Consider the following 57,671-nt stretch of genomic DNA (forward strand, 5'->3'; position numbering starts at 1 on the left):
GTCGGCGGAATCGGCGGCCGGCAAGTACCCGGTCGAAGCGGTCGAGGCGCTGGTGCGCACCTGCATCGAGGCAGAACGCTCGGGCGAATGCCGTGTCGACAGCGAAGTGCGCGGCTCGGTCCAGTTCGACCGCGTCGACCAGACCGTGGCCATGGCCGCGCTGTATGCCAGCCGCCACCTGTCGCTCAAGGCCATCGTCGCGCTGACGCACTCGGGCACGTCGGCCTTGTGGCTGTCGCGCTACATCAGCCATGCCCCGGTTTACGCCTGCACACTGGAGCTGGAGACCTACCGCAAGCTGGCGCTGTTCCGCCACGTCCAGCCGATGCTGCTGCCGGCCGCGGTCGGTCAGGACCGCGAAGCGCAACTGGAATATGCGCAGCTGGCCTTGCTCAAGGACGGCCTGGTCAGCGCCGGCGACCGGGTTGCACTGACCTTCGGCTCGCAACGTGGCGGCATCAACGGTGCCGACAGCCTGCGCATCATCGAAGTGAGCGGCAAATAGCACATTACGGGCGTGGACGGCGTTTGCTGTCCACGCTTGTATTTATTGGCCGGCACCGCCTAGGTTTATTGTGAGAACTGGGTACAGACACCCACCACCGGACGTCATAAACTGGTGGAATACTTACAATTAACCCGCGATCACGGTGCCCATGCCGCGCATTCCGCTCATCCGCCCCGCCTGTATTGCCCGCTGGCTGCTCACGCTGCTGTTGGGCGTCTGGCTGTCCACTGCCGCCGCAGCGCAGCCGAGCGTCGCGTTCTTCTACGGTGAGACGCCGCCGGTCGACGCACTGTCGACCTTCGACTGGGCCGTTGTCGAACCCGGCAATCTGCCAGCCGCACCGCAGACCGGTGCAACCCGCTGGTTCGCCTACCTGAGCCTCGGCGAGATTACCTCCGACCTGCCCTATGCCAAGGCCGTGCCGCCATCGTGGGTGCTCGGCAAGAACAAGGCCTGGGGTGGCCTGGTGATCGACCAGAGCCAGCCCGACTGGCCGGCCTTCGTCGTCGAGCGGATGGTCACGCCGCTCTGGAACAAGGGTTATCGCGGCCTCTTCCTCGATACGCTCGATTCGTGGCAACTGTTTGCCAAGTCGCCCGCCAGCCAGCAGGCGCAAACCGACGGCCTGACCCGCACGATCAAGGCGATCAAGGCGCGCTATCCGGACCTGCAGCTGATCGCCAACCGCGGCTTCGAAGTCATGCCGGCGGTCCATGAGGCGCTCGCTGCGGTGGCCTTCGAATCGCTCTACCAGGGCTGGGACGAAGGCCACAAACGCTACACCGACGTCAGTGAGGCCGACCGGAAATGGCTGCGGCAACAGCTCAGGCCCATCGTCGACGATTACAAGCTGCCGGTGATCGCGATCGACTACGTCGCACCCGGCAAGCGCACGCAGGCAAGGCGCGTCGCCGACCGCATCCGCCGTGACGGATTCATTCCGTGGGTGGCCGACCCGTATTTGAAGACACTGGGCGTCGGCCTGCGCGAAGTGCTGCCGCGCAAGGTCGTGCTGCTTTACGACGCGCAGCGCGCACCGACGCCGATGCAGTCCTATCTGCTGATGCTGATGACGCCGCTGAACTACCTTGGCCTGACGCCGGAATTTGTCGATGTCCGCGGTCCGCTGCCCGCCGGCTCGCTGGCCGGGCGTTATGCCGGCATCGTCAGCTGGCTCGACGGGGTCAGCCTGCCGCCGCAGACGCAAGCCTGGCTTGCCGGCGCCATCGACGACGGCGTGCCGTGGGCGAGTTTTGCCGGGCTCGGAGTCAACGTCGGCGGTGACTGGGCACGCCGACTGAATCTGAGCGACGACGGCAAGGCCGAAGGCGGCGCGCAGCAGATCAGCGTGCAATCGCCGCTCTACGGTTTCGAAACGGCCATCCGCCCGCAGCGAGACGGCTTCCGCGGCCTGAGTACACAGGCGGGCGAGCCGCTGCTGAGCCTGACCGACGCCAGCGGACGCCGCTTCGATGCAGCGGCAATCATGCCTTGGGGGGGATACGCACTCGATCCCTACCTGCGCACCGAAATGCCCGACCAGAGCAACCGCTGGCAGATCGATCCGGTTGCCTTTCTGCAGCGCGCACTGCAGCTGCCGGTCGCGCCGGTGCCCGATGTGACCACCGAAAACGGCCGGCGCATCTTCCTGATGCATCTCGACGGCGACGGCTTTGTATCGCGCGCCGAGCTGCCGGGGCGGCCGATGTCCGGCACGGTGATGCTCAACGAAGTGCTGAAAAAATACGGCCTGCCGGCGACGGTCTCGGTCATCGAAGGCGAAGTGGCGCCGACCGGGCTGTACCCGAAGGACGCACCGGCCGCCGAAGCAATCGCCCGCGAGATCTTCGCGCTGCCGAACGTCGAGATCGCCAGTCACTCGTACTCGCATCCGTTCCAGTGGGGCAAGGTCAACACCGACAACGCCGACGACTATCACCTCGAAATCCCCGGCTATACCATCGACCTGAAGCGCGAAGTCTTCGGTTCGATCGACTACATCAATCGTCGCCTCGCACCACCGGGCAAGCAGACCAGGGTTTTCCTGTGGACCGGCGATTGCGAACCGGCGCCCGACGCCGTGGCACTGACGCGCAAGGCCGGCGTACTGAACATGAACGGCGGCGATACGGTGATCACCCGCCGCCTGCCGTCGTTGACCGCGGTCGCCCCGATCGGCCTGCCCTATGGCGGCGAGCTGCAGATCTTTGCGCCGAACCAGAACGAGAACGTCTACACCAACAACTGGACCGGCCCGTTCTACGGTTACCGGCAGGCGATCGAAACTTTCGAACTGACCGACGGTGCGCGCCGCTACAAGCCGATCAACGTCTATCTGCACTTCTACGCGGCATCCAAACGCGCATCGCTCGACGCCGTGCATCAGGTCATCGGCTGGACCCTGAAACAGCCGACGACGACGCTGTTCGCCTCGCAGTACATCGAGCGTGCCCGGTCCTTCTTCAGCACGGCCATCGCCCGTGACGGCGACGGCTTCGCGATCCATGCCGGTGCGCTACGCACGGTGCGCATTCCGGCCACGCTCGGCTATCCGGACCTTGCCGCCAGCCGCAACGTCGCCGGTTTCAGCGAACACGGCACCGAGCGGTACGTCCACCTCGCCGACGGCGACGCCTACCTGGCCCTGCAAACCGCGACGCCCACCACGCCGTATCTCGCCGATGCCAGCGGCGTACTGTCGAAATGGCAGACTGCGCCGGGCCGGCTCAGCTTCGCGCTCGACTCGACCCGGCCGCTGACATTCGCCCTCGCCAACGCCACCCGCTGCAGCGTCCGTGCCGACAATGCGGTGCTGACGCCCCGCAAGGAAGCCGCTCTGCAACGCTATGCCTTGAACCGCCATGCCGCCCAGATCGACATCCGCTGCAGTTGAGCCACCGGCGCGCGCGCGCCTGGTCGCGCCCTGGGCCGTCGTCGTCCTGATCGGCGCCACGGCCGGCGGGCTGTACCTGCTGCATACCAACGACTCCACCCTGGGCCGGCTGGCCGAGCAGCACGGCAGCGATGCCGTGTCGGTCGACTATCTGCGCGCACTGCTGCAGACCCACCCGGAAGACGACCGCGTCCGCCGGGCGCTGCTGGGCGGCTATCTGCAGCAACAGCGCTACAGCGACGCCGAAGCGTTGCTGGCCACTTGGGACAATGGCGGCAACGCCGAACTGCAGCGCGAAAGCCGGCGCAAGCGCATCGAGATCGCCGAAGCCCGTGCCGCCGCACTGCCCCCCGGCCCGGCCCGCGATGCCAACCTTGCCGCGCTGCGCGAACGGCTCGAACGCTTTGCCGCCACGGCACAGGCGAGCGACATCGACTGGCTGCTCGCGCAGCTCCGGCAGTACGCGCCGGAGCGCCTGCCTGCGCTCTACCTGCAGCTTGCGATACAGCAGCCGGGTCAGGCGCCGCGCTGGTTGTCCGCCGCCGCCGATGCCGCGCTGGCCCGCAGCCAGTACCGCACGGCAGCAACGCACTACTTCGCCGCCCAGGCCGCCAGCCGTTCGCCGGACAACCGCAAACGCTTCTTCCTCGCCGGCGTCGCGACGCTGCAATCGGGCAATCTGCTCGACGAAGCCTTGGCCGCCGCCGATGCCCACGGTACCGCGCTGCTCGACGATCGCGAGGTGCTGCTGACGCTGACCCGGCTCGCCCGGGCCGCCGGCAACGGCCACGCCGCCGAACGCTATGCGCGCCGGCTGGTGCGCATGGCCTGGCTCGACGGTCAGGCCGGCATTGCCCTGACCGGCTTCGACGCGCGTCCCGCGTGGCGCGATGCCGCACCGCTGCGGGCCGCCGCGACACCGAACGCCCGCTTCGACGACGAATCGTTCCGGCTCGCGTATGACGTCTTCGTCGGCAACCGCAAGCTCGACGACGCCCTTGCTGTGGCGGCCGCCGCGCTCAAGGCCGTGCCCGACGACGACGACTGGCTCCGGCGCTACGCGCAGGCCGCCGAATGGTCGGGCCACCCGCAAGAGGCACTGACTGCCTGGCGCAAGCTGGCGCAGCACAGTGACGCGACCGAGGCCTGGCAGGCCATCCTGAGACTGGCGCCGGGCCTGCTCGACGACGAGGCGCTGCTGCTGGCAAAGGAACGCGAGGCGCGTCGCCGCACGCCGAGCGCCACCGAGCTCGACCAACTGACGTCGCTGTACGAACGGCTGGGCCGCCCCGAAGCCGGCATCCGATTCCTCGAAGCCCAGTTCCACGCCCGTCCCGACCCGGGTCTGCTCGAACGCGCGGCGCTGCTGCGCCAGCGCAGCGGTGACGACGCCGGCGCGATCGGCAACTACCAGACCCTGCTGGCCCGTTTCGGCCAGCGCGTCGACTGGGCCCGTGCGCTGGCCGCACTGCGCTACAGCCGTGGCGACCTTGACGGCGCCTACCGCGCTCTGGCCGACGCCCGCAGCGTTGCCCCCGACAGCGACGGCGCGTTCTGGCGCCTGCTCGGCGATCTGGCGTGGCAACTGCGGCACGACGATGTTGCGCGTGACGCTTACCAGCGCCTGCCGGACACGACGCAGTGGCAGGCCGTCGATGCCGGCCGGCTGATTGCGTTGCTGCCCGAAGCCGACACCACCGCGCGCCGGGCGGTGGCCGAGGCCGCATGGCGCCGCTTCAACGATCCGCGCTACCTGAACCAGGTGCTGGCAATCGACCTCGACCGCAACGACGGCAACGCGATCCGGCTGCGGCTCGATGCACTGACGCCGGCGCAGCGCACGATGCTGGCGCAGAACAGCGAATTCCTGATGCTGCGCGCCCGCTACCGGCAGCTCGACCACCAGCTTGCCGGCGCACGCGCCGACTACGCTGCAGCGCTGGCGCTGGACCCCGAACTTGCCGCGGCGCGCGTCGGCCTCGTCTGGTTGCTGATCCAGCAGGCCGACGCCCAGACGCTGTCCGGCCTGCTGCCGCAACTGGAAAAACCGGCCGACGACGATCCGGTGCTGGCCGAAGCGGTCGCGGCCGGCTGGCAATCGCTCGGCCAGATCCGGAAGGCGCTGGTCTGGCAGCGCCGGCTGCTGCCGCAGCGCAGTACCGACTATGTCTGGTTGCTGAACTATGCCGACCTGACCGAACAGGCCGGCAACGCCGATCAGGCATGGCGGATCCGCCGGCACGCGTGGCAGAACCGGCCGAAGCAGACCGACGGCAACATCGAAGCACTGCAGGCACAGCTGCGGCTGTCGCTGATGTTCGAACGGCTCGACGTCGCCGAACGCAAGCTGTTTGCCGCGCTGTCGGCACAAGCACCCGGCAGCAGCAGCAACAGCGCCGTCGATGAACTCGTCTACACCTGGCTCAGCGGGCGCGACGACGACACCGGTGCCCGCTACTGGTACTGGCGTCGCTACGCCAACAAGCTCGACGATCCGCACTACCTGAGCCGGATCAGCGCCGTGGTTCGCGGTGACGAGGCCGCGATCGCGCAGGCGCTGGAACGCGACGGCGTTGCGACCCAGCCGGCCGACGCCACACTGCTGGCCAAGGCGGCCGGACAGAAGCCGCTGGCGACCTCGCTCGCCCACGCCGCTGCCGACGGCGCCCCCGACAACGATGGCCTGCAGCTGGCGCTCGAAACCGAGCTGATCATGGACCGGCCGAACCGGGTCACCATCCAGGTCGACCGGCTGCTGCAGGACACGCTCAAAGGCACCCGCACCGTGGTCGGCGCCCGCATCGCGCTGACGCCGACGCTGCGGCTGACGATGCAGCTGGCCGATACGCCGTACACCTACTCGCCGACCGGCTACCGCCAGCACAACGGCCTGCTGGTGCTGACCCTGTCCGGGGTCGGCGCCGAGGACAATGCCGACGACGCGCGCTGGTCGGTTTCGCTGCTGCAGCGCCGCGCCTGGGACGACAACACCGGCGCGATGCTGCACTGGGCCGACCGGGTCGGCGGCATCGACTGGCTGATCGAGGCCGCGCTGCACGAGCCGACCGACGACACCGTCGGTCTGACACTGTTCGGCCGGCAGGACCGGCTGTCGTTCGGCGCCAGCTACCGGCTGCGCAGCAACCTGTCGGCACAGCTGCGCGCCAACCTCGCCCGTTACGCGCTGCAGGACGGAACCGTGCTGGGCGACAAGCAGGAGCTGCTGGCCAGCCTGAGCTGGCGCTTTGCCGGACTGCTTTCGGCCGAACTGATGTCGCAGACCATGTGGACCAGCGCCCGCGACGTGACCCTGCCGACACCGGACGGCTTCGCCCCCGGCCAGACGGTCAATGCCGCCGCGCTCCTCCCCGAACACTTCCAGCGCACCACCTTCGGGCTCGGTTACGACATCGACACCGCGACCCTGCCGCGCCGCAGCTGGAATCCCTACGGACTGGTGACCGTCGGCTACCAGACCCTGAGCGGCGTCGAGTACGGCGGGCTGTTCGGGGTTGGCGGCAGCCTGTTCGGCGGCGACCGGATGACGCTGTACGTACAGCGCAGCAACACCGACCGCGGCGACGCCAGTCTCGACCTGGGCATGTATTACCAATGGCTGTTCTGAACCCCGACGCAGCACGACGAAACAAACAATGACGAGGATCATCATGCAAAAACCCATCACCCCGCTGTTCGGCCGACTGGCCGCGTTGTGCCTGCTGCTCGCGCTGTCGGCGTGCGCCGTCGTCGACGTGTCGAAGAGCGCGCCGTTGCCGGCCAAGGCCCAGTGGGCACTGTTGCCCGTCATCAACCACACGGAAACGCCGCTGGCCGGTCTGCGTGCCGAATCCATCCTGCAGCCCTTGCTGCACCAGCGCGGCATCGCCGATCTGCGCCCGTATCCGACCAGCCTGTCGAAGGAAACGATGCTGGCGCCAGACGAGCGCGCCACGCTCGACGCCGCGCGCAACTGGGCCAAGGCCGAAGGGCTGCGCTATGCGATCGGCGGCAGCGTCGACGAATGGCGCTACAAGGTCGGCATCGACGGCGAGCCTGCGGTCGGACTGAGCCTGACGGTCTGGGACCTGCAGACCGGCCAGGTCGTCTGGAGCGGCGTCGGCGGCAAGAGCGGGTTCTCGCGCGAAAGCCTCGCCGCGGTCGCGCAGAAGCTGATGCGCGACATCGTCAACGGTCTGCCGCTGTCGGAGAACACGGGTGCTGAAACTCGCTAACTGGCAGGCCCATCTCGCCCAGGCCCGTCGGCCCGGGTGGCACTGGGCCGAAGCACTGGGCATGCCGGCACTCGGGCTGGCCACCGGATTCTGGCTATCGCCGGCCGATCCGTTCGGCGTCGGCGCGCCGTTTCCGTGGCAGTGGCTGGTTCCGCTGCTGGTCGCCCTGCGCTACGGCATGCTGCCCGGACTGGCAGCCGCCGGCGTGCTGCTGCTGGGCTGGCTGCTGCTGCTCCGCGGTCAGCCGGTCCCGCCGGCCTATTTCATCGGCGGCCTGATCATGACGATGATCGCCGGCGAGTACAGCGGCATCTGGCGGACCCGCGTGCGCCGGGTCGAGGAGCTCAACCGCTACATCGACGAGCGGCTGGACCGGCTGGCCCGCCAGCACCATCTGTTGCGGCTGTCGCATGAACGGCTCGAGCAGAACCTGATCAGCCGTCCGGTCACGCTGCGCGACGCGCTGGCCCGGCTGCGCGGACTGCTCGACGAACACACCGGCCAGGGCAGCCTGCCGGTCGGCCAGTCCTTCCTCGACTTCATGGCGCAGTTCTGCCAGCTCGAAGCCGCGGCGCTGTTCGAATGGCGCAACGGCGAGCTGGTCGAAGACCCGGTCGCACTGATCGGCAACGACGCCGACTACGATCGCGACGACGCGCTGCTGCGCTACGCCGTCAGCCACCGCACGCTGTGCCACGTGCAGACCGACGCGCTGCAGCATGCCGAAACCGGCCTGCTGGTCGCCGTACCGCTGCGCAACAGCATCGGTGCGCAGATCGGCGTGCTGGCGATCAAGCGCATGCCGTTCTTCGCGCTCAACGACGACACGCTGCAGATGATCTCGGTGCTGTCGGCCTACTATGCCGAACAGGTGTCGGTCCATGAACTCGCCGCCCCGCTGCTCGAGGCCCTGCCCGACTGTCCGGCCAGTTTCGCCTACGAGGTGTTCAACCTGCAGCGCGTCCAGCGCGAAAGCAGCCTGACCAGCACCATCGTCATCCAGTTCTTCCGCAACAATGCCCAGCAGCACGACATCTTCAACGCCGTGCTGCGCAGCCAGCGCGGTCTCGATCAGGTCTGGGCCATCGAGGACCATCCGACCCGCGCGCTGATCACGCTGATGCCGCTGTCGACGGTCAAGGTCGTCGACGGCTACCTCGCGCGCATCGAAAACCTCGTTCAGGAACGGTTCGGCAAAACGCCGGCACAGGCCGGCATCAGCCACCACAGCGTCTCGCTCGCCAAGCCGGACGCGTGGATCCAGCTGCAGGGCCTGCTGCGGGAAAACCGCAGCCTTGATCCGGCACCGAGGGTCGCGGCGTGAAGCGCATCGCCTGCCTGCTGCTGTGGTTGCTGCTGCCGGTCCTCAACCTGTGGCTGCTGATCGGCAGCATCCATGGCGCCGGCTTCACCGGGCTCACCCTGCTGATGCACGCCGGCATCGCCGCCGCCGAAATCCTGCTGGCCTGGTGGCTGATCCCAGCACTGCAGCGCCGGCCACGCCGGCTGACGCTGGCGCTGCTGCTCACCGCAGCCGCCTTCCTGCCCGGGCTGGGCGTACCGTGCTTCAGCCTGGCGGCCTGGCTGGGCGTGCGCAGCCGGCGACCGCAGGCCGAGCCCCCGTTCCGCGTCCTGCCGGCACCGGTCTTCACCACACGCAACCGCAGCACCATCAGCTACGGCATGGGCGGCGTGCGGATGCGGCTGGCCGATCCGGCCACGCATCCGGAAGCGCGACTGTCGGCCTTGCTGACGCTGAAATCGATGCCGACCCGCCACGCCAGCGAACTGCTGCGCGACTTGCTCGACGACCCCGAAGAAGACCTGCGCCTGCTTGCCTACGGCATGCTCGAGCACGAGGAAAAACGCCTCGACAGCCAGATCAACGCGGCGCTCGAGCGCTATCGCAACGGCGAGCTCAGTGCGGCACGCACGCTGGCCTTCCTCTACTGGGAACTGATCTACCACGATCTGGCGCAGGGCGACGTGCGCGCCTTCGCGCTGGGCGAGGTCGAGCGCTATCTCGCCGAGGCCCAGGAAATCCAGCCGCGCGAACCCGACCTGTGGATGCTGCGCGGCAAGTTCGCGCTCGGCAACCGGCAGCTCGCCGAAGCGCGCGAAGCTTTTGAAACCGCCAGCATTCTCGGCTATCCCCACGTGAAACTGATCCCCTACCTGGCCGAACTCGCCTTCGCCCGCCGCGACTTCGCCGCCATGCGCGCACTCTTCCCCAGCCTGAACCCACTGCACGTCAACGACACGCTGCAGCCGGTGGTCCGCTACTGGAGCCCGCGATGAGCGGCGGCCTGCCCAAGCTGCCTGTCGACGTCTGCCTGCTGCTCGAAGGCACGTTCCCGTACGTCAGCGGCGGCGTCTCGAGCTGGGTCAACCAGATCATCCGCGGCTTTCCGCAGCTGTCGTTCGGCATCGTCTTTCTCGGCAGCCGCCGCGACGACTACGGCGACATGAAGTACACGCTGCCCGACAACGTCGCCTGGCTCAGCTGCCATTACCTGCACGACATCCAGCACAAGGACACGCCGCGGGCGCGTCACGGCGACGAGGCCGAATTCGCGGCCATCGCCAAGGCCCACGCGCATTTCCGCACGCCGAACGACCTCGATACCTCACCCGAGGCGGTCGAGCGCATGCTCGAACGCCTGTTCAACGGGGTCATGGGTCGCCGCGATTTCCTCTTCAGCGAAGTCGCGTGGAACTTCATCTGCGAGCAGTACCGCCAGCATTCGACCGACCCGTCCTTCGTCGACTATTTCTGGACGGTGCGGGCGATGCATGCACCGGTCTGGCTGCTGGCCGAACTCGCCGCGAACCTGCCGCCGGCGCGGCTCTACCACACCGTCTCGACCGGTTACGCGGGTTTTCTCGGCGCGCTGCTCAAGCAGCGGACCGGCGCACACCTGCTGCTGTCCGAGCACGGCATCTATACCAAGGAACGCAAGATCGACCTGTATCAGAGCGACTGGATCCGCGACAACCGGAACGTGTTCGAACGCGAGGCCAGCCGCATCGGCTACTTCCGCGAACTGTGGATCCGCTTCTTCGAACAGCTCGGCCGGCAGTGCTACCACGCCGCCGACGACATCGTTGCGCTGTACGAGGCCAACCGGCAGCGGCAGATCCGCGACGGCGCCGACGCTGCGCGGACGCGCGCCGTGTCCAACGGCATCGATCTCGCGCGGCTGGCGCCGCTGCGCGCGCAGCGCGGGGACGGCATCCCGCCGGTGCTGTGCCTGATCGGCCGGGTCGTGCCGATCAAGGACATCAAGACCTTCATCCGCGCGATGCGTACCGTCGTCAACCGCCGGCCCGATGCCGAGGCCTGGATCGCCGGGCCCGAGGACGAATCGCCCGACTACGCCAACGAATGCCGCGAACTCGTCGTCAGCCTCGGCCTGACCGACAAGGTGCGCTTCCTCGGCTTCCAGCGCATCGACGCCTTGCTACCGAAGATCGGCGTCGTCGTGCTGAGTTCGATTTCCGAAGCCCTGCCGCTGGTGCTGCTCGAAGGCTATGCCGCCGGCGTACCGGCCGTGGCGACCGACGTCGGGTCCTGTCACCAGCTGGTCTACGGTCAGGGGCAGGACGACGAGGCACTCGGCGCGTCGGGGCGGATCGTCGGCGTGGCCGACCCGCGGGCGCTCGCCGATGCCGCGGTCGAACTGCTCGAGCCGGCACACTGGTATCCGGCCCAGGCCGCCGGTATCGCCCGGGTCGAGCGCTATTACACCCAGACGCGCATGTTCGACAGCTACCGCGAACTGTATGCACCCGCCCTGACCGGGGAGACCGCCTGATGGCCGGGATCGGCTTCGAACTGCGCAAACTCCTGCGTCGCGACAGTTACCTCGGCCAGCTGCAGGCCTACGCCTACGCCGGGCTGATCAGCGCCGGGCCGTGGATCCTGTCGATCATCGGCGTGCAGCTGATCGGCCTCCTGAGCTTGACGGTGGTCGTTCCCAAGGTCGCGATCGAGCAGTTCCAGGTGTCGGTGACATGGCTGCTGGCCAGCAGCCTGATCATGACCGGGCCGCTGCAGCTGGCGTTCACCCGCTACATTGCCGACCGGCTGTACCAGAAACTCGATCATCACGTGCTGCCGAACTTCGTCGGCGCACAGTTCGTCACGCTGGCCGTTTCGGGCCTGCTCGCGCTGGTGCTGTGCTTCACAGCCTTCGCCGGCGAACCGGTCGGCTACCGGGTGCTGATGTTCAACGGCTTCGTCCTGCTGTGCCTGATCTGGATCGCCGCGGTCTTCCTGTCGGGAATGAAGCGCTATCTGGCCATCGTGCTGCTGTTCGCACTGGGTTACGGCACGACCGTGGTCATCGCGCTGTGGTTGCGCCCCTGGGGGCTCGAAGGCCTGCTCGCCGGCTTCGTCGCCGGCCACGCACTGCTGGCTGGCGGCCTGTGGTTCCTCGTCTGGCAGCACTACCCGTCCGAGCGGCTGATCTCGCTGCAGTTTCTCCGCCGCGGCCGGATGTATCCGGCGCTGGTCCTCACCGGGCTGTTCTACAACCTCGGCATCTGGATCGACAAGTTCATCTTCTGGCTCGACCCGAGCACCAGCCAGGCGGTCATCGGCCCGCTGCGCGCATCGCCGATCTACGACTTTCCGATCTTCATCGCCTACCTGTCGATCATTCCGGGCATGGCGGTCTTCCTCGTGCGGATCGAGACGGACTTCGTCGATTACTACAACCGCTTTTTCGACGCCGTGCGCGAAGGCGGCTCGCTCGAGCAGCTGGAAACCTACCGCAACGAAATGGTGTTTTCGATCCGCCAGGGGCTGGCCGAAATCGCCAAGATCCAGGGGCTGGCGATGCTGGTAACCTACATGCTCGCCGGCGAGATCTTCGCCTGGCTCGGCCTGTCGCCGCTCTACCTGCCGCTGCTTTATGTCGACGTGTTTGCCGCCGGCTTGCAGGTTGCGCTGCTGGCGGTGCTGAACGTGTTCTTCTACCTCGATTCGCGCCGCATCGTGCTCGGGCTGACCGCATTGTTCGTCGTTGCCAACGGCCTGCTCAGCTGGCTGTCGATCCGCCTCGGCTCCAGCTGGTACGGCTACGGTTTTGCGCTGGCCCTGCTGCTGACGGTCACCACGGGTCTGCTTCTGCTCAACCGCAAGCTCGACCGGCTCGAGTACGAAACCTTCATGCTGCGGTAAACTCGGTTCACCGCATTCCCGCCGCCCGCAAGGCCGGCAGCAAGGATTCCGCATGAGCCAAACCATCCTGTTCGTCGAAGACGATCTCGAACTCGCCGGCCTGATCGGCGGCTTCCTGCGCTCGTTCGAGTTCGACGTCGACCACGTTGCCGACGGCAACGGCGTCGTCGAGCGCGTCCGCGCCAATCCGCCGGCGCTGGTGCTGCTCGACGTGATGCTGCCGGGCAAGGACGGCCTGACGATCTGTCGCGAGCTGCGCGAGTTCTACACCGGTCCGGTGGTGATCCTGACTTCGCTCAACAGCGACATGAACCAGATCCTCGGCTTCGAGATCGGTGCCTCGGACTACGTCGTCAAGACCACCCCGCCCGCCGTGCTGCTGGCGCGCATCCGCGCCCACCTGCGCAGCACGCCGGCCGCGCCGCTCACCGCTGCGCCTGCCGCCGCCGGCGAGCGCAGCACGCTGAATTTCGGCAAACTCACCGTCGACCTGCGCAACCGCACGGCCAACTACCAGGGCGAACCGCTGGGACTGTCGACCGGCGACTTCGACCTCTTATGGGAACTCGCCAGCCACGCCGGCGACATCCTGTCGCGCGACCACCTGCTGAAAAAGCTGCGTGGCATCGACTACGACGGCCTCGACCGCAGCATCGACGTGGCGATCTCGCGGCTGCGCAAGAAGCTCGACGACGATCCGCACGAGCCGCGCAAGATCAAGACGATCCGCCACAAGGGCTATCTCTTCGCCACCGACATCTGGTGGCAGGAGTAATGGTCGGCTTGCTGCGCCGGCACCGGGCTTTGCCGGGGGCTCCTCGCAATCCTCATGGGCATGCAGCCCATGCCGGTTGCTGCGGTGCAGCCTTCGCGCCAGCGACCGGTTCGCGGTGCCCGGCACGGTCCCGCGTCCCAGCCCGCTCCGGCGCTTCATCGCACGGCCGGCTGGCCCGGCCAAGGCAGCAGAGGCTGACCGCTCCCTGTGCAGCAGGCCTCCCGTTTTAGGAATCCGATGCGCAAGCTCTTCCTGCGGTTCTACCTGACCGTCGTCATCTGCTTCCTCGGTGCCGCACTGCTGGTCGGCTCGTTCTACAAGCACATGATCGAGCGCACCAACGAGCGCTATCTGACCGACATCTTCCAGTCGACGATCACGATCATCGAGGAGGAGCTCGGCGACCTGCCGCAGTCGTTGTGGCACGACGAAATCAGCCGCCTGCGCGGCAAGCTGCCGGTGCCGGTGCAGGTCGAGGCGCTCGACGCCTATGTGCTCAGCGCCGACAACCGCGTCGCGCTCGCCTCCGGCGACATCATCCTCGTCGCCGACGCCGGACTCTACCTGCACCGGATACCCAAGACCGACCTGATGGTCGTGCTCGGTCCGGTGTCCTACCTCGAGCGGCTCGACAACATTTCCTGGCCCGATATCGTCGCACTGGCGCTGATGTGTCTGGCACTCGGACTGCCGACGTGGCTGTGGCTGCGGCCGTTCTGGCGTGACCTGCTGGCGATGATCCGCCAGAGTCGCAAGGTCGGTACCGGCGATTTCAGCGTCCGCGTCTCGCTCGACGAAGCTTCGCCACTGGCGCCGCTCGGCGCGACGTTCAACCGGATGGCGCACGACGTCGAAGAGCTGTCCGCCAGCCGGCAGGCGATGATCGACGCCATTTCCCACGATTTGCGCACGCCGCTGGCGCGATTGCGCTACCGGCTCGAGGCGCTGAAGGCCGGCGCCGCAACGCCCGATGTCGCCGCCGGCATGGAGCGGGATCTCGACAGCATCGACGCGCTGATCGAGGAATGGCTGACCTTGCGCAGCCTGGAAGCCCGCAAGCTGACGATGGAGCTGCTGCCGCTGGAAATCCTGCCGTGGCTGTCGCGCCAGCTCGACGAACTCAGCGTGGCCGGCAACGCCATCCCGCTGACCAATGCCACACCGGTCAAGGCCCCGTGGCTCGCCGCCGACAGCTATTACCTGTCGCGCGCCCTCGGCAATCTCGTCAGCAACGCACGCCGTTACGGCGGCGGCCGCGTCGAGGTGACGCTGGCGTGGGCCGATGGTCAGGCACAGTTGATCGTCGACGACGACGGCCCCGGGATTCCCGAGGAAGCGCGGGCCCGGCTGGTCAAGGCGTTCGAGCGGCTCGAAGGCAGCCGCAATCGCGACAGCGGCGGCTTCGGCCTCGGCCTGGCCATTGTCGCGATGATCATGCGCGGCCACGGCGGCGACCTGCGGATCGACGACTCACCGCTCGGCGGCGCCCGCCTCGTGCTCTCCTGGCCCACCACCCTGCGCGACGCGGCCAAGCTCTGATCCCGCATCGGCATGCGTGCTGCGTACACGGCGTTACACGTCGCTACCAAGCGCGCATCGACCCTGTAAGCCAGTTTTTTGATAATCGCTTCCAACACAAGACGTGTTCTTCTTACTTGGAAACAGACATCATGAAAAAACTGCTCGCCGTTCTCGTCGCTGGTGTGTTCGCTACCGCTGCTGCTGCTGGCATCGCCGCTGAAGCTTCGCCGGCTTCCAGCGTCAAGGCTGTGAAGGTTGAAAAGCACGCACACAAGAAGGGCGCGTCGGCTGCTTCGGCTGCACAAAAGGCTCAAGCCAAGAAGGCTGCTTCGACCGCTTCGGCCGCACAAAAGGCTCAATCGAAGAAGGCTGCTTCGACCGCTTCGGCTGCACAAAAGGCTCAAGCCAAGAAGGCTGCTTCGACCGCTTCGGCTGCACAAAAGGCTCAAGCCAAGAAGGCTGCTTCGACCGCTTCGGCTGCACAAAAGGCTCAAGCCAAGAAGGCTGCTTCGACCGCTTCGGCTGCACAAAAGGCTCAAGCCAAGAAGGCTGCTTCGACCGCTTCGGCTGCACAAAAGGCTCAAGCCAAGAAGGCCGCTTCGACCGCTTCGGCTGCACAAAAGGCTCAAGCCAAGAAGGCCGCTTCGGCTGCTTCGGCTGCTGCTGCCAAGTAATCACTGGCTCGCTCAAGCACGAAAAAACGGGGACACTGTCCCCGTTTTTGCATTTCAGGATCGCCGATCTTGCATTACCTCATTTCCCTGTTCCTGCTCGCACTCAGCCTGACCGCTCACGCCGACCCGGCCAGCGAGCGCAAGGCGCTATTCTTCGGTCGCGACGACCGGGTCGCCATCACCGCACCTTATCCGGCACCGTATGCGGCCATCGGCCAACTGGAAACGCGCGCCGCCAGCACCTGTACCGCGACGCTGGTCGCGCCGGACCTCGCCGTGACCGCCGCACACTGCTTCCTGATGGACAAGGGCAAGATCGATCCCGGCCAGTGGTTCAAGGCCGGGTTCCACAAGGGCAAGTATCAGGCCCGCTATCGCGTCGTCGACCAGATCTTCCATCCCAAATTCCGCGCCGGCCTCGTGTACAAGGGCGACGACGTCTACATCGAACCGTCGGCCGCACGCTACGACATCGCCTGGATCAGGCTCGAGCGTGCCGACGGTGCCGCGCCCGCACCGATTCCGCTGTTCAAGGGCGACCGGCAGGCGCTGACCGCCGCGCTCAAGGACGCCGGTTATCGCGCCACGCAAGCCGGATTTGCCGAAGACCACGACGACATCCTGACCGCGCATCAGGGCTGCCTGATCAGCAAATTCCGCAGCAACAACACGCTGTACCATCGCTGCGACACGCTGTCGGGCGACTCGGGCTCGCCCCTGTTCATCAACACCGATGACGGACCGCAACTGATCGCGGTGCAGAGTTCGGCCCCGGACTGGTTCAACCGCAAGAAGGCCGACAACGTCGCGGTCACGGTCCTGCAACTGCCGGAACGGCCTTAAGGCGTTTTCGGTACAATCGGTTGAAACAGTGTTCAAGGCGCGCGGCGCCGTACCGCCGCCTTGCTGATCGGAGTCTGTCGCGATGGATATCAAGCAATACATGCAGGGCGTGGGCCGCGATGCCCGCGCCGCCAGCCGGGCCATGGCCAAGGCCAGTACCGGTGCCAAGAACGCCGCACTGAACGCGATCGCCGATGCCATCGTCCGCGATGCCGGCGCGCTGCTGGCCGCGAATGCGCAGGACATGGATCAGGCACGCGCCGACGGCCTGGATGCCGCCTTGCTCGACCGGCTGCAGCTGACCGACAAGACCATCGCGACCATGGCCGAAGGCCTGCGCCAGATCGCCGCCCTGCCCGATCCGATCGGCAATATGGGCGACTTCAAGTACCGGCCGAGCGGCATCCAGGTCGGCAAGATGCGCGTGCCGCTCGGCGTCATCGGCATCATCTACGAGGCCCGTCCGAACGTCACCGCCGACGCTGCCGGCCTGTGCATCAAGTCCGGCAATGCGACGATCCTGCGTGGCGGCCGCGAAGCGTTCCACTGCAACCAGGCGATCGCCAAGCTCGTCAAGGAAGGCCTGGAAGTGGCCGGCCTGCCGGCCGCGGCGGTGCAGATCGTCGAAACGCCGGACCGCTCCGCCGTGGGCGAACTGATCACGATGACCGAGTTCGTCGACGTGATCGTGCCGCGTGGCGGCAAGAGCCTGATCGCGCGGATCGCCGCCGATGCCCGCGTCCCGGTGATCAAGCACCTCGACGGCATCTGCCACGTCTACATCGACGACGAAGCCGATCCGGAAAAGGCCATCCGTATCGCCGACAACGCCAAGACCCACCGCTACGCACCCTGCAATACGATGGAAACGCTGCTGGTCAACGCCACCGTCGCCGAGCTGATCCTGCCGCCGCTGGCCGAAATCTACCGCGCCAAGGGCGTCGAGCTGCGCGGCTGCCCTGCCACGCGCGACATCCTGCCGGACGCGATTGCCGCCACCGAGGAAGACTGGCGCACCGAATACCTTGCACCGATCCTGTCGATCAAGGTCGTGGCCGATCTGGACGAAGCGATCGACCATATCAACACCTACGGCTCGCACCACACCGATGCGATCGTTACCGAGAACTACACCAAGTCGCGACGCTTCCTGCGTGAAGTCGACTCGGCTTCGGTGATGATCAATGCGTCGACGCGCTTTGCAGACGGCTTCGAATACGGACTCGGCGCCGAAATCGGCATCTCGACCGACAAGATCCACGCCCGCGGCCCGGTCGGCCTCGAAGGCCTGACCAGCGAGAAGTGGATCGTGTTCGGCGACGGCGAAATCCGCGTCTGAGCCCGCCGGCAACGCAGCGGCCCGCCTTGCAGCGGGCCGTTTGCATTGAAAGACATGATGAACACGCTCGGCATCTACGGCGGCAGTTTCGATCCGGTCCACAACGGTCACCTTGCATTCGCACGCTGCCTGCGCGACACCTTTGCGCTCCCCGAGGTCAGGCTGATCCCGACCGGGTTGCCGCCGCACCGTGCCGAACTGCGCGTCTCGCCGCAACAGCGGCTGGACTGGGTCCGGCTGGCGATTGCCGGCGAACCCGGTCTGGTCGCCGACGATCGCGAGGTGCAGCGCGACGGCTACAGCTATACGTTCGACACGCTGACCGGGCTGCAGGCCGAGCAGCCCGACACGCTGCTGGTCTGGCTGATCGGCGCCGACTCGCTCGCCAATCTGCCGCGCTGGCACCGCTGGCGCGAGCTGCTCGAACTCGGCCATCTGGTCGTCGCGGCCCGACCGGGCTTCGAATTTGACCGGTTATCCGGCGAAATCGGCCGTGAATATGCCAAACGGCTGGTAACTGCCACACCCGAATCGCTGGCTCGCGGTAAAATCAGCCGATTACCGAGCCCGCTGACGACGATCTCGTCGACCGAGCTGCGCGAAAGACTCGCGCGCGGCGACGATGTGTCCGCACTGACACCGATCGCCGACGAACTCGCCGCCAGCGGCCTCTACCGGACTACACCCTAGGAACAACATGAACGAACTCACCCAAGCGATGCGCGACGTGGCCGTTGCGGCGCTCGAAGACATCAAGGGCAAGGACATCCTCGCCCTCGATACCACCGAACTGACTGAACTGTTCGACTGCATGGTCGTCTGCTCGGGCGACTCGAACCGTCAGGTGCGCGCGCTGGCCAACAACGTGCGCGAAGAACTCAAGGCCAAGGGCTACGACATCGTCGGTACCGAAGGTGAAGAGAGCGGCGACTGGGTACTGGTCGACGCCGGCGAGCTGGTCGTGCACGTGATGCTGCCGGCAGTGCGCGACTACTACGATCTGGAACAGCTGTGGGGCGGCCAGAAGCCGACCTTCAACCCGCTCGGCAAGAACTGGAGTGCGGTCTGATTCCGTGCAGTGTCGCCCCCGAAAAGCCCGGCTCAGCCGGGCTTTTTGCTGCCCGCTGTCGGCGCAAGGGGATGGCGAACGCTTCCCATATCCTTATAACCAGGCAATCTTTCTGCGCTGGTTTTATTACGGTAGATTCGGCCTTATTCCGTATTGTCCCGGCCCGTTGCGGGCCCGCCGTGGAGCACCATGAACCTTGTAAGTGAAGCGAGGCTGACTCACCTCAAGCAACTCGAAGCCGAGTCGATCCACATCATCCGCGAAGTCGCGGCCGAGTTCGACAACCCGGTGATGCTGTACTCGATCGGCAAGGACAGCGCGGTGATGCTGCATCTCGCCAAGAAGGCGTTCGCGCCGGGCAAGCCGCCCTTCCCGCTGATGCACGTCGACACGACCTGGAAATTCCGCGACATGTACGCGCTGCGCGACAAGCAGAAGGCCGAGGGCTGGAACCTGATTACCCACGTGAACGAGGAAGGCGTGAAGGCGGGCATCAACCCGTTCACTGCCGGCAGTGCCAAGCACACCGACGTGATGAAGACCGAGGGTCTGAAGCAGGCACTGAACAAGTACGGCTTCGATGCCGCCTTCGGTGGCGCGCGTCGCGACGAGGAAAAAAGCCGCGCCAAAGAGCGCGTCTACAGCTTCCGCGACAAGAACCACCGCTGGGATCCGAAGAACCAGCGTCCCGAACTGTGGAACATCTACAACTCGCGGATCGACAAGGGCGAATCGATCCGCGTGTTCCCGATCTCGAACTGGACCGAACTCGACATCTGGCAATACATCTACCTCGAGAACATCGAGATCGTCCCGCTGTACTACTCGGCCGAACGCGAAGTCGTCGACTACAACGGCACGCTGGTGATGATCGACGACGAACGCATCCTGCAGTACCTGACGCCGGAACAGAAGGCAACGATCCGCAAGGAATGGGTGCGCTTCCGCACGCTGGGCTGTTACCCGCTGACCGGCGCCGTGGTCTCGAAGGCACAGACCCTGCCGGAAATCATCCAGGAAATGCTGCTGACCACCACGTCCGAGCGCCAGGGCCGCGCCATCGACCACGACAGTGCCGGGTCGATGGAAAAGAAGAAAATGGAAGGCTATTTCTGAGCGGAGCCGTGCCGATGTTTGTCATTCTGGTTGAATACTTGCGGCCGCTGGACGAGATCGACGCGCTGGTACCCGCGCACCGGGCCTTCCTCAAGACCCAGTACGATGCCGGCATCTTCCTGCTCTCCGGGCCGCAAGTCCCGCGGACCGGCGGGGTGATCCTGGCCCGCGGCCTGAGCCGTGAAGCGCTCGAAGCGCTGACGCGGCAGGACCCGTTCCACCTGGCCGGCGCCGCACGCTACCAGATCGTCGAATTCGCGCCCAACCTGTCCGCCGACGCCCTTTCCTTCCTGCGCGCCTGAGCCGCGGAATACCACCGGAAAACACCATGTCCCACCAATCCGACCTGATCGCCAGCGACATCCTCGCTTACCTGAAGCAGCACGAGAACAAGGATCTGCTGCGTTTCATCACCTGCGGCAACGTCGACGACGGCAAGTCGACGCTGATCGGCCGGCTGCTGCACGATTCGAAACTGATCTTCGAAGACCATCTGGCCGCGATCAAGAAAGACAGCCAGAAGTACAACACCACCGACGAAGAGATCGATCTGGCGCTGCTGGTCGACGGCCTGCAGGCCGAGCGCGAGCAGGGCATCACCATCGACGTCGCCTACCGCTACTTCAGCACCGAAAAGCGCAAGTTCATCATCGCCGACTGCCCGGGCCACGAGCAGTACACCCGCAACATGGCCACCGGCGCATCGACCAGCGACTTGGCGATCATCCTGATCGACGCCCGCTACGGCGTGCAGACGCAAACGCGGCGCCACAGCTTCATCGTCTCGCTCCTCGGCATCAAGCACGTCATCGTCGCGGTCAACAAGATGGATCTGGTCGACTTCTCCGAAGCGCGCTTCAACGAGATCAAGGCCGACTACCTGAAGTTCACCGAAGAACTGGCCATCGACGACATCCGCTTCGTGCCGATCTCGGCGCTCAAGGGTGACAACGTCGTCAACGCCTCGACCCGCGCACCGTGGTACGACGGCGCGACGCTGATGGGCCTGCTGGAAAGCGTCCAGGTCAGCAAGAACGCCAGGCTCGACGCGTTCCGCCTGCCGGTGCAGTACGTCAACCGTCCCAACCTCGACTTCCGCGGCTTCTGCGGCACCATCGCCGCCGGCCATGTCGTCCCGGGTGACGAAGTCGTCGCACTGCCGTCGGGCAAGAAGTCGAAGGTCAAGGCCATCGTCACCTTCGAGGGCGAGCAGCCCGCCGCCTTCGCCGGCCAGGCCATCACGCTGACGCTCGAAGACGAAATCGACGTCAGCCGCGGCGACCTGCTGGTGCGGGCACAGGATGCACAACCGCAAGTCGCCTCGGCGTTCAGTGCCCACATCGTATGGATGAACGAAGCGCCGCTGCTCGTCGGCAAGGAATACCAGTTCAAGCTCGCCGGCAAGAGCGTCTACGGCCGCGTCAGCCAGATTACCCACCGGATCGACGTCAACACGCTGGCGCAGACCGCCACCGACGCGCTGCAACTGAACGAAATCGCCCTCGTCACCCTCGAAACCAGCGCCCCGGTCGTCTTCGACCCCTACACCGCCTGCCGCGGCACCGGCTCGTTCATCGTCATCGACAGGCTGTCCAACGCGACGGCGGGAGCCGGGATGATTGTTGCAGCGGCCGAATCAAAGGGAATCAGCAGCGATGCGGATGAACTGGCGAGGCTTCGGGTGTTCGAGATGGAGCTGAATGCCTTGGTGCGGAAGCATTTTCCGCACTGGGGGACCGGCAGTATCTCTTGAATAAAAAAAGGCCACTTTAACGTGGCCTTTTTTTATGCCGCCTTCTTCAACAAATCGATATTTCTTTTGAACGACTCCTGTCCATCAAGGACATTGCCCTTGGGCGTACTGTACTCAAGGAACAAATTGTTGTCCGTGCTGATGAACTCTTCCGCTGGACTGCCAAAACCGGAAATGAAGTTATCAACTCCTTGGGGCGAAAGCAGTAGTTTCCCATCAAGAGCTTTCACCGAAACTCCATACTCTGTCAAAAGAGCAATCAAGCGAGGCTCTTGTAAGAGCTGCATCTGGTTAATTGGGCTAGGCATACGCGAACGGCTATTGCTGGCAATCAGCATTCCTTGCCCACCAATCTCGTATATCCAGACATACTTGAATTCCGACCTCAAGGAGGAAATTACCGAAAGCAAGTCAATCGGTTGCATATGATGCAATTGTACCCACTGTTGAAGAACACCATCAGGCTTGAGTTTGTTTTTCGCCAGCCTGTAGAACTCCTGGTTATACAAAGATGCAGCACCGGAGAACCAAATCGAAGTGATCTCCAAGCCAATCAGGTCATACATTTTATCTGTCAGCAAGAGATAATTACGACCATCGGTGAAATAGGTATCAACACCTTCAGATTCGCTAACCTTGCCATTCTGCTCAGAAAAATGCTTATTAGCCAACTGAACGATGTCTTTGCTTGTGTCAACGATATCTAATGACTTGAAATCTGCATCATGCAAAACTCGACTGGTTACCCCGCTTCCATAACCAATCACGAGCGCACGATCACGAACTGGGGTATGCAACAACGGAGCAAGTGCGAAGCCGATCTGGGCCTGCATTTCTCCTTTATGGGAGTCATTGCCTTGAAATTTCCCATTAGTCAGTAGCGTTTTGACGCTTGTACCACCTTGCCCCTGAACCGCAATGGCGGTCAATCCACCATCAATGCTTTCTGCATGATCTATCACCATCCCCCATGCTGTTCTCGAGAAATATACATTGGCCCCTGAAGCCAGGGCGGTGTAATTAAACGACGCAGGCTGAAGGAATATCAAGCCAGCCAGCAATCCGCTTGCAACCACAACACCCCATCGATGAGTGACGGAAGCCAGCGAAAGTAAGCCTGACACCAAAGCAATGATGATAGCGACGGAGGCAATCAGTTGGACTGATCTGAGTGCGCCAAATGCAGGAATCAAGACGAACCCGGCAATCAAGACTCCTGCAATATTTCCCAATGTGTTCAGTCCGCCGACAATACCAACAACACGAACTTCGTTCTTCTTGAAGTAGGAAACAATCAACTGCATCGCAACCGGATAAATTGATCCGATCAGCAATGCAGGCGGGAACATGGCCAGGAAACAGATGCTTCCTCTAATGAATTCCCGGGCACCAAATGTACGAACGGATGGGTAACCGGTGAAGTCGCTAAAATAGCCGGCCATCGACTCCCAGCCATAGACCCCGAGAAGAATAACGATAGCCAGCAATAACTCCTGCGCAATCAGCAACTCCATCAAACGATTGCGATGCACGAGAATCGCACGCGCAACCCTTGCGCCAATTGCAAGCCCAAGCAAGAAGGTAAACAACATCAAGGAAAACGCGTAAGTACTATTTCCGGCAACAATGGCCAATTGATGCATGTACACCACTTCGAGTGCAAAGGTAATCACCCCCCCTACAGTGAGAATCACAATTGCACTGAGCGCAGAAACAGTGTTTATAGAGGTGACATCATATTCATGGTCTTGTGTGCGATTAAGTTCGTCAGTGACATTCGTTGTTTTCTTTTGTGTGAACTGCAGAGCAAGCAACGCAACCAATAGGTTCAAAGCAGCGGCAAGTCCAATTGTACCGTCAACGCCAACAACGGGAATGATGCAGTACCCGGCCAGCAAAGCTCCAAACGCAGCACCAATTGTATTGGCACCGTACAAGGTCGCCACAGAATTTCCCAAGGGGAGTTTTGCAGCACGACAGTAAGACAGCAACAATGGCAATGTCATTCCCATCAGTACAGTAGGGAATAAAAGGACTCCCCCCCCTAGTACTACTCTATAAAAAACGAGAACTGAGGCATCTGGCGGCAGGCCAACCGCCCAGTTAACATACACGCCCTGAATAAGGTCAAAAATGAAAGGCGTTGCGATGCAGTAAAGTCCAACCAGTAGCTCGCAGCCTGCATACCAAAGCAATGGCTTTCGACAGCGCTCAGCAAACTCCCCTCCTAGCCAAGCGCCTAACGCCATTCCGCCCATATAGATTGCCAGAACCGTATAGACTGCAACGGACATGCTGCCGAAAATCAATGCCAATGATTTTGAAAAAACCACTTCATACATCAACCCGGCAAAACCGGACATGACGAACAGCAAAGTCACGACCTTCAGCAGTTTGTCATCTTTTGGTTTTTCAGCTTCAATGCCGGAGCCTAGCTTTTCAGGACTGAGCTGCAGCAAGTAGCCATCCTGTTCATTGATCATGCGTCGGTAAAAAATCGTCGGAACGATAATCGTTGCCAGAAGCACAACCCATGACAAGCCGGGGACATGGGTGAACAAATTGATGCCGAAGCGCAGCAGCAGCAGCAGCCCCAACCAGAACCCCACACCAATCGCTATATTCTGCAAACGGGCCCGGTTTGACCATGGCATATGGCGAATAAACAAACCTTGAAGTACATACACAAATGGGACAGAGGCCACCAGATCGACCACGTAATGCTCACCCAACCCCAAGGTCGCCAGAATCGTCAAACCGGCGAACAGCAGAAAGAACCGGCTACTCCATTTACCGGAGACCAGTTTGGCATTGAGAAAGAGCGCAAAAGCCCATCCGAAATGCATGGATGGAAAGCCATTACGGGCAAAGAAGTGCGGATTCACCGCTGCAACAGCAGGGATTTGTGAAATCGGTGGCATATGGTTCGGAAACGCCGCACCAAACGCATATTTAGGCCCGGTGACCGGCAACAGCAGATAGGCCAGAAGGCATACCAGCATGGTCGAACCAAGCCACAGGGGCAGCAGATAGACTCTGGGCGGCCGTACCGATTGGCGCTGCTGCATGTACTGCACGGCAAAAAACAAGGGCAGTATTATGTAGGCAACCTTGATCGGCCAGTAAAACCAGGCATTCTGCTCGGCAAATTTCGATAGCATGACACTGAGCTGAAAGCCCAACGTTTGATCAAACAAATACAGAACCGGGTCAAATGTAATCGGCCGGACTGCTGCAGTAAAGTAGAGAATACCGACCCCATACGTTACAAAGAGCAGAATCAGCCCAAAGACCTTCAACTGATCAATCGAAACCTCACGGACAATTCGGTCACGACCAAATCCAGCGCGATAGCAAAAAATCGACAGCGACAGCAGCGCAGACAAACAGATCACGGAAGCTATCCGTGCATCTGATGGAATATTGATCAATTTGTAATGATCCAGCACCGCAACCATCACGGCAGCCAGCGAGGCGAAGCCGAGCAAGCTTAATTTTGCCACCCAATCCTTGCGAGCGAACAACAGCAGCAACGGTGCGTAAATTGCAGCAGCCGCCCAGCCGACCCAGTCTGCATAAGATGCAATGACAAATTTTTTCGTCAAGGAATAGGACGTAAGGCCGAGAAGACCGAAACTCCAGGCGAGCAGCATCCCCAGCATCGCAATCCGGAAGGCAATTGAAATTTCCTTGCGGAAGTCTTCCCGGTAATCGTTTGGCGATCCTATGCCATTCAAGGTTGTGAGCAACTCGCGTTTCATGCTTCTTTCCGATCCTAGCGTACAAACAAAAATGGGCTGGGCAAGCGCCCAACCCATATACCGCTAAAACAGCTTGATTACTTGCAAAGGCCGGCCGACAGGCAGGTACTCGACGAGTCAGTTGCCCAGGTCACGTTGAAGCTGTCACCGGCACCGGTCTTGGCAACCGTCGGCTTCAGGACATAGGTAATGCCGCCAAGATTCGACTCCGAAGTCACCTTGATCAAACCTACCGAATCCACTTCGAGTTTATTAACATAGGTCGATTTAATCGACGAGACCGACGGGAAGCCGTCTGCACCGGCCGAAATGTTGGCGACCGCGCTGTTGGCTTCATCCAGGCACTTGCCGTCGGCCACACACTCTTCCACCGCCAATTTGATCGGCGCCGTCGCCTGAACGACTTCGGTGAACTTCGCTTTCTTGGTGTAGTTCTGGTACGACGGAATTGCCACCGCAGCCAGAATACCGATGATCGCAACCACGATCATCAATTCGATCAGGGTGAAGCCCTGTTGCATCTTTTTCATTTGCTCTTCTCCAACTTCTTTGAAGGGATAGCCTGGGTGGCCACTTCACGCTGCCACTCGGCGCGTGCCAAGTACATAAGCAAGTGCTGTGCCAGCGATTTGTACTTTGCACATTTCTGCGCTCGGGTCTTGGTACCGGGGCCGGTTTTCCGTATAATCCGCCCCGTTGCCGTTGTAGCTCAGTCGGTAGAGCAACTGATTCGTAATCAGTAGGTCGAGTGTTCGATTCACTTCAACGGCACCAGGTACAGAAAAGGCCCGCAGCGATGCGGGCCTTTTGCTTTGGCGGTGCCCGAAGACAGCAGCAAGTGACGTAAAACGTCACCTTGCTGACGCGTACCGTCGCAGCGAGCCGTTTCGAGCCCAAACAACAAAGCCCGCAAATGCGGGCTTTGTTGTTTGGGCTGGCGGATGGCCTGTCAGGCAGGCAGGCCCAGCGGCTTGTGGCCGGTGAGCAGGTAGCCCATCAGTTCGCGGACCGGGCGGATAGCGCTGCCGAAGGGCAGGTTTTCCGAGCCGCGGAAGAACAGGCCCTGGTTGACCTCGCCGCGCACTGCGGCGGCGAGCTTCAGGTCGATGCAGAACTGGCCGATCTTGGCGAGGCCGTCACGGAAGCCGCAGACCGACAGGCAATTCAGCGACTGGGTACAGCGGCGCGGGTCGGCCTTGGCGTTGGCCTGGGCCTTGGCTTCCATCTTCAGGTACTTGGCCAGCCACGGGGTCTTGACGGCGCGGGCCGGCAGGCCGGCGACCGACATGAATTCGACCACATCGGCCTTTTGCGCGCCGGCGAGTACGTGCTTGAAGTTGATGTGCGCGTCGCCCTCTTCGGTGACGGCAAACGCGGTGCCGAGCTGGACGGCGTTGGCGCCGCAGCCGAGCAGGTGCGCCACCTTGGCGTGGCTGTTGATGCCGCCGGCGACGATCAGCGGGATCGGGTCGATTTCCAGCTTGGCGAACAGTTCGTGCGTTTCGGCCAGCACGCGTTCGAATTCGAATTTTTCGTCATGCACACCTTCGATCGTCGCCGCGCCGAGGTGGCCGCCGGCATGGGCCGGATGTTCGATGACGATGGCGTCGGGCAGCTTGCCCTTTTTCATCCAGCGCTTGAGCACGACATTGATGCCGCGGCTGTCCGACAGGATCGGGATCAGCGCCACGTTCGGGTGGTCGGCGGTCATCTCGGGCAGGTCGAGCGGCAGGCCGGCGCCCATGACGATGGCGTCGGCGCCGGATTCGCACGCCTGGCGTACGTATTGCGCATGGATGTCGACGGCCTTCATCACATTGACTGCGACCATGCCGCGCCCTTGCGCGGTGTCCTTGGCCATGCGGATTTCACGGTCGAGCGCGGTCAGGTTCAGCGCGTCGAGCGTTGCCTGATCCTTGGTCGCTTCGCTTTGTGCCAGCAGGTCCGGGTGATGGTGACGCAAGTCGACCGACGCGATCGTGCCGACGCCGCCCTCGGAGGCCACTGCACCCGCGAGCCTGTGCGCCGAGACACCGACGCCCATGCCGCCCTGAACGATGGGCAGGAGCGCCTTTCCTTTGATAATCAGTGGTTTGAATTGATGTGCAAGCATGCCTGTATCCTAAATGGGTATGTTTGGGGTCGAGCCCTTTTTTTGGTGATGCAAGTCTGCGCTGGGACCTGGAAAGCGGCCTTGATCTGCATCAAGGCGCTCAGGACAGGGGCATGCGATGGCACGATTCACGCTGCGCATGCAAAGAAAAACCGGCCTCGTGGCCGGCTTTTCCTTGCTATTGCCCGCTGGTCGGGCAATCCGGGTTCAGGCGAGGTCGAAGCGGTCTGCGTTCATCACCTTGGTCCACGCGGCGACGAAATCGCGCACGAACTTCGTCTGCACGTCGCTGGATGCATAGACCTCGGCCAGCGCGCGCAGCTGCGAGTTGGAACCGAACACCAGATCGACGCGGGTTGCCGTCCACTTCGAAGCACCGGTCTTGCGGTCGCGGCCTTCGAACACGTCGGCAGCCTCCGACACCGGCGTCCACACCGTACCCATGTCGAGCAGGTTGATGAAGAAGTCGTTGCTCAGCGTGCCGACGCGCTCGGTGAACACACCATGCTTGCTGTCGCCGGCATTGGCACCGAGCACACGCAGGCCGCCGATCAGCACGGTCATTTCCGGCGCGGTCAAAGTCAGCAGCTGGGCCTTGTCGATCAGCAGCTCCTCGGCCGACACGCTGAATTGCGCCTTCAGATAGTTGCGGAAGCCGTCGGCCACCGGTTCGAGCGGTGCGAAGTTGGCGACGTCGGTCTGCTCCTGCGACGCATCGGTGCGGCCGGGCGAGAACGGCACGGTGACCGCATGGCCAGCGGCCTTGGCCGCCTGCTCGACACCGGTACCGCCGGCCAGCACGATCAGGTCGGCCAGCGACACCTGCTTGCCGCCGGCCTGATTGAACGCCTGGCGGATGCCTTCGAGCGTCTGCAGCACCTTGGCCAGTTGCGCCGGCTGGTTGACCGCCCAGTCCTTCTGCGGCGCGAGGCGAATGCGCGCGCCGTTGGCGCCACCGCGCATGTCCGAACCGCGGAACGTCGACGCCGACGCCCACGCCGTCGACACCAGCTGCGACACCGACAGTCCCGACGCCAGCACCCTGGCCTTCAGCGCGGCGACGTCGGCGTCGTCGATCAGCGGGCCTTTGGCTGCCGGAATCGGGTCCTGCCACAGCAGTTCTTCGGCCGGCACTTCCGGGCCGAGGTAGCGCGCACGCGGCCCCATGTCGCGGTGGGTGAGCTTGAACCACGCGCGGGCAAAGGCGTCGGCAAACTCGTCCGGATGCTCCATGAAGTGGCGGGAGATCTTTTCGTACGCCGGATCAAAACGCAGCGATAGGTCGGTGGTCAGCATCGTCGGCACGCGTTTCTTGGCCGGATCGAACGGGTCCGGAATCGTCGCGCCGGCGCCCTTGGCGGTCCACTGGTGCGCGCCGGCCGGGCTCTTGGTCAGCTCCCATTCGTAGCCGAACAGATTCCAGAAGAAGTTGTTGCTCCACTTGGTCGGCGTCGTGGTCCAGACGACTTCCAGACCGCTGCCGATCGCATCGGCGCCCACACCGCTGCCGAAGCTACTGTGCCAGCCCAAGCCCTGCGCCTCGAGCGCGGCCGCCTCGGGCTCGGCGCCGACGTGCGAGGCCGGGCCGGCGCCGTGGGTCTTGCCGAAGGTGTGGCCGCCGGCGATCAGCGCGACGGTTTCCTCGTCGTTCATCGCCATGCGGGCGAAGGTTTCACGGATGTCACGCGCCGCTGCCACCGGGTCCGGATTGCCGTTCGGGCCTTCCGGGTTCACGTAGATCAGCCCCATCTGCACCGCACCCAGCGGGTTTTCCAGATCGCGGTCACCGCTGTAGCGCTTGTCGTCGAGCCAGGTCTTCTCGGCGCCCCAGTAGATGTCCTCGTCCGGTTCCCACACGTCGACGCGGCCACCACCGAAACCGAAGGTCTTGAAGCCCATGGTTTCCAGCGCGACGTTGCCGGCCAGCACCATCAGGTCGGCCCACGAAATCTGCTTGCCGTACTTCTGCTTGACCGGCCACAGCAGCCGGCGCGCCTTGTCGAGGTTGACGTTGTCCGGCCAGCTGTTCAGCGGTGCGAAACGCTGGGTGCCGTGACCGGCGCCACCGCGACCGTCGCCGACACGATAGGTGCCCGCGCTGTGCCACGCCATGCGGACCATCAGGCCGCCGTAATGACCGTAGTCGGCCGGCCACCAGTCCTGCGAATCGGTCATCAGTGCCGCCAGATCCTGCTTGAGTGCCTGATAGTCGAGCTGCTTGAACGCCTCGGCATAGTTGAATGCCGGATCCATCGGGTCGGACAGCGACGAGTGCTGGTGCAGGATGCCGAGGTTGAGCTGGTTGGGCCACCAGTCGCGGTTCGACGGACCGCCAGTACCGAGGCGGGTTTGCGCGCCGTGCATGAACGGGCACTGGCCCTGGGTGTTGACACTGCTGGTCATCATCTTTCTCCAACGATTGCACTGATGGAATGAACGCCGCCCAAGGCCGGGCCCGGGCGTGAAAGAGGCGCTCGCGGTGGTCACTGCGCCAGCGTCGCGACCGTCTGCCGCGGTGCCGGAACGCACGGCGGGTGGTCGTGGATCGCTGCGACCGGCAAGGAGAACGACGGCGGCCTGTCACCCGGGCGGCATTCCGCCTGCGTCAGCCCCCGTGCCGGGCCGGGTCGAACCCGGGTTGGATCGGAAACAGGCTGGCCGGTTCAGTACCAGCCGCTGTAGTGGGCCCAGAAATCGGCCCAGTCGATCAGTCGTTTCATCGTGCGCTCCTTGTAAGGAACCAGCCCTGATTATTGTCAACTGCAATGGCCTATTGAAATTGAATATTTATTCGCTATGGATAGCCGGACGCTATCCCCTCTGTGTGTTAGTCGATGCGCCCGGCGCGGACAAGCACGGCCAGCAGGTATGATGCAGGATCGACCATCCTCCCCCGTCAGCCGCCTCGCCCATGTCGCCGCGCCACCTCCTCCTTCGACTGCTGCCCGGCCTGCCCGAGCTGATGAATTATCCGCGCCGGCACTGGCGCGCCGACGTCCAGGCCGGGCTGTCGGTCGCGGCGGTCGCACTGCCGGTCGGTGTCGCCTACGCCCAGCTCGCCGGCTTCAGTCCCATCGTCGGGCTCTACAGCACCATCCTGCCGATGATCGTCTATGCGCTGATGGGGTCGTCGCGGCAGCTCGTCGTCGGCCCGGATGCGGCGACCTGCGCGATGATCGCCGCGACGCTGATGCCGCTGGCCGCGCCCGGCAGCGAGGAATACATGGGCCTCGCGGTCAGCCTGACGCTGATGGCCGGACTGTTCTGCATGCTCGCCAGCCGCTTCCGGCTCGGCTTTCTTGCCGACTTCCTGTCGCGCCCCATCCTTGCCGGCCTGCTCAACGGCGTCGCGGTCAACATCATCATCGGCCAGCTCGGCAAGGTGTCCGGACTGAAGCTCGACGGCAAGGACGTGATCGGCCAGCTGCTGTCGCTCGTCGAACAACTCGGCCGCATCCACTGGCCGACGCTGTTGCTGGCGCTGGCGACGATCGCGGTCTACTTCATCGTCAAATACCGGGTACCGCGCGGCCCCGCCGCGCTGGTGGCGATGGTCGGCGCCACGCTGGCGTCGGGGCTGTTCGCCCTGTCTCAATATGGCGTGGCCGTCGTCGGCCCGCTGCCGTCCGGCCTGCCCCGACTGGTGTGGCCGTCACTGCCGCACGAGGCGCTCGGCACGCTGGTGCCGGCCGCCGCCGCGCTGGCACTGATTTCGTTCAGCAGCGCCATGCTCACCGGCCGCAGTTTTGCCGCCAAGAACGGCTACGACATCGACGCCAACCGCGAATTCATGGCGCTGGGCGCCGCCGACGTCGCCTCGGCGCTGAGCCAGGGTTTCGCGATCAGCGGTGCCGATTCGCGTACCGCAGTCAACGACGCCGCCGGCGGCCAGACGCGGATGGTATCGATCGTCGGCGCCGGTGCGCTGCTGCTGGTGCTGCTGGTGCTGACCAAGCCGCTGGCCGTGCTGCCGATCGCCGCACTCGGCGCGATCCTGATCGCCTCGGCGATCGGGCTGATGGACCTGCGGGGCCTGATCGCGCTGCGCCGCTACAGCCGCGCCGAATTCAACATCGCGCTGGCGACGCTGAGCGGTGTCGTCATCATCGGCGTCATGCCGGGCATCCTGATGGCGGTCGGGCTGGCGCTGCTGCGCTTCCTCGCCCAGGTCGCCCGGCCCAGCGACCAGCTGTTCGGCCGCATCGGCGACCGCGACGGTTTCTACGAGCTGGCCCACTATCCGGAGGCGAAACCGGTGCCGGGCCTGCTGATCTACCGTTTCGAATCGCCGCTGACCTTCTTCAACGCCGACTTCTTCCGCCAGCGGCTGCAGGCACTGGTGCACGAACAGCAGCCGCGCTGGGTCGTCATCGACGCGGTGTCGATCGGCGATGTCGACCTGACCGGGGCAATGGCGGTGCGCGAGCTGCAGAAACAGCTGGCCGAGCGCGGCATCGTGCTGGCGCTGGCCGGCCGTACCGCGCAGATGCTCGAATGGCTGCGCCAGCGCGGCATTGCCGCCGAGAGCACTGGCATCCGCTTCTATCCGTCGCGGCATGCGGCGCTGGCGGCGTACTGCGCCGAAACGGGATGCGCTGCCTGATCAGTCGTTGCGGACGCTGAAGCGGGCAAACTTTGCCGCCAGTGCCTGCGTCGTCGCGTTCGACGGATAGCCGGCCGGCAGCGGCTGGCTGCCGAGCAGCGCCGATGCCGTGCCCTGCGGCCGGAAGCGCTGCAGCGCGTAATCCTGCACGCCAAGGCCGGCCAGCGTGTCTCCCAGCGCCAGCAGTGCCGCTTCGTCGTGCAGCTGCGGATGGATGGTCGTCCGGCATTCGAACGCGACGCCCGAACCGATCACCTGCTGCAAGGACGCAAGTGCCGGGTCGCCGCTGCGCGGGACCAGCGTCACGTCGGCGTAGCCGGCAAAGCCGGTCTTGACGTCGAAACCGACCCAGTCGAGGTAAGGCAGGCAATGCGCCAACCGCACCGGATAAGCGCCACCGGTGTGCAGCGCCGCCTTGAAACCCATCGCTTTCACGTCGCGCAGCATTGCCGGCAGATGCTTCTCGGCCAGCGGTTCACCGCCGCAGAACACCACCGCATCCAGAAGGCCGCGACGCTGTTCGAGCCACGCGATGATTTCGGCCCAGACCGGCACGCCGTCGACCTGACCGCGCTTCTGCAGGTGCGGGTTGTGGCAGTAATGACAGCGCCACGGGCAGCCGGACAGGAACACCACGCAAGCCAGCTGGCCCGGATAATCGCAACTCGAAAACGGCACGAACCCGCCGATCTTCGGCGGGTTCGGCAGGTCGCGACTGTGTGGCGCGACCGTCGCGGCGTCAGCCACGGCCCGCTTCGCTGAAGACGGCTCGGCCGGATCAATCACGTCCCGGTTCGTTGAAGCGCACTGGCCCGGATCAGCCACGGCCCGGCTCGTTGAAGAAGGTGCGCTCGGCAAACTCGCCCTGCTTGCCGGTGTTGAAGCTCGTCACCGGGCGGTGATAGCCCATCACCCGGGTCCAGATTTCGCAGCGGGTGCGTTCTTCGTCGCGCAGTTGCACGTCGGCGGTGGCAAGCTGGGGCTGGATCGAGAGGTCGGTCATGGTGTTCTCCGTTTGTTTGTTCGTGGATGACGGCCAGCCCGATGACTGGCCGCGGGTTTACTTGCAGCAGGCAGCCTGCTTCTTGGCCAGCAGCTCCGCGTCGCACTTCGGGCAGAACTCGTGATGGCCGGCGAGGTAGCCGTGGGTCGGGCAGACCGAGAACGTCGGCGTCACGGTCAGATAGGGCAGGCGGAAGCTCGACAGCGACTTCTTCACCAGCGCCTTGCACGCCGCGGCGCTCGAGACCGCCTCGTTCATGTACAGGTGCAGCACGGTGCCGCCGGTGTACTTGCGCTGCAGTTCGTCCTGGCGGCTGAGTGCTTCGAACGGGTCGTCGGTGAAGCCGACCGGCAGCTGGCTCGAGTTGGTGTAATAGGGCTGGCTTTCGCTGCCGGCCTGGATGATGTCCGGATAGCGCTTCCTGTCCTCGCGGGCAAAGCGGTAGGTCGTGCCTTCGGCCGGCGTCGCTTCCAGGTTGTACAGGTGGCCGGTTTCTTCCTGGAACTCGGTCATCCGCGCGCGGATGTGGTCGAGCAGCTTCACCGCCATCGCATGGCCGCGCGGATCGGTGATGTCGAACGCGTCGCCGCTGAAGTTGCGGATCATCTCGTTGATGCCGTTGACCCCGAGCGTGCTGAAGTGGTTGCGCAGGGTGCCGAGGTAGCGCTTGGTGTACGGGTACAGGCCGTTGTCGATCAGGCGCTGGATCACCTTGCGCTTGAGTTCGAGCGAGGTCTTGCCGATCTCCATCAGCGCGTCGATGCGGGCGTACAGGCCGGCCTCGTCGCCACGGAATTCATGGCCGAGGCGCGCGCAGTTGATCGTCACCACGCCGAGCGAGCCGGTCTGCTCGGCCGAGCCGAACAGGCCGTTGCCGCGCTTCAGCAGTTCGCGCAGGTCGAGCTGCAGCCGGCAGCACATCGACCGGACCATGTTCGGCTGCAGCTCGGAATTGAGGAAGTTCTGGAAGTACGGCAGACCGTACTTGGCGGTCATCTCGAACAGGATCTCGGTGTTCGGGTGATCCCAGTCGAAGTCCGGCGTGATGTTGTACGTCGGAATCGGAAAGGTGAACGCGCGCCCCTTGGCGTCGCCTTCCATCATCACTTCGATGTAGGCGCGGTTGATCATCTCCATCTCGGCCTGCAGGTCGCCGTAGGCGAACGGCATTTCCTTGCCGCCGATATAGGGTATCTGTTCCTTCAGGTCGTCCGGGCACACCCAGTCGAAGGTCAGGTTGGTGAACGGCGTCTGCGTGCCCCAGCGGCTCGGCACGTTCAGGTTGTAGATCAGCTCCTGGATGTGCTGCTTCACTTCCTCGTACGCCAGATTGTCGACGCGGATGAACGGCGCCATATAGGTGTCGAACGACGAGAACGCCTGCGCGCCGGCCCATTCGTTCTGCAGCGTGCCGAGGAAGTTGACGATCTGGCCGACCGCGCTGCTCATGTGCTTGGGCGGCGTCGCCTCGACCTTGCCCGGCACGCCGTTGAAGCCCTCGGTCAGCAGCACGCGCAGGCTCCAGCCGGCGCAGTAGCCGGCGAGCATGTCGAGGTCGTGGACGTGGATCGCGCCCGAGCGGTGCGCCTCGCCGACTTCGGGCGGGTAGACGTGGTTGAGCCAGTAGTTGGCGATCACCTTGCCGCTGGTGTTGAGGATCAGCCCGCCGAGGCTGTAGCCCTGGTTGGCGTTGGCGTTGACGCGCCAGTCGGAGCGGTCGAGGTACTCGTTGATGCTGGCGCCGACGTCGACGACGGTGCGGGTGTCGGCACGCAGGCGCGAGTGTGCTTCGCGGTAGGCGATGTAGGCACGTGCGGTTTTCAGATGGCCGGCGGCGAGCAGGGTTTCCTCGACCGCATCCTGGATCGCCTCGATCGCCGGCGTCGCGTCGGCCGGCAGGTGGTTGAGCACGGTGACCGACAGCGCATGCGCCCAGTCGGTGTCGAACTCGCCGCTGGCGCGGCCGGCGGCGGCGATGGCGCGGGCAATCTTGTCGGCGTCGAAAGCGACGATGCGGCCGTCGCGCTTGATCACGTACTGGGGAATGGAGCTCATCGGGCTTATCAACTTTTTATCAACAATTTATCAACATATGGTGCACATGTCGGGAATGGACACAATATATTGTGTTCAATCCGAGTCCGCCGCCCCAAGTCGGCGTCGCTTGACCCAGGTCAACAAGCCCCCCGGTCCGGCTTGCTCATGACGACGGGATCGCCGATGCGCGCGCCGCATCGGCGTATGCTCTGTCACTAATGCCGGACGCGCGCGGCGCGACCTCGCTAGAATGTAATCGGCCGTTCTGGACTACACGCTGGATACCCCATGGATACCCAAGTCATCCGCATTCACCGGCACGGCGATCCCGACGTGCTGCAGCTGGAAACCGTCGCGCTCGGCAACCCCGGCGCCGGCGAGGTGCTGATCCGCCAGACCGCGATCGGCGTCAATTTCATCGACACCTATCACCGCAGCGGCCTGTACCCGCTGCCGCTGCCGAGCGGGCTCGGTCAGGAAGCCTGCGGCGTGGTCGAGGCGGTCGGCGACGGCGTGAAGGAATTCCGCAAGGGTGACCGGGTGGCCTACGCCGGCGGTGCCACCGGCGCGTACGCGCAGCACCGCATCGTGCCGGCCGCGCGGCTGGTGCCGGTGCCCGAAGCCATCAGCGACGACATCGCCGCCGGCACGCTGCTGCGCGGCATGACCGCGCAGTACCTGCTGAAGCGCACTTTCCCGGTCAAGGCCGGCATGACGGTGCTGATCCACGCCGCCGCCGGCGGTGTCGGCCAGATCGCCTGCCAGTGGGCGCGCGCGCTGGGCGCCACCGTGATCGGCACCGCCGGCGGCGCCGAAAAGTGCGCGCTGGCTGCGGGCTGGTGCGACCACGTCATCGACTACCGGGTCGACGACTTTGCCGCCCGGGTCCGCGAGATCACCGCCGGTGCCGGCGTGCCGGTCGTCTACGACGGCGTCGGCGCGGTGACGTTCGACGGCTCGCTCGACAGCCTCGGTCCGCGCGGCATGCTGGTGTCGTTCGGCAACGCGTCGGGCGCGGTGCCGCCGTTCTCGCCCAACCTGCTGGCGCAGAAAGGCTCGCTGTTCCTGACCCGGCCGACGCTGGGCCACTACACGGCCACGCGCGACGAACTGCTCGACACCGCCGAGGACTATTTCACCGCCGTTGCCCGCGGCCACGTGGTCGCCGACATCGGCCAGCGCTTTGCCCTCGCCGACGCGGCGCTGGCACACCGCGAACTCGAAGCACGCCGCACCACCGGCTCGACGCTGCTGCTGCCGGAATGACGACCGCCCACCTCGTCTACCTGCACGGCTTCCTGTCCAGTCCCTTCTCGCAGAAGGCGCAGGACACCGCCGTGTGGATGGCCGAACGGCAGCGCGCCGACTATTTCCACTGCCCGCAGCTGCCGATGGAACCGGTCGCTGCATGTGAAGCACTGGAAAACGCGATCGAGCGGCTGCACGGCGAACCGTTCTGCCTGATCGGCAGCTCGCTCGGCGGCTACTTCGCCACCTGGGCCGCCGAGGAATACGGCTGCCGCGCGATTCTGGTCAACCCGGCGGTCAGGCCGTACGAGCTGCTCAAGGACCACCTCGGCCCGCAGCGCAACTACCAGACCGGCGAGTACCACGTGATCGATGCCACGTTCGCACCGGCGCTGAAGGCGCTCGAGCGCGACGTCAGCGCGCCGCACCGCTACTGGCTGATGGCGCAGACCGGCGACGAGGTGCTCGACTACCGCGAAGCGGTCGACAAATATGCCGGATGCCGTCAAACCGTCATCGACGGCGGCGACCATGGCTTCCGGAACTATCCTGAATGGCTGCCCGCCATCTGGGACTTTGCACAAGGACAAGCATGACCACACCGCAATCGGGCATCCTGCCGCCCGCTTCCCCGCACGCCTATTTTGTTCTGCTGCGCCGCCGCCTCGGCCGGCGCATCGATGCCAAGAGCCGCGAATGCCTGGCGACGCTGCAGACCCGGCTGGCGGCCCAGGGCAGCCTGGGCGTCGTCGCCTTCGGTGCCGATGCCTTCGGCGACGTGTTCGAAGGTCCCCGCCCGGCCGAGCTGCGCGCGTTTCCGCGCATTCCCGGCGCGGTGCATGCCGCACCGGCCACCGATGCCGACGTGCTGATCCATCTGCGCGGCGAACACCAGGACCGGCTGTTCGACCTGGCCGACGCCTGTGTCAACGCGCTGTCCGGCTGGCTCGAACCGGTCGAAAACGTCGCCGCGTTCCGCCGCTTCGAGGGCCGCGACCTGACCGGCTTCGTCGACGGCACCGAAAATCCGGACGCCGACGAACGCCCGGCCGTGGCGCTGGTCTCCGGCGGCGACTGGGCCGGCGGCAGCTACATCCACACGCAGCGCTACGTGCACCGGCTCGACTCGTGGCAGAAGCTGCCGGTGAAGCAGCAGGAAGCGGTCATGGGCCGGACCAAGGACGGCGACGAGGAGCTCGACGACGACGAAAAGCCGGCCACCGCGCACATCAGCCGGGTGGTGATCGAGGAGGACGGCGAGGAGCTGGCGATCCTGCGCCATTCGCTGCCCTACGGCACGCCGGGCGGCGAGCGCGGCCTGTATTTCGCCAGCTACTGCCACACGCCGGTGATCTTCGAAAAAATGCTGGCGCGGATGATCTCGCCGACCAGCGACGGCCGCGTCGACCACCTGCTCAACTACACGCGCGCGGTCAGTGGTGGCGCCTTCTTCGCGCCCAGCGCCGACAGGCTCGCCAGCCTGGGCTGATTGCAGGCACCCCAAACAGAACGCCCCTGTACCGGGGCGTTTTGTTTGGGCGATCAGGCGGTCAGAACAGACGCTCGGCGTACAGCGGCAACGGAAACACCGCTTGCCAGGCGGCCTTGCCATGTTTGGCGAGTGCATCCGGGCTGCGCTCGCACAGGCCGGCCAGCGTCGGCCAGAACCGGTCTTCGCCGCCAGCCAGTCGCGCCACTTCACTCGACAGGCAGAACATCGGCCGCTCGGCCACCCGCGCCGCCATCGCCGCCGGATCGGCATTGCCCTTGCCGGTCGCCTTGATGAAGACCGGGACTTCGCCACGGACGCGGTACTGCGCCGGCGTGAGCTTGAAGGCAAAGCGGAAATCGCCGTTGCTGGTACCGGTAGTACGGAAATAGTGCGGGTCGAAAATGCCCTTGCGGTAGAACACCGACGTCAGTGACGGCTTGTGGTCGCCGACGACGATGACGGTCAGCGGACGCTTGCGCTTTTTGGCGCGCTTTTCCAGCTCGGCAACGAAGCCTTCCATTTCCTTCACCGCCGCCGTCAGCCGCGTACGGTAATCCGTTTCGCCGTCGTCGCTGCTGCGGTAGGCACCGTGCGTCATCACCGTCACCAGGAACATGAACTGCTTTTTCTTCGCCGGCTGCGCCGCATAGACATCGAGTGCGCGCTGGTACAGCAGCGCATCGGACGGCCAGGTGCGGGTATGCCAGGCCATGGTTTCGACGAAGTGCTGCTCGTCGAAACCGAAGTGCTTGTAGACCGTATCGCGCTTCCAGAACGAACCGTAGAAATTGTGGATGCCGGCGGTATGGTAGCCGGCGCCCCGGAAGCGCGAGATCAGCGATTCGGCACCGTCGCGGTAGTCGGGGCCGAAGTTCTGGTAATCGACGCCGGGCAGTACCTGCGACGACAACCCGGCCAGCAGTTCGAACTCGGCCTCCGACGTGCCGCCGCCGTAAACCGGGCTGATCGCGGTCGACTGCACGAAGCCCCGCTTGCCCAGATCGGCGATCGCCGTACGGAAACGGTCGTCGGTGGTGGTAAAGCATGCCTCGCACAGGATCAGCGCGACGTCGGGTCCGGGTGCAGGGTCCAGCGTGGCCGACGGGTTGTCGTAAAAGGCATGCGGGCCGCGCTGCGGCAGCTTGATGCTTTCGGCGGTGAAGTAAAGATGCGCCAGAATGCCGTTCTGCTTGGCGTTCTCGTTGAAGTTGTACGACAGGTAGTGGGCATTGAAGACGTCGCTGAGGACCGAATTGACGGCCTTGCCCGCCGAACCGCTGTCGGCCAGCCGCACGCCGAGCATCAGCGGCAGGACGAGGCCGGCGGCCAGTCGCCACCACGAGAAACGCGGCCGCTTCCAGACACCGATGGCCAGCGCGACGACGAACAGCGTTGCGAACGCCGCCATCTCCCAGCCGAGGTAACTCGACAACGACGCGCCCTGCGAGACCTCGAGCACGTCGCGCGCCACCAGGGTCTCGCCGGTCAGCGACTCCTTGGCCCAGTTCGCGTGGCTCAGGAAGCCTTCGAGGCCGATGACGGCGCCGACCGCTGCCCAGCGGTTGAGCACGATTGCCAGCGTCAGGTAGACCAGCAGGGAAAACAGCAGCCGCGGCGGGGCGAAATCACTGTCGATCAGCAACCGGCCGGCCAGCAGCAGCGCATACGGTCCCGCCAGTACCGCCAGTTTGAGTCCCCAGTGCCGAAGTCTTGCTGCTTGCATGTGCTTTCCCGCGCCCGCCCGCGAGGGCGATGCATTACTCCGCCTTGCTGCGGCCAAACGCAAAAAAGCCAGTCTTTCGACTGGCTTCTTTGGTGAAACTGGTGGGCTGTGAGTGGCTCGAACACTCGACCTACGGATTAAGAGTCCGCTGCTCTACCAACTGAGCTAACAGCCCGAGAGCGGCAACTATATAGAACCAATTGCCAGCTTGTCAAGTTCTGGATGGTGGGTCGTGCGGGACTCGAACCTGCGACCAACGGATTAAAAGTCCGCTGCTCTACCAACTGAGCTAACGACCCTTCCAAAACAAGACGCGCATCTTAATCAGCCCGGTGCAGGCTGTCAAGCCCGTGACCGGAAAAAGCGGCTGCGGCACCACGCCCGTGCCGCGGCAATATGCCGCTGTATGGCAATACTCACATCGGGCTACACTTTGACGCAGTCCAATACCCGTCCCCACCAGGAGCTTCATCATGCGTCTACTGCATACCATGCTGCGCGTCGGCGATCTCGATCGCGCCCTTGTTTTCTATACCGAAGTACTGGGCATGCGCCTGCTGCGCCGGCAGGACTATCCGGAAGGCCGCTTCACGCTCGCCTTCGTCGGTTACGGCGACGAAGCCAGCACCGCCGTGCTCGAGCTCACCCACAACTGGGATACAAATCGTTACGAGCTCGGGAACGCTTACGGACATATCGCGATCGAAACCGACGACATCGTTGCCACCTGTGATGCCGTGCGCGCCAGAGGCGGCAAGGTCGTGCGCGAGCCGGGCCCGATGAAGCATGGCACCACCGTGATCGCCTTCGTCGAGGATCCGGACGGCTACAAGATCGAGTTCATCCAGAAGCACACCCAGTAACGCGGCCCGCGGCCGCCCCCACCGACCGGACGACATGAAACGATTTCTCCCCCTGTTGCTGGCCATGTTGCCGGCGCTGGCCCATGCCGCCGACTTCGACGGCGCCCAGCTCGGCCTCGCTTGGGCGCTGCCCTTCGTCGGCATCCTGCTGTCGATCGCGCTGTTCCCGCTGCTGGCGCCGCATTTCTGGCATGCGCACTTCGGCAAGGTCGCCGGCTTCTGGGCGCTGGCTTTCCTCGTGCCGTTTGCCGTGGTCTACGGCGCCGGCAACGCCGGTGCCGTGATCGCCCATGCACTGATCGACGAGTACATCCCCTTCATCCTGCTGCTGTTCGCGCTGTATACGGTCTCGGGCGGGATTCTCGTCTGGGGCAATCTGCACGGTTCGCCCAAGGTCAACACCGCAATCCTGGCACTCGGTACCGTCTGCGCCTCGATCATGGGAACGACCGGTGCGGCGATGCTGCTGATCCGGCCGCTGCTGAAGGCCAACGACAACCGCAAGCACAACGTCCACGTCGTGGTGTTCTTCATCTTCCTCGTCGCCAACATCGGCGGCGGGCTGACGCCGATCGGCGATCCGCCGCTGTTCCTCGGCTTCCTCAAGGGCATCAGCTTCTTCTGGACGCTCGAGCACATGCTGCCGCTGGTCGCGCTGAATTCGGCGATCCTGCTGACGCTGTTCTACTTCATCGACCGCCACTTCTACAGCAAGGAAGACGAGGTCGAGGCGGTCGATCCGACGCCGGACTCGCGACTCAAGCTGTTCGGCAAGTTCAACTTCTTCCTGATCGCCGCCGTCGTCGCCGCCGTGGTGATGTCGGGCGTGTGGAAGCCGGGGATCGATTTCCACGTGCTCGGCACCGAGGTCGGCCTGCAGGACATCGTCCGCGACGTGCTGCTGATCGTCATCGCACTGGTGTCGCTGAAGTTCACGCCGAAGCAGGTCCGCGCCGGCAACGACTTCAACTGGGATCCGATCCTCGAAGTGGCCAAGCTGTTCATCGGCATCTTCCTGGCGATGGCGCCGGCGATCGCGATCCTGCGCGCCGGCGAAGCCGGCCACCTGGCATCGCTGGTGCGGCTGGTCAGTGATCCGGGCGGCGCGCCGATCGACTCGATGTACTTCTGGATGACCGGCATCCTGTCGAGCTTCCTCGACAACGCGCCGACCTATCTGGTGTTCTTCAATCTGGCGCACGGCGATGCGGCGCACATGATGGGCCCGATGGCGTCGACGCTGCTGGCGATCTCGGCCGGCGCGGTGTTCATGGGCGCGATGACCTATATCGGCAATGCGCCGAACTTCATGGTCAAGGCGGTCGCCGAAGACCGCGGCGTGAAGATGCCGAGCTTCTTCGGCTACATGGCTTGGTCGATCGCCATTCTGCTGCCCTGCTTCGTGCTCACTTCGCTGGTGTTCTTCCACTACTGATGAAACGCTCGCCAGCCTTGCTGGCGGGCATTTTTCACTGTCTCCGGCATTCCGCCGAACTTAGAACTATTCCCACTTGTCATTACACGACAAACGGTAGAAGCTGATTACTCCTCGTCCGGCACGTATTTCGATGTATTGACACGGCAGCGAGGACCTTTGACCTCGGTCATAGGGCTGTCAGCCGGGCGGCATATACTTGTTTGCAACCGTTGGCACCCGTGCCTTTTCGTGCCGACGCTCCATTTCTATCCGCAATGAGGTGAACACGTGGCTCAACAACCGCTTTCCCAAGACCTCCTCGACAAGATGCACCGGTACTGGCAAGCCGCCAACTACCTGTCCGTCGGTCAGATCTACCTGCTGGAAAATCCGCTGCTGAAGCAGCCGCTGGAGCGTAAGCACATCAAGCCCCGCCTGCTGGGTCACTGGGGCACGACGCCGGGCCTGAACTTCATCTACGTTCACGCCAACCGCGTCATCAAAGACCGCGACCTGAAAATGATCTACATCACCGGTCCTGGCCACGGCGGCCCGGGTCTGGTCGCCAACACCTGGCTGGAAGGCAGCTACGAAGAGTTCTATCCGAGCATCGACCGCACCGAAGGCGGCATGCAGCGGCTGTTCAAGCAGTTCTCGTTCCCGCGCGGCATCCCGTCGCACGTTGCGCCGGAAACTCCGGGCTCGATGCACGAAGGCGGTGAACTCGGTTACTCGGTCTCGCACGCCTACGGCGCTGCATTCGACAATCCGGATCAGGTCGTCCTCGCCGTGGTCGGCGACGGCGAAGCCGAAACCGGCCCGCTGGCCGCCAGCTGGCACTCGAACAAATACCTGCACCCGGTCAACGACGGCTTCGTCCTGCCGATCCTGCACCTGAACGGCTACAAGATCGCCAACCCGACCGTGCTGGCACGGCTGTCGAAGGAAGAGATCACCAAGCTGTTCGAAGGCTACGGCTACAAGCCGCACTTCGTCGAACTGAAGCACGAAACCTTCAACGACAAGCAAGCCACCTTCCACGACATCCACCAGAAGATGGCGGCCACGATGGACGCCTGCCTGGACGAGCTGAACGCGATCCGCGAAGCCGCCAAGGCCGAAATCGCCGCCGGCAAGCCGATCACCCGCCCGCAATGGCCGATGATCGTGATGCGCACGCCGAAGGGCTGGACCGGTCCGAAGGAAATCAAGGGCAAGAAGGTCGAGGACTACTGGCGCAGCCACCAGGTGCCGTTCTCGGACATCGACGCCGAAAACGTCCACAACCTGGAAAACTGGCTCAAGTCGTACGAACCGGAAACCCTGTTCAACGCCGACGGCACCGTCAAGGCCGAACTGACCGAGATCGCGCCGAAGGGCCTGCACCGCATGGGTTCGAACCCGGTCGTCCACGGCCAGGCGTCGAAAGACCTGCGCATGCCGGACTTCCGCAACTACGAAGTCAAGTTCGAGAAGCCGGGTACCGTCAACGCCGAAGCCACCCGTGAAATGGGCAAGCTGCTGCGCGACGTGATGAAGGAAAACGAAGAGCAGCGCAACTTCCGCATCGTCGGCCCGGACGAAACCGCGTCGAACCGCTGGAACAACGTGTTCGAGGAAACCGGCAAGACCTGGTTCGCCGACTACCTGCCGGAAGACGAGCACAACGACACGCTGTCGCAGGACGGTCGCGTGATGGAAATCCTCTCCGAGCACACCTGCCAGGGCTGGCTCGAAGGCTACAACCTCACCGGTCGCCACGGCTTCTTCAGCTGCTACGAAGCGTTCATCCACGTCGTCGACTCGATGTTCAACCAGCACGCCAAGTGGCTGAAGACCACCCGCCACATCAACTGGCGCAAGCCGCTGCCGTCGCTGAACTACCTGCTGACCAGCCACGTCTGGCGTCAGGACCACAACGGCTTCTCGCACCAGGATCCGGGCTTCATCGACCACGTCGTCAACAAGCGTGCCGAAGTCATCCGTGTCTACCTGCCGCCGGACGCCAACACCCTGCTGTCGGTGACCGACCACTGCCTGCGTTCGCGCCACTACGTGAACGTCGTCGTGGCCGGCAAGCAGCCCGCGCTGCAGTACCTGACCATGGACCAGGCGATCAAGCACTGCACCAAGGGTCTGGGCATCTGGGACTGGGCATCGAACGACGCCGGCGGCGAGCCGGACGTGGTGATGGCCTGCGCCGGTGAAATCCCGACCATGGAAGCACTGGCCGCGACCGACCTGCTGCGTCAGCACTTCCCGGACCTGAAGATCCGCTTCGTCAACGTCGTCGACCTGATGACGCTGCAGCCGAAGGAAGAACACCCGCACGGCCTGTCGAACCGCGAGTTCGATTCGATCTTCACCGCCGACAAGCCGGTCATGTTCGCCTTCCACGGCTATCCGTGGCTGATCCACCGCCTGTGCTACCGTCGCAACGGTCATGCCAACATCCATGCCCGCGGCTACAAGGAAGAAGGTTCGACCTCGACGCCGTTCGACATGGTCGTCGTCAACCAGCTCGACCGCTTCAACCTGGCGATCGACGTGATCGACCGCGTGCCGAAGCTGGCCAAGATCGGTGCACACGTGCGGCAGAAGTTTGCCGACAAGCTGGTCGAGCACGCGCAGTACATCGCCGAACACGGCGACGACCTGCCGGAAGTGAAGAACTGGGTCTGGCCGTACTGAGACCCCGTTCCGGCCCGGGGCCCGCGCCCCGGTCGACCCTGAAAACAGCCCGCCTTGTGCGGGCTGTTTTGTTTGGTCTGGCGCTTGCCCGTACGCCGTGGCGACGGGCACACTGAGTCCTGAATCCGAGGAGTTGTGCCGTGCCCGATACCGACCTGCTTGCCCGCATCGCCGACTGCGCCCGCGCCGTGGCGGAGCGCGAGATCATGCCGCGTTTCCGCCAGGTGAGCGCGCACCGCAAGCATGACGGCACGCTGCTGACCGAGGCCGACCTGGCCAGCCAGGCCTTCCTGACCCGCGCGCTGCCCGGGATCGCCCCCTACCCGGTGCTCGGCGAGGAGATGTGCGCGGCCGAACAGAAAGCGCTGCTGGCGGCCAATCCGGACGGCCTGTGGGTCGTCGACCCGATCGACGGCACGACCAACTTCGCCCACGGCCTGCCGATGTTCTCGGTCTCGATCGCCCTGCTGCGCCACGGCCGTACCGAATTCGGCGTCGTCCACCTGCCGGTACTCGACGAAACCTTCAGCGCCCGGCGCGGCCATGGTGCGTGGCTCAACGGCGAGCGGCTCGAAGCCCCGGCCGAGCCGACCCGGATCGCCGACTCGGTTGCCGCGGTCGAGCCCAAATACCTCGGCGGCCACCTGCCGGTGCGCATCGTGACCGTCGCGCCCTTCGCCAGCCAGCGCAACTACGGCGCGGCCACGGTCGACTGGTGCTACCTTGCCGCCGGCCGGTTCGACCTGCTGCTGCACGGTGCTCAAAAGTTGTGGGACTACGCTGCCGGCGCCCTGATCGCCGAAGAAGCCGGCTGTCTGCTCGGCACGCTGACGCGCCGCGACTACTGGCATTGCGATCCGTGGACGCGCTCGGCCATCGCAGCCCGGCATCCGAAGGCGTTCGAGAGCTGGTACCAGTGGGCAACGCAAAACCGCTGAATGCTGCGGTGTGAGCCGGCGCCGGGCCACTACCCCGCGGACTCAGCTCCCCGGGCATGACAGACGACGGCGAGCTTGTTGCCGTCCGGATCACGGAAATACGCGCCATAGTAATGCGCGTGATACTGCGGTCGCAGGCCCGGTGGCCCTGCGCAGAGGCCGCCATGGCTCAGTGCCGTTCCGTAGGTCCGATCGACAACGGCGCGACTGTCGGCCAGCAGGGCAATCATCTGGCCGTTGCCCGGCGCATGTGCATGCCCGTCGAACGGCGTGCCGATCAGCAGCAGCGGGCGTGCTTCGCCCGGTTGCTGCCAGCCCGCCCAGGGGCGGCTGCGGTCGCAGAACCGTACCTCCAGGCCGAGACAGTCCAGCACCGCGCGATAGAACGCCAGCGCCCGTTCGAAATCGGTCACGCCCACATGCACGTGCGAAAACATGACTGCCCCCTTGTCGCCAACGGAATACGCCGCCGTGTCAGAGCACCTTGCCCGGATTCATGATCCCCAGCGGATCGAGTGCGGCCTTGATGGTGCGCATCAGGTTCAGCTCGACCTCGCCGCGGTACAGCGGCAGCTGGTCGCGCTTGAGCTGGCCGACGCCGTGTTCGGCGCTGATCGTGCCCTGATGCCGGGCGACGATGTCGTAAACGATGGCGTTGACCGCCGGTTCGTGCTCGTACACGCCCTTGCCCAGATCGCCGAGGAAGACGTTGTAATGCAGGTTGCCGTCGCCGACATGACCGAAAGCGACCAGGTCGAGGTCCGGAAACGCGGCTTTCAGCACCGTTTCCGCCTCCACCATGAAGGCCGGAATGTGCGACACCGGCACGGCGATGTCGTGCTTGATGCTGGTACCGCGGCGGCGCTGCGACTCGGGAATGTGCTCGCGCAATCGCCAGAAATCCTGCGCTTCGGTCACGCTCTGCGCCAGCAGCACGTCCTCGTGGCCGAGCTCGAACAGCGCCTCGGCCAAGCGCTCGACCAGCACGGCCGGTGCGCCGCCATCGGCCAGCTCGACCAGCACGGTCCACGCCGGTGGCGCAGCAAACGGTTGCGGCAGTTCGGGGCAGTGTTCGGCGAGCAGTTCCCAGCAGCGGCGCGAGATCAGCTCGAACGACGTGACCCGCTCGCCGACCTGATCCTGCAAGCCGCGCAGCAGCGTCACCGCGGCATCCGGCGTTTCGAGCGCGACCAGCGCGGTCGCCTGCGCCGACAGTTGCGGCGACAGCTTGAGCACGGCAGCGGTGATCACGCCGAGCGTGCCTTCGGAACCGATGAACAGCTGTTTCAGGTCGTAGCCGGTGTTGTCCTTGCGCAGCCCGCGCAATCCGTCCCAGACGGTGCCGTCGGCGAGGACGACTTCGAGTCCGAGCGTCAGTTCGCGCATGTTGCCGTAGTGCAGCACGTTGACGCCGCCGGCGTTGGTACCGAGCGCACCGCCGATCCGCGCCGAACCGACCGCGCCCCAGTCGGCGGCGAACAGCCGCCCGGCCGCGCGCGCTGCTGCCTGCACGTCGGCCACGACGGTGCCGGCGTCGACGGTGATGGTGTTGTTGTCGGCATCGACCGCCAGCACGCGGTTCATCCGTTCCAGCGACAGCACGATCGCCGTACCGCTGCCGTCGGGCGTCGCCGCCCCGCAGTTGCCGGTGTTGCCGCCTTGCGGCACGACCGGCACGCCGTGCGCATGCGCCAGCTTCATCACCGCAGCGACCTCGGCGGTCGAGCGGGGCCGTACCACGGCTTGCGCGGCACCGTGGTAGCGGCGGCGGTTGTCGAGCAGGTAGCCGTCGATCTGCGCGCCGGTGAGGATGCCGGCCGGGTCGAGCAGCGCGGCGAGTTCGGTCATGAACGACATCGTCGTCTCCAAACGAGATCGCCGGCAGCAGCCGGCGATCCAGAGTCATCGTTACATCGATTTTAAAGCCAGAAATCCCGGCGTGCGACGTGATGCTGCAGCACGCGCTGGAAGTGGCCCGGGTCCTTGGCGAACGTCATCTCGCCGGCCGCCGGCTTGTAGAAGTCGTACAGCCGCGATACCCAGAAACGCACCGCTGCGGCACGCAACAGCTGCGGCCATGCGGCAAGCTCGGCGGCCTCGAACGCACGGACACTCTGGTAACCGGCGAGCAGCGCGCGGGCCCGTTCGGCGTCGATGTCGCCGTTCTCCAGCACGCACCAGTCGTTGAGGGTGATCGCCACGTCGTAGGCCAGCGTGTCGTTGCACGCGTAGTAGAAATCGATGAAGCCGCCGACACGGTCACCATCCATCAGCGCGTTGTCGCGGAACAGGTCGGCGTGGATGACACCGGCCGGCAGCGCGCCGAAGTCCTGCGCCGCCAGCGACGCCACTTCGGCGTCCAGCTCGGCCGCATCGGCCGCCGCCATGAACGGCGTCACTTCGGCAGCCACGGCTTCGCGCCAGGCGCGGCCGCGCGGATTGGCCATGTACCCGTCGTAGTGCCGCGCCGCCAGATGCATTTGCGCCAGCATTTCGCCGACCTCGCGGCATTGCGCGGCGTTCGGTGTGTCGGTGACGGCACCCGGCAGGCAGTTGACCAGCAGCGTCGGCTTGCCGTTCAGCGTATCGACGAAGGCATTGTCGTGATTGGCGATCGGCGCGGCGACGGCGATGCCGTGCTGCGCCAGATGGGCGAGCAGGTTGACGTAGTACGGCAGTTCGTCGGCACGCAGCGTCTCGAACAGCGTCAGCACGTAGCGGCCGTGCGTGGTCGTGACGAAGTAGTTGGTATTGGTGATGCCGGCGGCGATGCCCTTGAGCTCGACCAGACCACCGATGGCATAGCGCTTGAGGAAGGCGCCCATCTCATCGGGCGTAACGGTGGTGAAAACGGACATGATGGATTCAGTGCGGCGCGATCGGATGAGGGACGGAGTGTACGCAAGCGCGCCGGCACAGACGAGCGCCGGCGATCGTCGTCACCACGAGAACAGCGTCCATTGCGGCACCGACAGGCGTGCGCCACCCGAATCGGCGCTGTCGATGCGGTCGAACTGGCCGTTGCCTTCGTGGTCGTAGAGGAAGTACGGCTTACCGACCTTGGGCGTGACCTTCATCATGTAGAGCCGGCCGTTCATGCGGTACTCGGCGATGGTCGCATCGGCCTTTTCGATGATGCGCACTTCCGGTTCGCCGACCGGCTTGTTGGCCTTGGGTTTTTCCACCGGCGGCAACTGCTCGGCCGGCACCGATTGCGGCGGCGGCGGCGGCGGATCAAGTGGCGGCAGCTCGGCCATCGCGGCGCTGCCGGCAAGCAGCATCAGGCTGGTCAGCACGGTTTTCATCTGGGCTCCCTCGGCCCGGCGGGCCTGTTTCGGTCATTCTACCGAATGCGTCGCCCCGGCTCACAGGCTGAACTGCATTTCGCGCTCTGCAGGCGACATCTCGAAACCGCGCGTTTCGAAGAAACGGAAAATCGCTTCGACGATGGCCGCCGGTTCGTCGATCAGCTGAACGAGGTCGAGATCGGCGGCATTGATCATGCCGTCGGCAACCAGACGCTCGCGGAACCAGTCGATCAGACCGCCCCAGAACTCGCTGCCGACAAGGATGATCGGGATCCTGCGCGACTTGCCGGTCTGGATCAGCGTCAGCGCTTCGGTCAGCTCGTCCAGCGTGCCGAAGCCGCCCGGCATCACCACATAGGCGCTCGCGTGCTTGACGAACATGACCTTGCGGGCAAAGAAGTGGCGGAAGCTCTGGCTGATGTCCTGGTACGGATTGCCGGTCTGCTCGTGTGGCAGCTGGATGTTCAGCCCCACCGACGGGCTGGCGCCGTCGTAGGCGCCCTTGTTCGCCGCCTCCATCAGCCCCGGGCCGCCGCCGGAAATCACCGCGAAGCCGGCATCCGACAGGCGCCGGGCAATCTCCTCGGTGCGCTTATAATGGGCGTGGTCGCGCCCGATGCGTGCCGAACCGAAGATCGATACCGCCGGCTGGATCCGTTGCAGGCGTTCGGTCGCCTCGACGAATTCGGCCATGATCTCGAATACCCGCCATGCCTCGCGGGCCCGCACGCCCTGATGCTCGCTGTCGATCTGCGGATCGACGAAATGGGGCAGCTTGTCCTTGAGATTCATCGCGCACCTCCTTGCTTACAAATATAGCCGCGCCCACAAGGCGGCGGCCTGCGGATACGCCATGCCCACCCTGCTCCTGATCGACGGTTCGTCCTACCTCTACCGCGCCTTCCACGCGATCCGCGAACTCTCGGCGCCCGACGGCACGCCGACCAATGCGCTGTACGGCTTCATCAACATGCTCAAGAAGCTGCGGCAGACGACGCCGGCCGACTACATCGCTTGCGTGTTCGACGCCAAGGGCAAGACCTTCCGCGACGACCTCTACCCCGAATACAAGGCCAACCGGCCGAGCATGCCGGACGAGCTGCGCGTGCAGATCGCCCCGATCCACGAGGCCGTCACCGCCTTCGGCGTGCCGATGCTGATCGTCGACGGCGTCGAGGCCGACGACGTGATCGGCACGCTGGCACGGCAGGCCGCCGCGCAGGGCATGACCGCGATCATGTCGACCGGCGACAAGGACATGGCGCAACTGGTCGACGGCCACGTGCGGATCGAGAACTCGATGACCGACGAAGTCCTCGACGAAGCCGGCGTGTTCGCCAAGTTCGGCGTGCGCCCCGACCAGATCGTCGACTTCCTGACGCTGAAGGGCGACGCCGTCGACAACGTGCCCGGCGTACCGAAGTGCGGCGACAAGACCGCCGCCAAGTGGCTGGCCGAGTACGACAGCCTCGATGCGATCATCGCCAACGCAGATTCGATCAAGGGCGTCGTCGGCCAGAACCTGCGCGACAGCCTCGACTGGCTGCCGAAGGCGAAGGAACTCGTCACGATCAAGACCGACGTCGACCTTGCCACCGAACTGCCCAACGGCATTGCCGACCTCGCCCCGGGCGCCGAGGACTGGCAAACGCTCAAGGCGATGTTCGAGCGCTACAACTTCCGCACCTGGTTGCGCGAGGCCGAGACCCGCTTGAACACAGCCGCCGCACCGGCTGCCGCGCCCGCCGGCGACCTGTTCGGCAAACCGCTGGCAACGCCAGAGTCGAACGTCGAGGCGGCATCGGCCATCGCGACCGCCAATGTCCCCACCACGCAGCCGGCCGAAGCGCCCGTCGAACGACACTACGAAGCCATCCTGACCGGCGCGCAGCTCGACGCCTGGCTGGCCAGACTGCTGGCGGCCGACGTCGTTGCGCTCGATACCGAAACCACCAGCCTCGATCCGATGCGCGCGAAGATCGTCGGCATCTCGTTCTCGGTCACGCCGGGCGAGGCCGCCTATCTGCCGCTGGCGCACCGCGGCACCGAAGCACCCGAGCAGTTGCCGTTCGACGCGACGCTGGCCAAGCTCAAGCCATGGCTCGAATCTTCTGAGCACAAGAAACTCGGCCAGAACCTCAAGTACGACCAGCACGTGTTCGCCAACCATGGCATCGCGCTGGCCGGTATCGCCGACGACACGCTGCTGATGTCCTACGTGCTCGCCAGCCACGAGCGCCACAACATGGACGATCTGGCGATGCGCGAGCTCGGCGAGACGACGATCAAGTACGAGGACGTCGCCGGCAAGGGCGCCAAGCAGATCGGCTTTGACGAAGTCGGTGTCGACACCGCAACCGCCTACGCCGCCGAGGACGCCGACATCACCCTGAGGCTGGCACATTCCCTGAGCGCCAGGCTGGCGAAGCAGCCGCAGCTGCAGACGCTGTACCGCGAACTGGAAATGCCGGTGCGCGAAGTGCTGTTCACGATGGAACGCAACGGCATGCTGGTCGACGCCGACCGGCTCAACCGCCAGAGCCACGCGATCGGCCTCAAGCTGATCGAACTCGAACAGCAGGCGTACGAACTCGCCGGCCAGCCGTTCAACCTCGGCTCGCCGAAGCAGATCGGCGAAATCTTCTTCGAAAAGCTCGGCCTGCCGGTGATCAAGAAGACCCCGAAGGGCGCGCCGTCGACCGACGAGGACGTGCTGACCGAGCTGGCCAAGGATTTCCCGCTGCCCAAGGTGCTGCTCGAGAACCGCAGCCTGTCCAAGCTCAAGTCGACCTACACCGACAAGCTGCCGACGATGGTCAACCCGGACACCGGCCGCGTGCACACCAACTTCAGCCAGGCCGTCGCCGCGACCGGCCGGCTGTCGTCGAACGACCCGAACCTGCAGAACATTCCGATCCGCACCGCCGAGGGCCGCAAGATCCGTGAAGCCTTCATCGCGCCGCCGGGCTGCAAACTGGTGTCGGCCGACTACTCGCAGATCGAGCTGCGCATCATGGCGCACCTCTCGGGCGACAAGGCGCTGCTCAAGGCCTTCGCCGAAGGCCAGGACATCCACCGCGCCACGGCGTCGGAAGTGTTCGGCGTCTCGCCGCTCGAAGTCAGCAGCGAGCAGCGTCGCTACGCCAAGACGATCAACTTCGGCCTGATCTACGGCATGAGCGCCTTCGGCCTTGCCGCCGCGCTGGAAATCGACCGCAGCGCCGCCAAGACCTTCATCGACCGCTACTTCGCCCAGTTCCCCGGTGTCGCTGCCTATATGGAGCGCACCCGCGTGCAGGCACGCGAGCAGGGCTATGTCGAAACGGTGTTCGGCCGCAGGCTGTGGCTGCCCGAGATCAGGTCGAGCAACGCCGGCCGCCGTGCCGGCGCCGAACGCGCGGCGATCAACGCGCCGATGCAGGGCACCGCCGCCGACCTGATCAAGCGGGCGATGATCGCCGTCGACGCTTGGCTCACCGAGGCCAAGCTGAAGAGCAAACTCGTGCTGCAGGTCCACGACGAACTGGTGCTCGAAGTACCGGAAGACGAGGTCGAACTGATCCGCGTCGAGCTGCCGAAAAAAATGGCGCAGATCGCCGAGCTGGCGGTACCGCTGGTTGCCGAAGTCGGCGTCGGCGACAACTGGGACGAGGCACACTGATCCGCCGTCTTCCGATCCGGCCCTGCATCGTGCAGGGCTTTTTTCATCCACCGGCAGATCCCGGCAACACGGACGGCAGCGGTGGCGCCCGATGGTCCGAGTTGGCAAATTGGCTTAGGCTTGGCGGAAGGAGGTCCAACATGAGCAGACTCAGAGCCGGCACCGTGCTGTACGCCGTCGACATCGAACGCGTCGCGGCGTTCTACGCCGGCGTGCTCGACATGGACATCGGTCACGCCGAATCGAACTACATCGTGCTGAATGCGCCCGGCTACGAGCTGGTGATCCAGCGCGTCCCGGCGCAGATCGCCGCAACCATCGCCATCGACACGCCGCCGCGTCCGCGCGAGAACACGGCGATCAAGCCGGTGTTCTTCGTCCCCAGTCTCGCCAACGCACGCACCGTTGCCGCCTGCCTCGGCGGCGTGCTGCCGCCGCCCGAGGCCGAATGGCGTTTCGGCGATTTCGTCGTGTGCGACGGCGTCGATCCCGAGGGCAACGTCGTCCAGTTCCGGGCCGGCACGCCCGACACATGAGCCGGCCCGCCCCGCTGCGACGCGGGCTGCTGGTCCTGCTGATGCTCGTCCCCGGCGCGCTGCTCGCGTGGGCCGGCTATGCCTGGCTGCTCGAGCGCGGTCTGGCGGCACAGCAGGCCGAGGCGCGACAGCGGCTGGGCTTCTACGCCCGCAGTCTCGACGCGCTGCTCGACAAGTACGCGCAGCTGCCGCAGCTGCTGACACTCGAATCCACACTGGCCGGGGCGCTCGCGACACCGGACGATCCGGCCCGCATCGCCGCAGCCAACCGCTATCTCGAAGCGTTCCGCCAGCACGCGCAGGTGTCGGTCGCCTACCTGATCGCACCGGACGGCGTAACGCTGGCGGCGAGCAACTGGCGCGAGCCGCAGGGCTTCGTCGGCCGGCGTTTCGATTACCGCCCCTATTTCCGCGATGCGATCGCCGGCCGGCCCGGGCGCATGTACGCGTTCGGCACCACCAGCCTCTCGCCCGGCTACTACCTGTCGGCGCCGCTGCGCGTTGACGGCCGGATTGCCGGCGTCGTCGTCGTCAAGGTCAGCCTCGGACCGTACGAAGCGGCGCTGCCCGGCGGCAGCGATCCGCTGCTGGTCGCCGACGACGTCGGCGTGGTGTTCCTGTCGTCGATGCCGGCCTGGCGCTACCACACGCTGAGCCCGCTGCCGCCGGCCGACCGCACGCGGCTGGCGCAGACGCGCCAGTATCCGCAACAGGCGCTGCAGGTGCTCGCCGCCGGCCAGCGCATCGATGCATCGGCGCCGCAACCGCAAAGGCTGCGCATCGCCGGGCCCGAGAACGGCCGCGACTACATGGCGCAGACGGCCAGGGTCGGCCCGCTCGGCTGGCACATCGTGCTGCTGTCGAACACCGCCGACGTGCGCCGCAGTGCCGCCGCGCAGGCCGCCGCACTCGGCTTCGGCCTCGCCTTCGTCACCGCGCTCTGGCTGTTCGCACAGCAGCGCCGTCGCCGGCTCGAGGAGCGGCGCGAGTCGCTCAAGGCCCAGCGCGCCGCACATGCGGCGCTCGAGGCCCGCATCGCCGAGCAGACCGAACATCTGGTGATCACCAACGAGGCCCTGACCGAGCGCATCCACGAACTCGAACGCACCGAGGCATTGCTGCGCCGCGCGCGCGACAACGCGGTGCAGACCGCCAAGCTCGCGGTGCTCGGCCAGATGGCCGCCGGCGTCACCCACGAACTGAACCAGCCGCTCGCCGCGCTGACGACGCTGTCCGACAACGCCGCACGGCTGCTCGAACTGAACGAAACGGCCGAAGCACGCGAGAACCTCGGCCTGATCAGCCAGCTGGCGCAGCGGATGGGCCGCATCGTCGGCCAGCTCAAGACCTTCGCCCGCAAGGAATCGGCACGGCTCGAACCGGTGCTACTCGCCGACGCGTTCGCCAACGCGCTGATGCTCGTCGAACCGCGCCGGCGCGAGCTGAACGCCCGGATCGACACCGACGTCAGCGACGAGACCGTCCGCGCCGACGCGCTGCAGCTCGAACAGGTGCTGGTCAACCTGCTGCGCAACGGCCTCGATGCAATGGAAGGCCAGATCGCACCGGTGCTGGCGGTCGGCGTACGCGCGCTGGACGGGCAGGTCGAGATCCGCATCCGCGACCACGGCGACGGCATTGCGCCGGAAGCCTTGGCCCGGCTGTTCGAGCCCTTCTATACCACCAAGCCGGTCGGCAAGGGACTCGGCCTCGGGCTGGCGATTTCGCACACCATCGTGCAGAGTTTCTCCGGCAGTCTTGCCGCCGAAAATGCCGCCGACGGCGGCGCCCTCTTCATCCTGACCCTGCCGACGCCATGACCGAACCGCTGACCGACGCCTTTCCGCAGAGCATCCATCTGGTCGAGGACGACCCCATCGTCCGCCGCGGCAGCGAACAGGCGTTGCGGCTGGCCGGCTTTGCCGTCCGCGGCCACCCCGATGCCGAATCGCTGCTCGACGCCATCGCCGACGGCGAACGCCCGGCGGTCGTCGTCAGCGACGTCCGGCTGCCCGGTCGCGACGGGCTGGCACTGCTGCGCGAGCTGCTTGCGCTCGATCGTGCGCTGCCGGTCATCCTCGTCACCGGCCACGGCGATGTGACGATGGCGGTCGGCGCGATGCGCGACGGCGCCTACGACTTCATCGAAAAGCCGTTCACGTCCGAACGGCTGGTCGAGCAGGTGCGGCGCGCGCTGGAAAAACGCCGGCTGGCGTGGGAGAACCAGCGGCTGCGCGCCAAACTGGGCGAGCCGCTCGAACAGCTGCTGATCGGCCAGAACCCGGCGATCGTGGCGCTGCGGCAGACCATCGCCGCGGTCGCACCGGTCGGCATCGACGTGCTCGTCAACGGCGAGACCGGTTGCGGCAAGGACGTCGTCGCGCGGGCGCTCCATGTCGCCAGCGGCCGCAAGGGCCAGTTCGTCGCGCTCAACTGCGGCGCGCTGCCCGAGACCGTGTTCGAGGCCGAGGTCTTCGGCGCCGAGGCCGGCGCCTACACCGGCGCGGCAAAGCGGCGGATCGGCAAGATCGAGTACGCCGACGGCGGCACGCTGTTCCTCGACGAAATCGAGAGCATGCCGCTGGCGCTGCAGGTGAAGCTGCTGCGGGTGATCCAGGACCGCAAGGTCGAGCGGCTTGGCGGCAACGCGGCGATTGCCGTCGACGTGCGCATCGTCGTCGCCAGCAAGGCCGACCTGAAGGCCGAGAGCGACGCCGGCCGTTTCCGTGCCGACCTCTATCACCGGCTCAACGTCGTCGTGCTCGACCTGCCGCCGCTTCGCGAGCGCCGCGACGACGTCGCGCTGCTGATGGGGCATTTCCTGTTCGACGCTGCACAACGCTTCGGCCGGACGGCGCCGAGCTGGAGCGCCGGCGATCTGGCGCGCTGGCAGGCCTACGACTGGCCCGGCAATGTGCGCGAGCTGAAGAACGTCGCCGAGCGTTTCTGCCTCGGCCTGCCCGAAGGCACGCCGAAGCTCGCCGACGACGCCGCGCCGGCGACGCTCGCCGCACAGGTCGACCGTGCCGAAAAACGCATCATCGAAGGGGCGCTGCGCGACACCGGCGGCCAGGTCACCCGCACCGCCGAGACGCTCGGCCTGCCGCGCAAGACGCTGTACGACAAGCTCTCCCGCCACGGCATCGACCCGGACGCGTTCCGCCAGGGCTGAACTAGCGCGGCCAGCCGCTCGCCACTGCGCTGGCGGCGATGAACAGGCCGAGGCCGAACGCCAGATGGGTGGTTACGCTGCGCCAGCGCGCGGCCTGCGGATTCGCGGTCAGCCTTGCGGCGATGCCGAAACCGAACGCCGGCTGCATCACGAAGAACGGCAGCACCACGCTGCCAAGGCCGACGCCCAGCGCCACCGGCAGCGAAGGCCGGTGCAGCCAGTCGGCCCCGCTCCACAGCAGCGGCAGGGCCACCAGCGCGATTCCGCTCAGGTAGTGCACGCTCCAGCCGATGGCCCGCTCGCCAGGCCGGGGCGACGCCTTGGCGATCGCCGGATGGCGGAACCGGCCGGCCCGCATGTGCGCGACCCAGCGCCCGACCAGTGCATAGTCGAGCGACGCCACGCCGAACAGGCGTTTGCGCAGTACGGTCCACAGATCCATGCAGGCCGTCGCACCGATCCCGGTCAGCCCGATCCGCCACAGCACGTCGATAGGGTCAGTCATGGCGACCCCGCTTTGCCGGCGATCGCCGGCCGTTTGGTGCGGCGCCCCGAGCTGCCGTGCGTACTGGTGTGCTTGTCATGGTGATCACTCCGCTTGCTTTGCCGTGTATGAATCTTCATTCTGCAAATTCAAGTCGACTTGAGGTCAAGCATGGATGCGCTCGATATCGGCGAAGTGATCCGGCACTCGGGCCTGCCGGCCTCGACACTGCGCTACTACGAAGAAAAGGGGCTGATCCGCCCGACCGGACGCCGCGGCCTGCGGCGGCTGTATCACCCGGATGTGCTGCAGCGGCTGGCGCTGATCGCCCTCGGCCGCACCGCCGGCTTCTCGCTCGACGACATCGCCGGCATGTTCGGTCCGGACGGCCAGCCACAGATCGACCGGCAGCAACTGCTCGCCCGGGCCGACGAACTCGAACGCACGATCCGGCGGCTGGGCGCATTGCGCGACGGACTGCAGCACGCGGCGCACTGCCCGGCGCCGAACCACATGGCCTGCCCGACGTTCCGGAAGCTGCTGCAGACCGCCGGCACCGCACCGCGGCAGCCGGGCAAACCCTGAGCGCGGCCGGCGCCCCCGCTGCATGCCGGTGCAATCCGGAATACGCCGTACGCCGACTACCGGAACGGTGAGCGGATTTCCGCACACGTACGGACCGTCATGGCGGGATTCCGCACATGACCGTGTGG

The 57,671-nt window shown here is 65.0% G+C and carries 45 protein-coding genes and 3 tRNA genes; 32 read left to right on the top strand and 16 right to left on the bottom strand.

Annotation, left to right across the window (positions count from 1 at the left end):
- From IE097_RS11420 to cysN, 18 genes are all read left to right on the top strand, one after another.
- Positions 1–505, top strand: a 505-nt coding sequence (locus IE097_RS11420; protein WP_308429715.1) for a pyruvate kinase alpha/beta domain-containing protein, incomplete at its 5' end; no start/stop codon positions are given.
- Between the two features lie 151 nt (positions 506–656).
- Positions 657–3,401, top strand: coding sequence for a bifunctional glycoside hydrolase/polysaccharide deacetylase family protein (locus IE097_RS11425; RefSeq protein WP_189460858.1), 2,745 nt, complete (start codon positions 657–659; stop codon positions 3,399–3,401).
- Positions 3,370–7,026 (top strand): tetratricopeptide repeat protein, encoded by a 3,657-nt coding sequence (locus IE097_RS11430; protein WP_189460860.1) that lies wholly within the window; start codon positions 3,370–3,372, stop codon positions 7,024–7,026. The genes IE097_RS11425 and IE097_RS11430 overlap by 32 nt, the downstream gene beginning before the upstream one ends.
- 43 nt (positions 7,027–7,069) lie before the next feature.
- Positions 7,070–7,633, top strand: coding sequence for a DUF4136 domain-containing protein (locus tag IE097_RS11435; protein WP_189460862.1), 564 nt, complete (start codon positions 7,070–7,072; stop codon positions 7,631–7,633).
- A complete protein-coding gene (locus IE097_RS11440; protein ID WP_189460864.1) occupies positions 7,617–8,957 on the top strand; it encodes a PelD GGDEF domain-containing protein in 1,341 nt (446 codons plus the stop codon). The genes IE097_RS11435 and IE097_RS11440 overlap by 17 nt, the downstream gene beginning before the upstream one ends.
- Complete coding sequence (locus IE097_RS11445; protein WP_189460866.1) at positions 8,954–9,931, top strand: lipopolysaccharide N-acetylglucosaminyl transferase; 978 nt, start codon at positions 8,954–8,956, stop codon at positions 9,929–9,931. The genes IE097_RS11440 and IE097_RS11445 overlap by 4 nt, the downstream gene beginning before the upstream one ends.
- On the top strand, positions 9,928–11,448 hold the full coding sequence (pelF, locus tag IE097_RS11450) for a GT4 family glycosyltransferase PelF (RefSeq protein WP_189460868.1): 1,521 nt from the start codon (positions 9,928–9,930) through the stop codon (positions 11,446–11,448). Before IE097_RS11445 ends, pelF begins: the two co-directional genes overlap by 4 nt.
- Entirely contained in the window at positions 11,448–12,818 is a 1,371-nt protein-coding gene (gene pelG, locus IE097_RS11455; RefSeq protein WP_189460870.1) for an exopolysaccharide Pel transporter PelG, read from the top strand. Before pelF ends, pelG begins: the two co-directional genes overlap by 1 nt.
- A gap of 52 nt (positions 12,819–12,870) precedes the next feature.
- Positions 12,871–13,593: a two-component system response regulator RstA gene (gene rstA / locus IE097_RS11460; protein WP_189460872.1), complete on the top strand. Its 723-nt coding sequence runs from the start codon at positions 12,871–12,873 to the stop codon at positions 13,591–13,593.
- 237 nt (positions 13,594–13,830) lie between these two features.
- Positions 13,831–15,132 (top strand): ATP-binding protein, encoded by a 1,302-nt coding sequence (locus IE097_RS11465; protein ID WP_189460875.1) that lies wholly within the window; start codon positions 13,831–13,833, stop codon positions 15,130–15,132.
- A 131-nt stretch (positions 15,133–15,263) separates the two neighbouring features.
- The gene (locus IE097_RS11470) at positions 15,264–15,788 is read left to right on the top strand and encodes a hypothetical protein (RefSeq protein WP_189460877.1); all 525 of its coding nucleotides are present in this window, start codon (positions 15,264–15,266) and stop codon (positions 15,786–15,788) included.
- Positions 15,789–15,857: 69 nt separating this feature from the next.
- Positions 15,858–16,631, top strand: coding sequence for a trypsin-like serine peptidase (locus IE097_RS11475; RefSeq protein WP_189460879.1), 774 nt, complete (start codon positions 15,858–15,860; stop codon positions 16,629–16,631).
- A gap of 82 nt (positions 16,632–16,713) precedes the next feature.
- The gene (locus IE097_RS11480; RefSeq protein ID WP_189460881.1) at positions 16,714–17,970 is read left to right on the top strand and encodes a glutamate-5-semialdehyde dehydrogenase; all 1,257 of its coding nucleotides are present in this window, start codon (positions 16,714–16,716) and stop codon (positions 17,968–17,970) included.
- Positions 17,971–18,024: 54 nt separating this feature from the next.
- Entirely contained in the window at positions 18,025–18,660 is a 636-nt protein-coding gene (gene nadD / locus IE097_RS11485; protein ID WP_189460883.1) for a nicotinate-nucleotide adenylyltransferase, read from the top strand.
- A 7-nt stretch (positions 18,661–18,667) separates the two neighbouring features.
- The gene (rsfS, locus tag IE097_RS11490) at positions 18,668–19,039 is read left to right on the top strand and encodes a ribosome silencing factor (RefSeq protein WP_189460885.1); all 372 of its coding nucleotides are present in this window, start codon (positions 18,668–18,670) and stop codon (positions 19,037–19,039) included.
- Positions 19,040–19,228: 189 nt separating this feature from the next.
- Entirely contained in the window at positions 19,229–20,155 is a 927-nt protein-coding gene (cysD, locus tag IE097_RS11495) for a sulfate adenylyltransferase subunit CysD (RefSeq protein WP_189460886.1), read from the top strand.
- A 14-nt stretch (positions 20,156–20,169) separates the two neighbouring features.
- Positions 20,170–20,457 (top strand): YciI family protein, encoded by a 288-nt coding sequence (locus IE097_RS11500; protein ID WP_189460888.1) that lies wholly within the window; start codon positions 20,170–20,172, stop codon positions 20,455–20,457.
- Positions 20,458–20,483: 26 nt separating this feature from the next.
- Positions 20,484–21,908: a sulfate adenylyltransferase subunit CysN gene (gene cysN / locus IE097_RS11505; RefSeq protein WP_189460891.1), complete on the top strand. Its 1,425-nt coding sequence runs from the start codon at positions 20,484–20,486 to the stop codon at positions 21,906–21,908.
- 32 nt (positions 21,909–21,940) lie between these two features.
- Here cysN and IE097_RS11510 read toward each other — a convergent pair whose 3' ends face one another.
- Both IE097_RS11510 and IE097_RS11515 read right to left on the bottom strand, forming a co-directional pair.
- Complete coding sequence (locus tag IE097_RS11510; RefSeq protein WP_189460893.1) at positions 21,941–25,669, bottom strand: fused MFS/spermidine synthase; 3,729 nt, start codon at positions 25,667–25,669, stop codon at positions 21,941–21,943.
- Between the two features lie 77 nt (positions 25,670–25,746).
- A complete protein-coding gene (locus tag IE097_RS11515) occupies positions 25,747–26,199 on the bottom strand; it encodes a pilin (RefSeq protein ID WP_189460895.1) in 453 nt (150 codons plus the stop codon).
- Between the two features lie 168 nt (positions 26,200–26,367).
- On the opposite strand from IE097_RS11515, the gene IE097_RS11520 reads away from it, so the two are divergent.
- Positions 26,368–26,443 (top strand) — tRNA-Thr (locus tag IE097_RS11520).
- A 175-nt stretch (positions 26,444–26,618) separates the two neighbouring features.
- Here IE097_RS11520 and IE097_RS11525 read toward each other — a convergent pair.
- Together IE097_RS11525 and katG are read right to left on the bottom strand one after the other, a co-directional pair.
- Positions 26,619–27,782 (bottom strand): NAD(P)H-dependent flavin oxidoreductase, encoded by a 1,164-nt coding sequence (locus IE097_RS11525; RefSeq protein ID WP_189460897.1) that lies wholly within the window; start codon positions 27,780–27,782, stop codon positions 26,619–26,621.
- Positions 27,783–27,989: 207 nt separating this feature from the next.
- Entirely contained in the window at positions 27,990–30,188 is a 2,199-nt protein-coding gene (katG, locus tag IE097_RS11530; protein WP_229797554.1) for a catalase/peroxidase HPI, read from the bottom strand.
- 505 nt (positions 30,189–30,693) lie between these two features.
- Between katG and IE097_RS11535 the strand changes: the two genes are divergently transcribed.
- Positions 30,694–32,385, top strand: coding sequence for a SulP family inorganic anion transporter (locus IE097_RS11535; protein ID WP_229797555.1), 1,692 nt, complete (start codon positions 30,694–30,696; stop codon positions 32,383–32,385).
- Here the strand turns inward: IE097_RS11535 and IE097_RS11540 are convergent, their stop codons facing one another.
- From IE097_RS11540 to IE097_RS11550, 3 genes are all read right to left on the bottom strand, one after another.
- The gene (locus IE097_RS11540) at positions 32,386–33,132 is read right to left on the bottom strand and encodes an anaerobic ribonucleoside-triphosphate reductase activating protein (protein WP_229797556.1); all 747 of its coding nucleotides are present in this window, start codon (positions 33,130–33,132) and stop codon (positions 32,386–32,388) included.
- Positions 33,133–33,202: 70 nt separating this feature from the next.
- The gene (nrdD, locus tag IE097_RS11545; RefSeq protein WP_189460899.1) at positions 33,203–33,388 is read right to left on the bottom strand and encodes an anaerobic ribonucleoside-triphosphate reductase; all 186 of its coding nucleotides are present in this window, start codon (positions 33,386–33,388) and stop codon (positions 33,203–33,205) included.
- Between the two features lie 57 nt (positions 33,389–33,445).
- Positions 33,446–35,443, bottom strand: coding sequence for a ribonucleoside triphosphate reductase (locus tag IE097_RS11550; RefSeq protein ID WP_189460901.1), 1,998 nt, complete (start codon positions 35,441–35,443; stop codon positions 33,446–33,448).
- A 270-nt stretch (positions 35,444–35,713) separates the two neighbouring features.
- Here IE097_RS11550 and IE097_RS11555 point away from each other — a divergent pair, with 270 nt between their 5' ends.
- The 3 genes from IE097_RS11555 to IE097_RS11565 are packed head-to-tail and all read left to right on the top strand — an operon-like array spanning position 35,714 to position 38,162.
- Positions 35,714–36,691: a quinone oxidoreductase family protein gene (locus IE097_RS11555; RefSeq protein WP_189460903.1), complete on the top strand. Its 978-nt coding sequence runs from the start codon at positions 35,714–35,716 to the stop codon at positions 36,689–36,691.
- Positions 36,688–37,269, top strand: coding sequence for a YqiA/YcfP family alpha/beta fold hydrolase (locus IE097_RS11560; protein ID WP_189460905.1), 582 nt, complete (start codon positions 36,688–36,690; stop codon positions 37,267–37,269). The genes IE097_RS11555 and IE097_RS11560 overlap by 4 nt, the downstream gene beginning before the upstream one ends.
- Entirely contained in the window at positions 37,266–38,162 is an 897-nt protein-coding gene (locus IE097_RS11565; RefSeq protein WP_189460907.1) for a Dyp-type peroxidase, read from the top strand. Before IE097_RS11560 ends, IE097_RS11565 begins: the two co-directional genes overlap by 4 nt.
- Positions 38,163–38,223: 61 nt before the next feature.
- Here IE097_RS11565 and IE097_RS11570 read toward each other — a convergent pair whose 3' ends face one another.
- The 3 genes from IE097_RS11570 to IE097_RS11580 form a co-directional block, all read right to left on the bottom strand.
- Positions 38,224–39,888, bottom strand: a complete 1,665-nt coding sequence (locus IE097_RS11570) for an LTA synthase family protein (protein ID WP_189460909.1) — start codon at positions 39,886–39,888, stop codon at positions 38,224–38,226.
- 99 nt (positions 39,889–39,987) lie between these two features.
- Positions 39,988–40,063: transfer RNA gene (locus IE097_RS11575), tRNA-Lys, on the bottom strand.
- Between the two features lie 48 nt (positions 40,064–40,111).
- A tRNA-Lys gene (locus tag IE097_RS11580) sits at positions 40,112–40,187 on the bottom strand.
- A 174-nt stretch (positions 40,188–40,361) separates the two neighbouring features.
- Between IE097_RS11580 and gloA the strand changes: the two genes are divergently transcribed.
- From gloA to IE097_RS11600, 4 genes are all read left to right on the top strand, one after another.
- Positions 40,362–40,751, top strand: a complete 390-nt coding sequence (gene gloA, locus IE097_RS11585) for a lactoylglutathione lyase (RefSeq protein WP_189460911.1) — start codon at positions 40,362–40,364, stop codon at positions 40,749–40,751.
- Positions 40,752–40,785: 34 nt separating this feature from the next.
- Complete coding sequence (locus IE097_RS11590) at positions 40,786–42,186, top strand: sodium:proton antiporter (protein ID WP_189460912.1); 1,401 nt, start codon at positions 40,786–40,788, stop codon at positions 42,184–42,186.
- 270 nt (positions 42,187–42,456) lie between these two features.
- Positions 42,457–44,859 carry a phosphoketolase family protein gene (locus tag IE097_RS11595; RefSeq protein WP_229797557.1) on the top strand — a complete coding sequence of 801 codons (2,403 nt, stop codon included), beginning with the start codon at positions 42,457–42,459 and terminating at the stop codon, positions 44,857–44,859.
- Between the two features lie 140 nt (positions 44,860–44,999).
- On the top strand, positions 45,000–45,797 hold the full coding sequence (locus tag IE097_RS11600) for an inositol monophosphatase family protein (RefSeq protein WP_189460914.1): 798 nt from the start codon (positions 45,000–45,002) through the stop codon (positions 45,795–45,797).
- A gap of 29 nt (positions 45,798–45,826) precedes the next feature.
- Here the strand turns inward: IE097_RS11600 and IE097_RS11605 are convergent, their stop codons facing one another.
- From IE097_RS11605 to IE097_RS11625, 5 genes are all read right to left on the bottom strand, one after another.
- Positions 45,827–46,234 (bottom strand): VOC family protein, encoded by a 408-nt coding sequence (locus tag IE097_RS11605; protein ID WP_189460915.1) that lies wholly within the window; start codon positions 46,232–46,234, stop codon positions 45,827–45,829.
- A gap of 37 nt (positions 46,235–46,271) precedes the next feature.
- Positions 46,272–47,654: an FAD-binding oxidoreductase gene (locus tag IE097_RS11610; RefSeq protein ID WP_189460917.1), complete on the bottom strand. Its 1,383-nt coding sequence runs from the start codon at positions 47,652–47,654 to the stop codon at positions 46,272–46,274.
- A gap of 62 nt (positions 47,655–47,716) precedes the next feature.
- Complete coding sequence (locus IE097_RS11615; RefSeq protein ID WP_189460918.1) at positions 47,717–48,655, bottom strand: homoserine kinase; 939 nt, start codon at positions 48,653–48,655, stop codon at positions 47,717–47,719.
- Between the two features lie 81 nt (positions 48,656–48,736).
- Entirely contained in the window at positions 48,737–49,102 is a 366-nt protein-coding gene (locus IE097_RS11620; protein ID WP_189460920.1) for a DUF2782 domain-containing protein, read from the bottom strand.
- A gap of 60 nt (positions 49,103–49,162) precedes the next feature.
- Positions 49,163–49,897 carry an LOG family protein gene (locus tag IE097_RS11625; RefSeq protein WP_189460922.1) on the bottom strand — a complete coding sequence of 245 codons (735 nt, stop codon included), beginning with the start codon at positions 49,895–49,897 and terminating at the stop codon, positions 49,163–49,165.
- Positions 49,898–49,958: 61 nt separating this feature from the next.
- Here IE097_RS11625 and polA point away from each other — a divergent pair, with 61 nt between their 5' ends.
- The 4 genes from polA to IE097_RS11645 all read left to right on the top strand — a co-directional run bounded on the left by polA (position 49,959) and on the right by IE097_RS11645 (position 56,474).
- Complete coding sequence (gene polA, locus IE097_RS11630) at positions 49,959–52,766, top strand: DNA polymerase I (protein WP_189460925.1); 2,808 nt, start codon at positions 49,959–49,961, stop codon at positions 52,764–52,766.
- Positions 52,767–52,906: 140 nt separating this feature from the next.
- A complete protein-coding gene (locus IE097_RS11635; RefSeq protein ID WP_189460927.1) occupies positions 52,907–53,302 on the top strand; it encodes a VOC family protein in 396 nt (131 codons plus the stop codon).
- Positions 53,299–55,122, top strand: a complete 1,824-nt coding sequence (locus tag IE097_RS11640; protein ID WP_189460929.1) for a sensor histidine kinase — start codon at positions 53,299–53,301, stop codon at positions 55,120–55,122. Before IE097_RS11635 ends, IE097_RS11640 begins: the two co-directional genes overlap by 4 nt.
- Positions 55,119–56,474, top strand: a complete 1,356-nt coding sequence (locus IE097_RS11645) for a sigma-54-dependent transcriptional regulator (RefSeq protein ID WP_189460931.1) — start codon at positions 55,119–55,121, stop codon at positions 56,472–56,474. Before IE097_RS11640 ends, IE097_RS11645 begins: the two co-directional genes overlap by 4 nt.
- 1 nt (position 56,475) lies before the next feature.
- On the opposite strand, the gene IE097_RS11650 is transcribed toward IE097_RS11645, so the two are convergent.
- The gene (locus IE097_RS11650) at positions 56,476–56,979 is read right to left on the bottom strand and encodes a DUF2938 domain-containing protein (RefSeq protein ID WP_189460933.1); all 504 of its coding nucleotides are present in this window, start codon (positions 56,977–56,979) and stop codon (positions 56,476–56,478) included.
- A gap of 150 nt (positions 56,980–57,129) precedes the next feature.
- Here IE097_RS11650 and IE097_RS11655 point away from each other — a divergent pair, with 150 nt between their 5' ends.
- Entirely contained in the window at positions 57,130–57,543 is a 414-nt protein-coding gene (locus IE097_RS11655; RefSeq protein WP_189460935.1) for a helix-turn-helix domain-containing protein, read from the top strand.
- Positions 57,544–57,671 lie beyond the last annotated feature (128 nt).

This window comes from Jeongeupia chitinilytica (assembly GCF_014652315.1).
In the GTDB taxonomy this organism is placed as follows: domain Bacteria; phylum Pseudomonadota; class Gammaproteobacteria; order Burkholderiales; family Chitinibacteraceae; genus Jeongeupia; species Jeongeupia chitinilytica.

What these genes read in the sequence shown, in the direction of transcription:
- cysD (WP_189460886.1), top strand. Translation starts at nt 19,229, where the DNA reads ATGAACCTTGTAAGTGAAGCGAGGCTGACTCACCTCAAGCAACTCGAA.
- IE097_RS11535 (WP_229797555.1), top strand. Translation starts at nt 30,694, where the DNA reads ATGTCGCCGCGCCACCTCCTCCTTCGACTGCTGCCCGGCCTGCCCGAG.
- IE097_RS11615 (WP_189460918.1), bottom strand. Translation starts at nt 48,655, where the DNA reads ATGTCCGTTTTCACCACCGTTACGCCCGATGAGATGGGCGCCTTCCTC.
- IE097_RS11640 (WP_189460929.1), top strand. Translation starts at nt 53,299, where the DNA reads ATGAGCCGGCCCGCCCCGCTGCGACGCGGGCTGCTGGTCCTGCTGATG.
- IE097_RS11645 (WP_189460931.1), top strand. Translation starts at nt 55,119, where the DNA reads ATGACCGAACCGCTGACCGACGCCTTTCCGCAGAGCATCCATCTGGTC.
- IE097_RS11425 (WP_189460858.1), top strand. Translation starts at nt 657, where the DNA reads ATGCCGCGCATTCCGCTCATCCGCCCCGCCTGTATTGCCCGCTGGCTG.
- IE097_RS11635 (WP_189460927.1), top strand. Translation starts at nt 52,907, where the DNA reads ATGAGCAGACTCAGAGCCGGCACCGTGCTGTACGCCGTCGACATCGAA.
- IE097_RS11480 (WP_189460881.1), top strand. Translation starts at nt 16,714, where the DNA reads ATGGATATCAAGCAATACATGCAGGGCGTGGGCCGCGATGCCCGCGCC.
- rsfS (WP_189460885.1), top strand. Translation starts at nt 18,668, where the DNA reads ATGAACGAACTCACCCAAGCGATGCGCGACGTGGCCGTTGCGGCGCTC.
- IE097_RS11605 (WP_189460915.1), bottom strand. Translation starts at nt 46,234, where the DNA reads ATGTTTTCGCACGTGCATGTGGGCGTGACCGATTTCGAACGGGCGCTG.
- pelG (WP_189460870.1), top strand. Translation starts at nt 11,448, where the DNA reads ATGGCCGGGATCGGCTTCGAACTGCGCAAACTCCTGCGTCGCGACAGT.
- IE097_RS11550 (WP_189460901.1), bottom strand. Translation starts at nt 35,443, where the DNA reads ATGAGCTCCATTCCCCAGTACGTGATCAAGCGCGACGGCCGCATCGTC.
- rstA (WP_189460872.1), top strand. Translation starts at nt 12,871, where the DNA reads ATGAGCCAAACCATCCTGTTCGTCGAAGACGATCTCGAACTCGCCGGC.
- polA (WP_189460925.1), top strand. Translation starts at nt 49,959, where the DNA reads ATGCCCACCCTGCTCCTGATCGACGGTTCGTCCTACCTCTACCGCGCC.
- IE097_RS11500 (WP_189460888.1), top strand. Translation starts at nt 20,170, where the DNA reads ATGTTTGTCATTCTGGTTGAATACTTGCGGCCGCTGGACGAGATCGAC.
- nadD (WP_189460883.1), top strand. Translation starts at nt 18,025, where the DNA reads ATGATGAACACGCTCGGCATCTACGGCGGCAGTTTCGATCCGGTCCAC.
- IE097_RS11650 (WP_189460933.1), bottom strand. Translation starts at nt 56,979, where the DNA reads ATGACTGACCCTATCGACGTGCTGTGGCGGATCGGGCTGACCGGGATC.
- IE097_RS11570 (WP_189460909.1), bottom strand. Translation starts at nt 39,888, where the DNA reads ATGCAAGCAGCAAGACTTCGGCACTGGGGACTCAAACTGGCGGTACTG.
- IE097_RS11430 (WP_189460860.1), top strand. Translation starts at nt 3,370, where the DNA reads ATGCCGCCCAGATCGACATCCGCTGCAGTTGAGCCACCGGCGCGCGCG.
- IE097_RS11435 (WP_189460862.1), top strand. Translation starts at nt 7,070, where the DNA reads ATGCAAAAACCCATCACCCCGCTGTTCGGCCGACTGGCCGCGTTGTGC.
- IE097_RS11610 (WP_189460917.1), bottom strand. Translation starts at nt 47,654, where the DNA reads ATGTCGTTCATGACCGAACTCGCCGCGCTGCTCGACCCGGCCGGCATC.
- IE097_RS11625 (WP_189460922.1), bottom strand. Translation starts at nt 49,897, where the DNA reads ATGAATCTCAAGGACAAGCTGCCCCATTTCGTCGATCCGCAGATCGAC.
- IE097_RS11465 (WP_189460875.1), top strand. Translation starts at nt 13,831, where the DNA reads ATGCGCAAGCTCTTCCTGCGGTTCTACCTGACCGTCGTCATCTGCTTC.
- pelF (WP_189460868.1), top strand. Translation starts at nt 9,928, where the DNA reads ATGAGCGGCGGCCTGCCCAAGCTGCCTGTCGACGTCTGCCTGCTGCTC.
- IE097_RS11565 (WP_189460907.1), top strand. Translation starts at nt 37,266, where the DNA reads ATGACCACACCGCAATCGGGCATCCTGCCGCCCGCTTCCCCGCACGCC.
- gloA (WP_189460911.1), top strand. Translation starts at nt 40,362, where the DNA reads ATGCGTCTACTGCATACCATGCTGCGCGTCGGCGATCTCGATCGCGCC.
- katG (WP_229797554.1), bottom strand. Translation starts at nt 30,188, where the DNA reads ATGATGACCAGCAGTGTCAACACCCAGGGCCAGTGCCCGTTCATGCAC.
- IE097_RS11590 (WP_189460912.1), top strand. Translation starts at nt 40,786, where the DNA reads ATGAAACGATTTCTCCCCCTGTTGCTGGCCATGTTGCCGGCGCTGGCC.
- IE097_RS11470 (WP_189460877.1), top strand. Translation starts at nt 15,264, where the DNA reads ATGAAAAAACTGCTCGCCGTTCTCGTCGCTGGTGTGTTCGCTACCGCT.
- nrdD (WP_189460899.1), bottom strand. Translation starts at nt 33,388, where the DNA reads ATGACCGACCTCTCGATCCAGCCCCAGCTTGCCACCGCCGACGTGCAA.
- IE097_RS11655 (WP_189460935.1), top strand. Translation starts at nt 57,130, where the DNA reads ATGGATGCGCTCGATATCGGCGAAGTGATCCGGCACTCGGGCCTGCCG.
- IE097_RS11560 (WP_189460905.1), top strand. Translation starts at nt 36,688, where the DNA reads ATGACGACCGCCCACCTCGTCTACCTGCACGGCTTCCTGTCCAGTCCC.
- IE097_RS11620 (WP_189460920.1), bottom strand. Translation starts at nt 49,102, where the DNA reads ATGAAAACCGTGCTGACCAGCCTGATGCTGCTTGCCGGCAGCGCCGCG.
- IE097_RS11510 (WP_189460893.1), bottom strand. Translation starts at nt 25,669, where the DNA reads ATGAAACGCGAGTTGCTCACAACCTTGAATGGCATAGGATCGCCAAAC.
- cysN (WP_189460891.1), top strand. Translation starts at nt 20,484, where the DNA reads ATGTCCCACCAATCCGACCTGATCGCCAGCGACATCCTCGCTTACCTG.
- IE097_RS11525 (WP_189460897.1), bottom strand. Translation starts at nt 27,782, where the DNA reads ATGCTTGCACATCAATTCAAACCACTGATTATCAAAGGAAAGGCGCTC.
- IE097_RS11515 (WP_189460895.1), bottom strand. Translation starts at nt 26,199, where the DNA reads ATGAAAAAGATGCAACAGGGCTTCACCCTGATCGAATTGATGATCGTG.
- IE097_RS11555 (WP_189460903.1), top strand. Translation starts at nt 35,714, where the DNA reads ATGGATACCCAAGTCATCCGCATTCACCGGCACGGCGATCCCGACGTG.